This window comes from Bradyrhizobium sp. CIR18 (assembly GCF_014198295.1).
GTDB lineage: Bacteria > Pseudomonadota > Alphaproteobacteria > Rhizobiales > Xanthobacteraceae > Bradyrhizobium.
In genome coordinates this window covers 840,561-897,113 of the sequence record NZ_JACIHF010000001.1, presented here as the reverse complement: position 1 = coordinate 897,113, position 56,553 = coordinate 840,561, and the positions used below count along the sequence as shown (strand labels likewise).

Below are 56,553 nucleotides of genomic sequence, written 5' to 3'. Positions count from 1 at the left end.
GACGACCTCGAAGCTGCTGCTGTTCGCCACCAACGGCAAATTCTACTCGCTCGACGTCGCCAAGCTTCCGGGCGGCCGCGGCCACGGCGAGCCGATCCGCCTGTTCATCGACCTCGAGCAGGAGGCCGCGCCGGTCGCGCTGTTCGTCAACAAGGGTGGGCGCAAATTCCTGGTCGCGAGCCACGAGGGCCAGGGCTTTGTCGTCAACGAGGACGATTGCGTCGGCACCACCAAGAAGGGCAAGCAGGTCCTCAACGTCGACATGCCGAACGAGGCGCGCACGGTCACCGAGGTGATCGGCGACACCGTTGCGGTCATCGGCGAGAACCGCAAGATGCTGATCTTCCCGCTCGACCAGGTGCCGGAGATGGCCCGCGGCCGCGGCGTCCGCCTGCAGAAGTACAAGGACGGCGGTCTCTCCGACGTTGCCGTGTTCGAGGCCAAGGCGGGTCTGACCTGGAAGGACTCCGCGGGCCGCGAATTCTCGGCGACCATGAAGGAGCTCAGCGAGTGGCAAGGCACCCGCGCCGACGCCGGCCGCCTGCCGCCGAAGGGTTTCCCGAAGTCGAACAAGTTCGGCAAGGTGATCGGGTAGGGCTCGTGTCCCGGACGCGCTGCAGCGTGCAACGCTGCTGCGCAGAGCTGGGATCCACGCCACACGGATTGCTCGGAGACATGGGCCCCGGCTCTGCAGCGCACCGCTGAAGTAGCGTTGCGCTGCGTCCGGGGCACAGGCGTGTGTGTTGCGCACATCTCTTTTCACACCGTCATTGCGGAAAGATTCTGGATTGCTTCGCTGCGCTCGCAATGACGGGCTTGCGACGGCGCCGCTCTCCAATTCGCATTCCACCACTCCGCGCGGTCTGATACCGTTCGCCAGGCCGGTGTTCTGGAATGTCGAGAAATAGCGCGATGTACGATGTCATTGTTGTCGGCGGCGGCTCCGCTGGCGCGGCTGTTGCGGCGCGGCTGTCCGAGGATCCCGCCCGGCGCGTCCTGCTGCTGGAGGCGGGGCGCGACTGGCGCGCCGATGAGGCGCCCTGGGAGGTGCGGACGCCGAACCCGATCCCGATCATCCACAAGCGCGAGTACCAGGAGAAATGGCAGTGGCCAGATCTCTTGTCGCGTCGCGTCGCCGGGCAGGAGCCGCGCTTCTACTGGCGCGGCAAGGGGCTCGGCGGCTCCTCGATGATGAACGGCCAGATCGCGATCCGCGGCGTTGCCGATGCGTTCGACGAATGGGCCGCCCATGGCTGCACCGGCTGGTCGGCCAGCGAGGTGATGCCGCTCTTCTCGGTGATCGAGGACGATTTTGAATTCGGCGCCGCCGAAGGCCATGGCCGCGGCGGACCGCTGCCGGTCTATCGCGCGCCGCCCGAGACCTGGGGCGCGATCGATCGCGGCTTGCGCGATGCCGCGCTCGCCAGCGGCTATCCCTGGTGCGCCGACCTCAACGGCCCCGACGGCGAGGGCGTCGCCTGCTATCCCATCAACAGCCGCGATGGTCGCCGCATCAGCACCAATGAGGGTTATCTCGAGCCGGCGCGAGGCCGCGCCAATCTGGAAATCCGCGGTTATGCGCTGGTCGATCGCATCCTGATCAGCGATGGCCGCGCCACCGGCGTCCGTGTCCATATCGAAGGGCAGGGCACTCACGAGATCAGTGCGCGGCAGATCGTGCTGTGCGCCGGCGCGATCCACAGCCCGGCGATCCTGCTGCGCTCGGGCATTGGCCCTGCCGAGGAATTGAAGGCGATGGGAATTGGCGTCGCGCGCGACCTGCCGGTCGGCCGCCACTACTTCGATCACCCGCTGTTTCGCACCACGATTCAGCTTCGTGAGGAGCTGCGTCCCACCGACCCCGACACCCGTCACACCAATTGCTGCGTGACCTATTCCTCGGGCCTCGCCGAGGGCGGCAAGCGCGACATGATCCTGATCGCCTTCAATCATCGCGGCATCGGCAATCCCGGGGCGATCGGCGCGGGCCTGTTCAACGCCTATTCGCGCGGCACGCTGAAGCTGGCCTCGACCGATCCGGCGATCGATCCCGTCGTCGAGGAGAACATGCTTGCCGATCCCCGCGATATGTTGCGCATGATGGACGCGGTGAGGCGGCTCGCCGTGATCACGTCGCAGCCGGCGCTCTCAGGCATTGCCGACTGGATTCGGCTCGCCGACACCGATCTGACGCTGCCGCAGGCGGCAGCGCTGCCGGATCATGAGCTCGATGCGGTGCTGCGCCGTGAGACCGGCGACATCCAGCACGCCGCCGGCAGTTGTCGCATGACCGGCGCTGGCGACCCCGACGGCGTGGTCAATCCTGACGGCAGCGTGAAAGGAATTGCGGGCCTGCGCGTCGCCGACGCCTCGATCATGCCGTCCGACTGCCGCGCCAACACGCATTTCACCACGGTGGTGATCGGCGAAGCGATCGCGCGGATGATGATGCGGTAGTTTCTGCCGCGCCAGATTCCACTTATTCCGTCATCCTGAGGTGCGAGTGGCGCGATGCAAGAGCATCGCGCCGGGAGCCTCGAAGGATGAACGGCCGAGATGCTTCGATATCTTGGCAGCGCCAGCCGGGCCGTCGCCCTTCGAGGGCCGCTGAAGAAGCGGCCACCTCCGGGTGACGGTGATGGATGGGAACGCACCGCTTGTTTCGCTACGCTCGCAACGACCGAGCAAGTGGCGGGACCTTGCTCACCAGTTCACAGACCGACCGCACTTCCCTATCTCTCGAGGTCGCGAATGCACAATCCACGATCTTGAGATTGTCGACGACACGATCTCTGGTTACGAGAGTCGAGTTTCGCGAGCGCCAGGGAGCCGCAGAACCTGTTGCGCGTTTCGCACCAGACTAGGTCTGGATCGCTGCTACACCATTGTTCATCACCGGCGTATAACCGCCTCAAGCACTTCACGTGCGGTGAGCACGCTTCAATACCCATTTGCCTACGATGCAAGATTCCAGTTGCGCAGTGCTTTATTTTGGTTGTGAGGGTCCCACTCATGACAAGGCACCTTTCGAAGCGCATTGTGACCGATGTGCTTGTCGTCGCCCTATCTTTGGTGACCATCACGATTGCAGCGACATCGTTGGGCAAGTCCGTTGTTGCTGGGATTGCCGCTTCTATTCCGGGTCCATTTCATCTTGCGTCGGAAAGGATGCTTGCCGGTGCCGGGCCGAGCAAGCCGAAACTCGCTCGCGCGCAGACAGGTTGTCGGCTTCGATCTGCGCCTTTCCAATGGAACGCGGACGAGCTTTTCGCGCCGCCTGCCGCTCCCACACGATGAATTGCCATCCCGATTGAGCGGGTGGCAAGAAGGAAGCGGCCCGTGTCGAACCCTGGCAGCACGCAGGCATGCGGCGAGTGCCCTCGGCCATGTCGAAGATCTTGGCTGACTGTGAGGTAGCTTACAGCCTTCGCTCTTGGTGCGGGATAGGTTTGAGAGGCTCTAAAACTCTGACGGAGGCATCAAGCAGGCGCACCATCGCCTTCTCGCGGCGCGTCTCGCCCGAGTCTTGCTCCAGGTGCCGCCCTCGACAAAGACAAGGGCGCAGGGAAGGCCGGGCGCCGGCTGGCACCCGTAAGTCCGTGCGCCAGAAGAGATGCACACGGGGTGGACTACAGGTCTCGCCGGATCGCCCGGCCTTCCCTGCGCGAATGGTTTTAACGGTGTCCTTCGTGCTCTCCTCGGGGAGCGTTGCACTATTGCCCCCGTCGCCTTGCGGATAATCGATGCGCGTGCCGGTCGGCCACACATCACCGCCAAGGCTTGACGCCAGAACCCCGGGCGCCGGGACCACACGACTTCTCCGTCCGCGCACGTCCTCGCTGGGAATCCGAGGGGTGGCGTGTGCTCGCCCCCGAAGCCATACGAAGACGCTGTCGGCGCCGTGTCGTTTGCGCGAAGCCATTGCTCACGGTGTCCCGCCCTGCAATGCCCGCTCGCGCCCGACGCCGTCGCGTCCATCGCTACCCAGCCCGCGGTTCGTGACGATCGCGATCCGCCCCTTGTCTCGGGCCAGGGTGAGCAGTGTGTACGACAAATCCGAATTTCGGTAAAGTGGAATATTTTGCGAGGTAGGGCTTGACAGGCGGCTTGGTCAAACTGACCGGGCTGTTTTGCCCGACGGGCGCGCTGCGACGAGCTTTTCCTTGAGGACGGGTGCTCGTGAATGACAGCTTCCAAGAGCAAGACGGAAGTCGCCCAGCTTGGTCATCATCGACGGCTTATGACCCATTGCTGCCGTCAGCCATCTACTTGCGCGCAAGAAAAACGTTAGAGGGTTCGACCTCGATCAGGAAAGCGTCGTTGGCGAGGCTCGGCACCCCGATCCAGGTTGCGCAGGGCGGGTTCTCGCCGAACGCCGTCCTGAGAGCGGTGGTGATCGCTCCACTTTCATGCATGTGACTTAGCTTGATGTAGAGTCGGAGTGAGCCGACGTCATCGAGCGTCGCGCCAACCGATGCCAATGCGACAGCCAGGTTTTCTAGGCTCTTTTCAAGTTGACGCCCGATGTCACCGGCACCGACGATGTTTCGATCGGCATCCCAAGCGACCTGGCCGGACACATTTACCACGTCACCGAACGGCGTCCGAATGACTGTAACCTGAGCAAAACCATACGGCCGGCTATCAAAGAGTCCCGCAGCAACATGGACGGATCGGGTCATTGGGGCTCCTTGTTTTTTGCCGCGGTCAACGGCGCAACTACGACGAATAGAACATACGAAGGCGACAAGCGACACTTCGGCTCCTGGCTCGACTGAGAAATCCTCACGGCCGAATCGATGTCTGCCATCTGCGGTAGTGCAGACCAGATTTGCTTTCAGCGAGACTTTCGGCCTTTGACCTGTAGCCGTCTTGCACGATGCCCCGCAATTGCGACGCAGCAATTGCCGCCTCAGCAGGTGCGACGACCATCGATGCGTGATACGCTGCGTCACCTCGTCCTCAAGCTGCGATGAGGATCGAATGAAGCGGCGGGAGTTCATAGCGGGTACTGCGGCGCTGCTCGTTTCGCCGAGACGTTCGTGGGCGCAGGGTAGACACCATCGACTTGGCTTCCTTGCTATAGGTGATGGGAGCGGGCGGGCCCTCAATCAAGCCGAGCTTGCGTTATTTGATGGGCTGCAAAAGCACGGCTGGATCGATGGAAGAAACCTGATTGTCGAGTATCGTTTTTCCCAACCCCCAGACCGACTGCCAGCTTCAGTTGCCGACCTGATTGCTCTCAGTCCCGATGTGCTCGTCGCTGCGGCGCCGCGGGCAACCACAGCCCTGAAATCCGCAACTGCCACCATCCCAATCGTATTCGTGGCAGTGTTCGATCCCGTGGGGCTTGGCCTCGTGCAAAGCCTATCGCGTCCAGGCGGCAATATAACGGGTCTCGCGACCTCCGCAGGGGTAACAATCGGAAAGCAAATCGAAATCCTCCGCGAACTAGTGCCCGGCGCTTCGAAAATCGCGCTCTTAGTCAATCCGGGCAATCCGATGCACAGGCTGATATTAGTCGAGGAGGTTCCTCCCACAGCCCGGAACCTGGGCGTGGCTCTGCCGATAGTGGAGGCGACCTCGGCTGAGCAGCTCGATACCGCCTTTGCCTCGGCCGCCGCCCAGCGCCCCGATGCAATGATCGTTCTTGGCGACCCTCTGACTGTAGTCCAGGGCCCCCGAATTGTTGCGCTCGCGGCGAAACATCGTTTGCCCGCTATTCATCTCTCACGAGAATTCGCGAATGGCGGATTGGTCGTTTATGGCCCCGATATAGCCGATCTGTTCCGCCGTGCAGGCGGTTACGTCAATAAGATCCTCAAAGGCACGAAGCCTTCCGATCTGCCGGTCGAGCAGCCGACCAAATTCCAGCTAGTGATCAACATGAAGACTGCCAAAGCGCTCGGCGTCACCGTGCCGACCTCGTTGCTCCTTCGCGCGGATGAAGTGATTGAATAGAGTTTGCTGCGCTGCATGAGTCCGGATATGGCCCTTAGCAGCTGATGGCTCGAACCCGTGTCAGTTCGGCTTTCAGAGGCAATCCCGACAGCAATCCAGGATGGCGTTTATTGCTGCTTTTGGCCCGTTGCGTCCCACCAGCATCTAGCCTGCGGGCGGGTGCAGTTTATGCCATTTTTCACGCGCGGTTTCCGCTGATCCGCCGCGCCGTACTTCATCTTCTCTAAAATCTTTCCAATACCGATAGGTGCAAAACAGCCCGTACAGCCAAAGGAAAACGAGCACCAGAACAAGCGGACCAATCAAGCCTTTCGCGAACTCGGTTGGATCGAGAATCTTCAGCAAGAAAATCAAGGCGAGACATAGGGCTCCAGCAACCGCAAAGACTCGCGCTCGTAACCGCCAAACTCGGACTTCCTCTGAAACAGTCATCCCTCTTCCTTAGGCGTACGTACGCTCTCGCGCCGAGCCGGTAGGGCGAAAGCTAGGAGGCTCATTGGGGAGACCGAAAGCAACCAGCCGACCATTCCAAATGGCACTCGTGACCCGAACGGGACATCGGGGGGCCCACAGTGCGGCTGGCAAGGCAGCGCCAATGGATCAGGAACAGACCAGAGCTTCGCTCGACAATGCGGCAGCGAACGTCATCCAAGCTTGAGACCTCGCCGCCATTGGCGACCGGATTGGGGTTCCTAACCTTGGGACGAAATCAAAAGCTGCCAGATCTGATCCGACCGCGTGGGGGCCGGCCGATCAGTTCAGCTGGCACTCACGATCGGATTTCGCTGATCTAGTCGGCGTTATAGGCCACCTCGCCCTTCCCAGTAGGTGGGCGTCCCGTAATACCGGTGGGTTCGGGTTTCCCAATTTCGATCTTCCCAGGAGTCATCGCTAAACTCAGGCGCGTCCCTCAGCTGTTGCTCCGTGATATTGGTTCGGAAGCCTTCAAGTGACGTATCATACGTCAGAGCGCCCCAGGGAATGGGGTAATGGCTGTGACCCAAGCCGACAAATCCGCCGAAGCTCATAACGGCATAAGCCACGCGACCTGACACCTTGTCGATAATTAGGTGATCAATCTCACCGATATTCTTTCCATCTGCTCCATACACCTCGGTTCCTTGAATGTCTTCGCTTGAGATGCAGTGATGATCCGGATGGGCTGTTGCGCGGGCCATGACTTTTTCTCCTTCATGGGGTAGGTGGTTTGTCGGCTTAACTCTGCCGCTCCGAGGGTGTTCCTGCGTTAGGCGTAACGGTCGCAGCGCCGATCACCAGCCTAGCGACGCTGACATGGACTTTAAGAGCTCAAACAGAGAGACGACGATGAGGCGCAGATCTGGCGACGACCGGCCGGGTCGCTTCGCGCCGCTCTGCGACGCAATATTTCGTAGCAAAGCGAATAGAAATCCTCCGGGAATTGGTGCCCGGGGCCTCGCAAATCGCGATCCTGGTCAATCCCGACAACCCGATGCATAAGCTGTTGGTAGCCGATGAGGTGCCCAGTACGGCGCGCAACCTCGGCGTGGCTCTACCGATAGTTCAGGCGACCACGGCCGAGTGCGATGCGCGAGTCTCTTGCTGGCCCAAAGCCGCCATGCAGCCCCGTCGGCTTCGATGTTGCCTTCCAACAGCAAACCGGACCAACGAACCGACGAGTACGTGCCTCAAATCACCCCCGCCAGCCTTAGCGCCACGCCCGCCGCGCAGCTGCCCGCCAGCACCGTCAGCATGCCCAGCTTGAGCCGGAAGATCGCCGTTGCTGCTGCGATCGCCAGCAGCAGCGCCGGCACATCGACGCTTCTCAGCACCGGCATGTCGAAGTTCAGCGGAAACGCATGCACCGGCACGGTCTCGCGGAACAGCGTGTGGAGCGCGAACCAGATCGAGAGGTTGAGGATCACGCCGACGACGGCGGCGGTGATCGCACTGAGCGCGCCGGCGAGGCCGGTGTTGCCGCGCAGGCGCTCGATATAGGGCGCGCCGACGAAGATCCAGAGGAAGCAGGGCGTGAACGTGACCCAGGTGGCGAGCAATCCACCCAGGGTCGCCGCCAGCATCGGCGACAGGCCGCTCGGGTCCCGATAGGCCGCCATGAAACCGACGAACTGCAGCACCATGATCAGCGGGCCCGGCGTGGTCTCGGCCATGCCGAGACCGTCCAGCATCTCGTGCGGCTTCAGCCAGTGATAGTGCTCGACGGCCTGCTGGGCGACATAGGCCAGCACCGCATAGGCGCCGCCGAAGGTGACCAGCGACATCTTCGAGAAGAACAGCGCGATCTGGCTGAAGACGTTGCCTTGCCCGAGTACCAGGAGCAGTGCGATGACAGGCACCAGCCAGAGCGCCAGCCACAGTGCGCCGACGCGGATCGCGCGCGCGATGTTGGGTTTGACGTGGTCGGGCACGGCTTCGCCGAGCATGCTGTCGATCGCGGCGCCGCTAGCGCCATGGCCGTGACCGGCCGGCGCGAATTCGGCGCGGCCGCTTCGCGCGCCGGCATAACCGATAAGGCCTGCCGCGATGATGATGATCGGGAAGGGCACTGCGAAGAAGAAGATCGCGACGAAGGCGATTGCCGCGAGCGCGATCATGATGCGGTTCTTCAGCGCGCGCTTGCCGACGCGTACCACGGCCTCGATGACGATGGCGAGCACGGCGGCCTTGAGTCCGAAGAACAGCGCCTCGACGAAGCTGACGTTGCCGAAAGCCGCGTAGATGTAGCTGAGGCCCATGATGGCGATGATGCCGGGCAGGATGAACAGCCCCCCCGCCATCAGCCCGCCGGCGGTGCGATGCATCAGCCAGCCGACATAGGTGGCGAGCTGCTGGGCCTCCGGTCCCGGCAACAGCATGCAGTAATTCAGGGCATGCAGGAAACGGCCTTCGGAGATCCACTTCTTCTCCTCGACCAGGATGCGGTGCATCACCGCGATCTGGCCCGCGGGCCCGCCGAAACTCAGGCAGGCGACGCGAAGCCAGACGCGGAACGCTTCGTTGAAGCTGATGCCGTGACCGGCATCAGCTCCTGCTTGAACATTCCGCGTGTCCATTACGCCTTCACCCTGTTGGTCGGCCAGTTGTGGGTCTCGGTGGTGGCGTCGCGGCACCAGCGGTAGAAGGCATCGTAGAGCGTCATGCCGGCTTCGAGCTGCGCGAGGTCGTCGTCATACATCCGCGACAGCCCGAGCGAGGCCGCGAGCAGGCCGGGCGCCTCCGGGGCGAGGTCGGGCCGCGCGGTGTCGGCGCCGCGCACCAGCGTGGCCAGCCGCAGCAAAGGCGGCGTCGCAATGCCGAACTCCTCGATCATCACGTCGAAGGTACAGAGTTCGCCGCGGTGGCTCCAGAACACGTTCTCGATGTCGAACGGCGCGGCGTTGAACCGCTCGCCGACCGCGACCACCTCGGACGGGGCCACATACAGGAACACCGCATTGGGATCGACGAAGCGGCGGATCAGCCAGGGGCAGGCGATGCGGTCGACCTTCGGCCGCGCCCGCGTGACCCAGACCGTGCGCCCCTTGGCATCGCGCGGCGGCAGCTTGCGGGCGTCGACCAGCGGCAGCTTGGCCGCCTTCCAGCCCTCGAAGCCGCCCTCGAGAGTCTCGGCCTCCACGCCGAGCTGGCGGAGCCAGGCCGCCGTGCCCTGCGCGAGCTTCTCGCCGCGGAAGCACGAGACGACAGCCCGGCGGCCGGCGAAGTCGCCGCCCCAGTCAGTCACATTCTCGTGGCTGAGCTTGATAGAGCCGGGGATCAGCCGCCGGTCGGCGGCAAAATCCTCTTCAGTCCGCACGTCGATCAGGACAGGCGTGTTCGCCGTGCCGATCAACCGTGCCAATTTGTCAGACGATATGGTCGTGAATGTAGACATGATGCGTCCTCGCAAGAACCGAACGGGACGCGATGCTTGGGCGTGTCGCCTCGTGGGGAGATCGCTCAAATCCCCATGGCGCAGATTACATCGAAACTAAGAAGCACTGTCAATCCGCGGGACGATTGGACCTTCGAAAAGTGCTGCCCGCCGGTCTATACTGAACCCCAGCAGACCTGAATCCCCTGGAGAATTCGATGCATTCCCATTCCATCGAACAATGGACCCATGACCACGCCTTTCTCGGCCAGAAGCACGACGAGAACGAGCGGCGCACCTGGTTCGTGGTCGTCCTGACGCTGGTCATGATGGTCGGTGAGATTGTCGCCGGCTCGCTGTTCGGTTCGATGGCGCTGCTCGCCGACGGCTGGCACATGGGCACGCATGCGGCCGCGCTCGGCATCGCCGCCTTCGCCTATCGTTTCGCGCGGCGGCATCTGGGCAATGCGCATTTCACCTTCGGCACCGGCAAGTTCGGCGATCTCGCCGCCTTCGCCAGCGCGATCATTTTGGGATTGATCGCGGTCGAGATCGCCTATGAGAGCGTGCTGCGGCTGATCAATCCGGTGCCGATCGTGTATGGCGAGGCGATCGCGGTGGCCGTCCTCGGACTTTGCGTCAACCTCGCCAGCGCGTGGCTGCTGCAGGGCAGCCACGATCATCACCATCACGGCCATGATCACGGCCACAGCCATGCGCATGATGCCCACGGGGATCACGACCATGATCATCACGGCCATCACCATCATCACGACAACAACCTTCGAGCGGCCTACGTCCATGTCATGGCCGATGCCGCGACCTCGGTGCTGGCGATCGCAGCTCTTGCCGTCGCCATGTATTCGGGCTGGGTCTGGGCCGATCCGGCGGTCGGCCTGATCGGCAGCGTGGTGATCGCGGCCTGGGCGTTCGGCCTGATCAAGTCGTCAGGCGCGGTGCTGCTCGACGTACGCGCCGATGAGAAGCTGGAGCGGGTGATCCGGGCGCGCATGGAGGTCGGCGACGACCGCGTCACTGACCTGCATCTGTGGCAGGTCGGTCCCGGCCATTGCGCCGTGCTGCTCTCGGTGGTGTCCGACAAGCCGAAGCAGCCGGCCGTCTACAAGCGGCGGCTCGCCGGATTGAAGGGCCTCAGTCACGTCACGGTGGAGGTCGAGACCTGCCTGCATTGACGTGAACCACGCGAGCGGAATTCTGCGATGCGGCCGGGGTTGATCCTCGGTCGCAGCCCGCATGGCTGTATCGGAGGAACAATGATGCCCAGGATCACGTTCGCCGTCGCCCTCGCTGCGCTCGCTCTGTCCGGCCCCGCGGCGCTGGCGCAATCGGAAAAGGCCGGCGTCGAGAAGCTCTATGTGCTCAACTGCGGCGAGGGCACCGCAGGGGATATCTCGCGCTGGACGCCCGGCCTGAACGAAGGCAAGTCGATGGACTTCGTCGACACCTGCTACCTCGTCAAGCACAGCAAGGGCTGGTTCCTGTGGGACACCGGCATCGCCGATTCCGTCGCGAGCATGCCGAATGGTCTCGTGCCCGCCGATCCCAAGGCTACCACCTGGCGCCGGCCGAAGACGCTTGCCGCCCAGCTCGAACAGCTTGGGCTGAAGCCCGATGACGTCAAGGCGATGGCGGTCTCGCACACGCACCCCGACCACACCGGCAATGTCGAGCTGTTCCCGCAGGCCACGCTCTACGTGCAGAAGGCCGAATATGACTGGCCCGGCGCCAACAACCAGCCGCGCTTCAAGCCATCGCACCCGGTCGAGCTGCTCAACGGCGACAAGGACGTCTTCGGCGATGGCAGCGTGACCATCCTGTCGACGCCCGGCCACACGCCCGGGCATCAGTCGCTGCTGGTGAAACTGCCGAAGACCGGCGCGGTGGTGCTGTCGGGCGACGCCGTCCATTTTAGGGATAATTGGGAGAACCGCCGCGTGCCCAGCATGAACGTCGACAAGGACCAGACCGCGGCCTCGATGCAGAAGATCGCCGACACGCTGGCCAAGGAGAAGGCGCAGCTCTGGATCAACCACGACAAGGCCCAGCGCGACAGCCAGAAAATGGCGCCGGAGTTTTACGACTAAGGCGGATCAGCCCTTTGGTGCCGTCACTATGGGCGGGCTCGCGTCCGGCGTCTTCTTCGGCTTGAGGGTGCCGGCGTAGAACGAGACCAGCCAGATCAAGAGAATGGCGAGGAGGTAGACGCCCCAGGCCTGCGGCGGGGTGGTGGCCCAGCGCAGGAAGCTTTTGAATGTGCGGGGCGGGCCAGCGTCCTCGGTCATGGCCCGCTTGTGCGCGAAACCTCGGGCATGGTCAATCCGGTCGCGGCTTGGTGCGGATCAGGAACAACGCCGCCAGCGCCGAGAGGCTGAGCGCGGACGAGACGATCAGCACCTTGGCGCCCATGAGGTCGATCAGCAGGCCGAAGGTCAGCGGCGCCACCGCCTGCGCCATGCGTGCCGGGGCGCCGATGATGCCGAGGCGATAGCCGAAATCCTTCGGGCCGAAGATCGACAGCGGCAGCGTGCCGCGCGCGATCGTCAGAATGCCGTTGCCCGAGCCGTGGAACAGCGCGAACGCGCTCGCCGCCGCGCCGCCGAAGATCGCCACGATCACCGCGCCGATCGGATGGGTCAGGCAGGCGAGCCGGGTCGACCACAGCGGATGGAAGCGGCTGAGGAAGCCGGCTTCCAGGATGCGCGCGCCGACCTGCGCCGGGCCGATCAGCGCGCCGGCCGCGATCGCCTCGACCGGCGTTGCGCCTGTCGTCTCGAGGATGCGCGGGAAATGCGCGGCCATGGCGCCGGTGACGGTCCAGACCGCCGCGAAGATGAAGGCGAGCAGGACCATGGTGCGGTCGAGCGGCAGATGCGGCTTCTCGGCCGCCGCCGCCTGCCTGGCGCCCTTGATCGTCGGCAGCATGAAGAAGTTGAGCGGCAGGCCGATCAGGATGTTGGCAGCGGCCCAGGCAAAGCAGGTCTCGCGCCAGCCGATATGGGACAGGCCCCAGGCTGTGAGCGGCCAGCCGACGGTGGAGGCGAAGCCCGCCATCAGCGTGATGCCGGTGATGGGCCTGCGCGCCTCGGTGCCGTAGATGCGCCCCAGCGCGGCGAAGGCGGCGTCGTAGAGCCCCATCGCCATGCCGATGCCGAGCACGAGCCAGGCGAATACCATCACCGGGACGGAATGTGCGAAGCCAAGCAGCGCGAGGCCGGTGGCAATGGTCAGGTTCGAAGCCGACAGCACCTGCCGGCCGCCGACGAGATCGATCTGACGGCCGATGCGCGGGCCGAGCATCGCCGAGATCACCAGCGAGGCCGAGAACGCGCCAAAGATCCAGTTGGAGGAGACGCCGAGGTCACGCGCCATGGGATCGGCGATCAGCGCCGGCAGATAATAGCTGGACGCCCAGGCCAGGGTCTGCGTGGTGCCGAGCGCCAGGATGATCGGAAGCTGGCGCTGGCTCATATTCCTGTATTTCTGGTCGGCAGTGACATCGGTTCCATTTGCAGCCGGCACGACAGCGCGTCAACCGCGCCTATGGCATATTCGACCTGCTGCGGGCGGGAGCCTCGTTGCGCACGTTCGCGCGCGGCCTTTCGCCCGTCACGAATGCACGCCATAATGGCGCATGCAATTGACCTCGCGCCTTGCGCTGATGAACTGGCTGACCGGCCAGGGGCTCACGGGCCTTCCCGAAAACGAACTGCTCCGCGGCTTCTGCGAGCGCTGCCGCGCCGAGGGGCTGGAGCTGTCGCGTGCGCTGGTCGTGATCGACACGCTGCATCCGATCTATGAGGGCCGCGGCTTCCGCTGGAGCGACCGTCCCAGCAACGAGAGCGACGCGTTCGAATACCGCTCGACCGCCGAGGGCGATGCCGCCGCAAGCTGGCGCCGCTCGGTGTTCTTCCACATGCTGGAGCATGGCCACGACGAGATGGTGATCGATCTGGCCGACGCGCCGTCGATGGATTTCTCCCAGATCGGCGAACTCGCAGAAAAAGGCCACAAGCACTATCTCGCCTTCGTGCATCGCTTCGGCGAGAACGGCGCGCTCGGCCTGATGGACTGCCTCTATTCCTGCTGGACCACGCGCCGCGACAGCGGCTTCTCCGGCGGCGAGCTCGAGGCGCTGCGCGATCTCGTGCCGGTGCTGGGGCTCGCGATCAAATCGGCCCAGCAGGTCGACATCGCGCGCACGCTCGGGCGCGTCTATCTCGGCCGCGACGCCTCCGAGCAGGTGCTGCGCGGCCGCATCTCGCGCGGCGTCACCGAGCGCATCAACGCCGTGCTCTGGTACTCGGATCTGCGCGGCTCGACCGGAATCAGCGAGAGCATCGGCCCCGACGAGATCATCCCGTTCCTCAACGACTACGCGCAGGCCGTGATCGACGCGATCCACGAGGCCGGCGGCGACGTGCTCAAGCTGATCGGGGACGGCGTGCTCGCGATGTTCTGGGGTGAGGACATGGCGGATGCGCGGCGCGCTGCGCTCCGCGCCGAGCATCTGTTCCGCAAGAACGTCGCGGCGTTGAACAAGCGGCGCGAGGCCGACGGCCGTCCCACCACCTCGGCCTATATCGGCCTGCATGTCGGCGAGGTCTTCTATGGCAATATCGGCAGCGAGGACCGGCTCGACTTCACGGTGGTCGGGCCGACCGTCAACGAGGTCAGCCGCATCGCCTCGATGAGCCGCTCGGTCGACCGCGAGCTGTTGGCATCGGCGGAATTCTACAAGGGCCTGGATGCCGCCGGCCGGCGCTATCTGGTCTCCACCGGCCGCTACGCGCTGCGTGGCATCGGCCGTGCGCAGGATCTCTACACGCTCGATCCCGAGGTCGACGCCAGCGAGCCGGTGACGGGGAGCTACGAGCGGTATCTGGCGAATTAGCACCGCGCCGCGACTTCATCCCCCACCATGTCCGGCTGCCGATCCAGTGCCACGGCCGGCGACAGCCAGATCACCAGCGCCTGCGCGCCGAACACGGCGGCCGCGAGATAAAGGCAGGCTTCGGCGCTCCAGAGGCCGCCGACGACCGCGCCCAGCGCCGAGCCGAGCGGGCGCGCGCCGTAGCTCATGATGTTGATGGCGGAGACGCGGCCCAAGAGGCGCGGCGGCGTCACGGACTGGCGAAGCGTCGTGGTCGAGATCACCCAGAGGATCGGCCCGACGCCGAGCAGGAAGAAGCTCAACGCCGCGAGCCAGGGCGAGGGGACCAGCACCGTCAGCGCCATCACCACAGCTGCAACGAAGCCCGTCACCGGGCCGAGACCGACGACGGTGCCGAAAGCCACGCGCTGCATCACGCGCGTCGCGAACAGCGCGCCGATCACCATGCCGACGCCGTACATGGTCAACACCGTGCCGACGCCGGCGGCGGTGAGGCCGAGATGGCGCACGGCATAGGGCACGAACACCGCGATCTGCAGGAACCAGCCGGTGTTGAAGATGAACTGGGTGATGAACACCGGCCGCAGCAGCGGATGATAGAATACGAAGGCCGCGCCTTCGCGGATCTCCTGGAACGGATGGCGCCGCGGGGCGGGTGCGCGCGCCGGTTCGAAGATGCCCGAGAGCAGCACCACCGCAATCGCCGAGAGCGCCGCGGCGAAGCCGAACGCCGGGCTCGCGCCCCACCATCCTACCAGCGCGCCGCCGAGGGCGGGTCCGCTGGCGAAGGCGACGGTGCGCGCCAGCTCGATCCGGGCATTCGCCGCCGGCAGGAGGTCGGAGCTCACCAACGACGGCACCAGCGCCGGCGCGGCCACGCTGTAGACGACGGTGCCGCACACGGCTGCGAAGCCGAGCAGCGCCAGCAGCGGAAGATTGAGGGCGCCGAGCGCGAGCAGCAGCACGATTGTCCCGAGGGCCACCGCCCGCAGCGCCTCGGCCCCGGCCATCAGCGAGCGGCGCGAGATGCGGTCGGCGAGCAGGCCGGCCGGAATCGCGAACAGCACGAAGGGCAGGGTCAGTGCGGTCTGCAGCAGGCCGGTCTGGCCTTCCGCGACCCCGAGCGTGAGCACGGCGACGATGGGAGCTGCGGCCAGCGCGATCTGCTCGGCCGACTGCGCCGCGAGGTTAGACCAGGCGAGGCGGCCAAAGGTGTCGGGGAGGCGAGGCGGGTTTGACATGGCTCATTTCCTGCAAAGTCGGGTTGGCGCCAGTATCCGGCGCCAACGGCCGCCAAACCCACCCGCTTCCCGACACGGCGGCGAATAACGGCCGGAGCGGGAACCCATGCCGCTAGATGCAGTTGCAAATGAGTTGCAATAAGACTCGATTTCGGTATTCTCGCCGCATGGATGCCCGATCGCCTGATTTGAGTCCCGACGCCGCCGGCTGGCGCGCTGATGCGCCCGTCACCAAAAGTCTCGCCGAGGTCAACGCCACGGTCGCCATTCCGGCCGCGGGCCGCTGGTGGCGCCGGCTGCTCGCCTTTGTCGGCCCGGGCTATCTGGTCTCAGTCGGCTACATGGACCCCGGCAATTGGGCGACCGACCTCGCCGGTGGCTCCAAGTTCGGCTACACGCTGCTGTCGGTCATCCTGCTTTCGAATTTGATGGCGATCCTGCTGCAGTCGCTGGCGGCACGGCTCGGCATCGTCACCGACCGCGACCTCGCGCAGGCCTGCCGCGCCACCTATTCGCCGGGGGTGAATTTCCTGCTCTGGCTCGCCTGCGAGGCGGCGATCATCGCCTGCGATCTCGCCGAGGTCATCGGCACCGCGATCGCGCTGAAGCTGCTGTTCGGCATTCCCCTGATCGGCGGGGCGCTGCTCACGGCCCTCGATGCCTTCCTGCTGCTGCTGCTGATGAACCGCGGCTTCCGTTTCCTCGAAGCCTTCGTCATCGCGCTGCTGGCGGTGATCGCGGTTTGTTTCGCGGTCCAGATCGTGGCTGCGGCGCCGCCGGTGGCGGAGGTCCTGCACGGCTTCATGCCGAAGAGCGAGATCTTCACCAACCCCGAGATGCTCTACATCGCGATCGGGATCATCGGCGCGACGGTGATGCCGCATAATCTCTATTTGCATTCCTCGATCGTGCAGACGCGCGCCTATGAGCGCAACGACGCCGGCCGGCGCGAGGCCATCAAATGGGCGACGACGGACTCGACCATCGCCCTGATGCTGGCGCTGTTCATCAACGCCGCGATCCTGGTGGTCGCAGCCGCAACCTTCCACAAGAGCGGCCATTCCGACGTTGCCGAGATCGGCCAGGCCTTCGAGCTGCTCTCGCCGCTGCTCGGCCTCGGCATCGCTTCGACGCTGTTCGCCGTGGCGCTGCTCGCCTCCGGCCTGAACTCGACGGTGACGGCGACGCTCGCCGGCCAGATCGTGATGGAAGGCTTTCTCGACCTGCGCCTGCCGAGCTGGGCGCGCCGCCTGCTCACCCGCGGCATCGCCATCGTTCCGGTGATCGTGGTGACGGCGATCTATGGCGAGCGCGGCACCGCTGATCTGCTGGTGTTCAGCCAGGTCGTGCTGTCGATGCAGCTGCCCTTTGCGGTGATCCCGCTGGTCCGCTTCGTCTCCGACCGTCGCAAGATGGGGCAGTTCGCGATTCCAGGCTATGTCGCGACGATCGCGTGGATCGTCGCGGGCGTCATCGTGATTTTGAACGTGAAGCTGCTGGTGGATACGCTGTTCGGGTGAGGGCGGCGGCTATCTATCCGGCCGGTTGAAGTGGGCCTTGCTCGGACGGCCCCCGATCAGGCAGCGAGCGTGACCTTCCCGAAAGCGAGCGTCTGCCCGGATAGATGTCTTGGCTGGCGACTTTGCTTTCGATTTCGCGCGCAGGGGTTGCAAAACCTGGCGTCGGAACTCGATTTGGCAAACTGTCACTTTTCAATTTGTGCGGCGCGCGTATACTAGTTGCAATTGCTGACCGGGCGTACAATAATAACCCCTGTTTCAGCATTGATTTTGCTTCCGGCGGGATGATCGGCGGATCCTGCGCCGGACCAAGAGCGGCCACTGCAATTCTCCGGACTCATCTATCGGTTGTGCGCGAATAGAGTTGGCGCACGAAATTTTTGATTTGATCGTTTGGATTGATCGACAGCTTGTTTTTCTGCTGAGCGGGTTCACGCCCCGAAGGGGCGATGTTCAAGCCAGAACGCGTTGGTAATTTCGTTCAAGTCATTGATGAGTGTGTGCTGCCGTGACCAGGTGTCCCGCTTGTTCAGCCCGTATTTCCCGCGAGCATCGCTTCTGCTCTCAATGTGGTGCGAGTCTCAATCGTAACGCGGAGGAGCCGGGCGCCCCGGACCGCGATGCGCACGTCGTCCAGCTGCACCATCATCTTCCCGTTCGCTCGCAGATGCTGACTGAAAACAAGCAGGTCAGCGTGCTGTTCGTCGACGTCTGCAATTCGACCTCCCTGTTGCAGCATGTCGACCCCGAGGAAGCCCGCGCCTATCTCGGTAGGGCATTGGACCGGTTGGCTGACGCGGTCGAGACCTATGGAGGCACGGTCAGCCAGTTGCTCGGCGATGGCCTCGTCGCCTTGTTCGGCGCGCCCGTGGCGCAGGAAGACCACGCCCTGCGGGCGTGCCTTGCCGCTCTCAAGATGCAGAGAGCATCCATTCCAGCCCAAGATATCGGAGGCGTTGTCAGCCCGACGCTACGCATCGGTATCAATTCGGGCGAGGTGCTGGTCGGTATCGTCGGACAGTACCGGTGGTCGCACTACGGCGCGGACGGAAAGACAATCCATCTCGCTTCGCGACTTGAAAAGATGGCGCCGCCCGGCGGCATCCTGATCAGCGCCGCGACGCAGCGGCTGGTCGCGCAGCAGATCGACACGCGTACGGCGGGCGTGCGGATCGTGCGCGGACTGGATGTTCCGATCGAAGTGCATGAAGTCGTGGTGGAGACCGAAAGTTCGGCGGCCGCGCCATTGACGCGGAAGCCGCGCTGGGCGCCTCTGATCGGACGCGAAGACACCTTGAGGATCCTGGAAGGGACCCTGGAGACCGTTCAAAAGTCCGGAATGCGAACCATCGGGTTGTGTGGCGATGCCGGGATCGGCAAGTCGCGCCTGATCGTCGACTGGATGGACAGCCTCGCGCAAGAGGGCGTGGACGTCTGCTTTTCGCAGGCGAGAGGGTATGCGAGCACGCGGGCCTATAGCACCGCCACCGATCTGACTGCAAGTTTGGTCGGGCTTGCGCAAACCAGCGCGGCAGACATTCGGCATTCCGCCAAGCAGGCGTTGATTGCGAAATGGCCCGATGACGGCGCCGAGCATCTGGCGGCGGTCAATGATCTCTTGGGACTTGCGGCACCGGATGAGGCCTGGCTGGCGCTGAACCCGGCGCAACGACGGCGCCGGATCGGCGAGGCGTTGCTCTGGCTCGTGCGCAGACGCGTGCGGTCCGGCGCTTTCCTGCTCGTGCTCGAGGACGTCTTCCTGGCCGACCGCGAGAGCCGGCGGCTGTTCGAGGGCCTGCTTCCAAAACTTCAGGCGCTGCCGGTCCTGATTTGCGTCACCTATCGACCGGATTTCGACCATCAGTGGCGTCGGGCGTCCTGGTTTTCCGAGCGCGTGATCGAGCCGCTGGGCGACGGAGAAATGCTCCAGCTCGCGCGCGCCTGTCTCGGCGATGATCCGTCCGTGCTTGGCGTCATGACCGAACTGGTCGCGCGTGCCGACGGCAATCCCTTCTTCCTGGAGCAACTGGTTTTCACGCTGATCGATGACGGGTCGCTGGAAGGGACCCCTGGCGCCTACCGTTTGCAGAGGCCCCTCGGAGAGCTGCGGGTGCCGGGCTCCATCGCGGCGGTGATCGGGGCGCGGGTCGACAGGCTGCCCGAAGCCGCAAAGTCGGCGCTCGAGGCTGCGGCCATCCTTGGTGATCCCATCACGCGCGATCTGGTTGCCGCGATGCAGGCCGTGGACCTCGATCGCGCCGAAGAATTGCTAGGCCTTTGTGTCGCATCCGGATTGCTGACGAGTCCGGACCAGGCGAGGGGATCGCACGCCTTCGCGTTCCGCCATGCCTTGGTCCGTGACGTCGTGCTCGGGGTGCTCACGCGCGCCAGGCTCAAGGCGCTGCATCGCCAAGCCTTCCTGGCGCTGCACGCCCAGCCCGGGGCCGCCGATGTCGATGCCGCGCCGGCACTGGCGCATCATGCCTTCGGGGGCGAGGAATGGGAGCAGGCGGCAAGATTCGCCGTCAAGTCGATGGCGCGTGCCATCTCGCGCTCGGCCAATCGGGAGGCCGTCCAATTGCTGGAGAAGGGCATCCAGGCGGCACGGCGCGTCGAGGGCGCGACGACCGCCCAGACCCTGGAGCTCGCGCTCCGACTGGAGGCCATTGGCGCAATGCTGGCTCTCGGGCAGATCGACGAGATCTTCGACAACATGGAGCGGGCTGAAGCCATCGCCGTGCAGCTGAACGATCAGCGTGCACGAGCGGCGGTTTCGACCGAGACAGCAGTGTTTCTGTGGATGCGCGGACGTTTCGAGCAAGGTCTGGGCTACGCTTCGCAGGGACTGGAAGCGGCTCGCCTCGCACAGCGTCGTCACATGATGATGGCGGCGCATCAGACCCGCCTCATGCATCTGCATGCGCTCGGGCGGTACGCGGACGCGGCGGCCGAGGGCCGGATCCTGCTGTCGGACTACGAACCGGAATTGTCGGCGCATTATGTCCAACCGGGCTGGGCGGCGATTCCGATCATCAACCTGTACGCATTTCATGCCAGCACGCTGTGGCGCCTCGGGGATGGCGGCGCGGCGGACGATTTCTTCGCCAAGAGCTATGAGATTCTGTCGAACATCGATCACCCATATTCCCGTCTGTTGATCGACACGGTCCAATCGCAGATCTGGGTCGAACGCGAGGAGCTCGACCGCGCCGAGTCCCTGATGCGCACGGGTGTGCAGCAATGCATGACGCACAACGTGCCGACCATGCTGTCCGTCTGCACCGGCGTTCTCGGCAGCGCGCTGGCGCGCAATGGCAAGGCCGCCGAAGCGGTGCCCATGCTGGAGAAGGGGTTCGCCGATCGCATCTACGAGGCGGCCGGCCCCTATGGCAGGACGTTCATGCGCGTGAGCCTGGGTGTCGCCTATCGCAAGCTCGGCCGACTGGACGATGCGATCGCCGTCGGACGCAAAGCGGTCGAGCAAGCCGCCGAGGAATACGGACACCAGACCGAAGCCCTGTATGAGCTCGCCGAAACGCTGCGGCAGGCCGGCGATCAGGCCGGGGCCGAAGCGCATTTCAAGCGAACCGCCGAGGCGGCGGAGCGTCTGGGCATGCCTCACTACCGGATGCGGGCCGCCGCGGCGCTCACAGATTGGCGGAAGGACGGGTACGCAGCATGAAAATCTCAGCTGGCACTCCTGATGCAATGCCGCCGGGGCTCCGCAGCCTCTCCTATGGGATCTTCTGTTGGGCCAATCGCCGTCCGAGGGCGTTGCGAGCCGTCGGTGCGGTGCTTCGGCTTTGGCCGTTCGCGGGTGGCTGGTTCGGCATGGCGGCGCGCGCCAGTGCGGTCAAGGGTGTCCTGACCAGGCCGCAGAGTTTCTCGAACTCTGCCCATGCGGCCAATCTGGCCGCCGGCGATTACCTGATTGGCATGGATCCGGGCCCTACCTACCACGACGACCGGCGTCTGCTCGATGCCCGGTTGGCTTTGCTGGCTGCGAGCTTGCCGGCTGCGGCCGATCAGGAGGTTCAGCGACTCGTCGAGCAGCTTGGGCAACTCGGCACGAACAAGTCGTTCGACCTCATTGACGACTACCTGATGTGGATCGTGTTTCGAGCGATGGATCCGCTGTTCGGAGCGGCAACGGGCAAGGTGGTGGCGGGCGCGCATGGCAATTTCAACGACCCGGGGCTACAACGGCAATATCTCCTGGAAATCAGATATGTCGCAGGCCAGCTCCTTGCCGGAAGCACTGCGACGCTGAGGGTTCAGCGACGGGCAGAACTCTGCTCGGATGCGTTGCGGGCACGTATCGCCGCCGTGAGCCGCGACATCGAACAGGCTTGGGGTGTCCACAGCACCGCCAGCGAGATCACGCGGAATGCCGCCGGTCTTGCCTGGATTTCGCATCCGGTCACGGTGCAATCGGGGGCACTGGCCGTGCAGGAGTTGCTCGGGCGCTCCGGGGTTCACCGGGCCTTGCGGGCGGAAGCCGAGCGGCTCGGGCCGGCCCGCGTTTGGCAAGACGCCAAGTTCCGCGATCTGGTGCGCGAGCACGTGCTCGAGCTGATGCGCTTTCGGCCCATCTTTCCGCTGCTCGCGCGCGACGTGCCGCGCGATACGGAATTCGAGACCGGGGCGCGGCACAACGCGCCGTGCTCCGCTGGCGGCAAGATGGCGATCTGGTCGATTGCCGCCCTGTTCGATTCCAGGGTGGTCAAGAAGAGCCGTCAGTTCTGTCCCGCCCGCAATTGGGGGCCGCATCAGGATTTGCGCTGGCTGATGTTCGGATACGGCACCCGCCAATGTCCTGCCAAGGATTACGCGGTCGAAATCCTGACCAGCGCGCTGATCGGTCTGCTGATCCTGCCCGAGCTGCGACTGACGCGGGGCGAGGGCAAGGCCATCGCCTATGACGGCCCATTGATGTCTCGCATGCGCGTGAACTTCGTCTGACGGATCGTGGAAGGACAGTCCATGCTCAAAATGGTCCGGCAGCAGATGATCTGCATCATTGCGCCAGGCTGGCGCGGCGCGGTGGATTTTTCCGACTCGGGAGACATGCAGTCCGCGCTGAATGCACTGTTTGACGATGTTGCTGTCATTCAGTTCGCGTCCATCGCACTGTTGCCGGCGCGCACGGACGCAGAGGACCAGGCGCCGCTGCTGATGCTCGAGCTTGCCGTCGAGGAAGGCATCGGTCCCAAGGACATGCTGTACCGGCTGGTCCATCATCCCAGCGGCGCGATGTGGTCGCTCTTCAGCTCTTACTGGCCCGGCGGCGGGCCTGCGCTGGTGAGCGCGCGCAACGGACAATTGTTCGACAAGCTGATCGGGTGGCTCAGTCTCGCCGATGGCGGTTTCGTCGGTCCTCGCGACCGAACGGCCCGCCAGATCAGGAAGGAGCACGACCTCCTGATATGGACCCGGGACGAGGGACGCAAGTTGAGAGCCATGTACGGCGATGACCGTGCATCGTTCGCGCTTGCGCTGGCGCAGCGGGCATTCCAGGACCCGCGCTTCGACTGGGCGATGCAGCCTGCACCGCGGTCCTATTGGCGCGGGAAGGGTGCGAGCATCTCGGCAAAGGTAGGCTATGGGCTCGTTGTTTTCGGCTTGTGGCTGGCCTTGGTCTGGCTCGTGGGTGCGCTGCCGAAAGGATTGTTCGGCGCGATCACCTGGTTCGTCGGCGCATCCTATCCCCCGATGCAGTCCGTGGTGGACGTCATAAGCACTGTGAGCATGGAGATCGTGTGGGCGAGCGTCAGGGCGCTTCTCGCCTTTGTCGCGCTGCTGTTCCTGGGGTGGCTGCTCCTGGTCGCGCTGCCGGCCCTGTTCGCGCCCTGGCGGCGATGGGTGGACAGCGTCCGCCGCGAACTCGAACGGCCGACCGAGACGTGGTCGTCATTCTCCACCCGTGTGGTCGGCTGGATCGTGGTCGTGCCGTTGCTCGTTGCCATTTTGGTGTGCGCGGTGGTCTTCGTCTTCTATCCCAAGCCGATCATGGAAGGGATCACGGCTTTGACTGCGCGGGTTCCGGGATGGAAGCTCGCCCTCTTCGGCGTGCTTGCGATCGTCGCGCTGCTCTGCATCGGGACCTTCTTCTCCTGGATCAATCGCCGGTTTGAGGCCTTGAGCAAGTGGTTCTTTCATCCCTACGAAGACGATGTTGCCCGGGCCCAGCAGGTTCATCCGTCAATCGACCAGTGCGAAGCGCTGTTGGCCAGTGGGACCGCGCACATGGTCAGCCTGACTGATATCCGCAGCCCGAACGGATGGAGTGCCTGGTGGATCCGTGTGTCCCTGCGTGTCGTGACCTTCTTTGGGCGGGTGTTCTTCACCGAGGGGCGGCTCGGTGATGCACCGGGTATCCATTTCGGCCATTGGCACATTATCGAGGACGGCCGGCGCTTTCTATTCTGCTCGAACTATGACGGCAATTTCGGCGGTTACCTCGACGATTTCATCAACGGCGCGACGATCGGGACCACGTTGGCCTGGCGATGGACGACGCTGAGGCCGCGGGGATCGGCGGCGGTCGGGCAGCCGGACATCAAGGTGCCGCGCGATTTTCCGCCGACGCGTTTCGTGCTTTTTCGCGGTGTGAAGTGCGAGTTGAAATTCAAGTCCTACGCCCGCGACAGCATGCTTCCGCACATGTATCGCTTCGACGCGTGCAAAGCGACGATCGAGGAGATCGACCTCGCGACCGGGCTGCGCGATGCCCTGTTCGGCGAGCGCAACGACAGGAACGACGACTTCATCATGAGGGCGATCGAAACATGAAGGCTTCGCATCTCTCCGAACAGCTCGAGGACATTCAGGGAATGCTCGGAAGCGGCTTTGGCTGGTTGAAGACCAGCCGCTTCTGGCTGCTGACGATCAAGGCGGGCCGCGAGGACGATGCCCGGGCGTGGCTCGCAGGGCTCGTCGACAAGAAGCTGGTCGTCAGTGCCGCCGATGTCAGGAAATCGAGGACCCACCCCGTCGACGATGCCGTCGCGATCGCTTTCAGCTATTTGGGGCTGGCAAAGCTCGGATGCGACGAGACTGCTGCGCATCCGTTCCCGTCCCCGTTCAGCAGCGGCATGGGCTGCGACCTGCGCGCGTTGCTGTTGAGGGACGGCCCGCGAGAATGGCGCTGGTCCGATGTTGAAGGCGGTGCCGGCGACCCCGTGCATGTCCTGGTTGGCGAATGGAGAATGCGACGGAGCGCTGCCGAGATGGCGAGCGCGCCGGAGAAGTCAGCAGAACTGGATCCTGATCCCAGCGTGTTCGATGTCATCAAGATCGACAACGATCCCTGCGCCTTCCAGCAGAAGGCGGGCGACGAAGAAGAGAGATTGTACGAGTCCTTCGGGTTTCGCGATGGCCTCGCGCAGCCTGTAATCAGCGAGCTCAGGGAAGAGCGCGGCGCCGAGCGCAGGAAGATCAGGCGGGATGCCGGCATCCTGTACGAGGATCGCGTCGTCGCCCCGGGGGAATTCATTCTGGGCTATCGCAACGAATATGACGAGCTGACCTATTGCCCCAACGTCAAGCGATGGCCGGGCGATGCCACGTATACGAGCGGCCGCTTCGCGCTGAACGGAACCTATCTCGCGGTTCGCCAGATCGAGCAGGATGTCGACGCGTTCGCGAGATTTGAAGCGGTCTACGGCCAGGCCGTCTGCGAGAAGGTGATGGGCCGTCGAAAGAATGGAAAGCCATTGTCGTGGCAGGGCGATCCCGACGTTTCGATTTCGGATTCGAAAGCCGATGCATTTCGCTTTCGTGTCGACGACGCGAACGGCTTTGGCTGTCCGAAGGGAGCCCATATCCGCCGGGTCAATCCGAGGGATACGCTCGGTATCGATGTGCAATCGAGCATCAAGTCGGTCAAGCTGCACCGGCTGCTGCGCCGAGGTCGGCCCTATCGCGAGGAGGTTGCGAACGATAAGCCGCGCAAGGGCATCTTCTTCATCGCGTGCAACGCCGATCTCGAGCGGCAGTTCGAGTTCATCTACCAGCGCTGGTTGCGAAATCCCCGGTTCGTCTGCCTCAACGACCAGGACGACCCTCTCGTCGGCAAGCCGGCTGCCACCAGGAGCTTCTCCATGCCGGGATTGGCAAGCGGCGAGGAAGTGTCGCTGGCTGCTTTTACGCGGACGCTGGGGGGAGGCTATTTCTTCCTTCCCGGAATCTCTGCGCTCAAATTCATCCTCGGCCGCGAGGGCATCTCCAAAGCGGTCGGCTCAGAGGCCGTCGCAGCCTTGGCGCCCTGAAAGCCGGCGCGAGGTCGGAAGGGGCAACCGTGAGGGTCAATCCTGCGGCTCGGATGCCGCATCGCCCTGTGCATCGATGCGCAGCCAGCCCGAGGGCGCGAGGCGCTGCTGCGGCAGGAAGCGGGCCTTGTAGTCCATCTTCTTCGAGCCCTCGATCCAGTAGCCGAGATAGACGTAGGGCAACCCTTGCCGGCGGGCGCGGGCGATGTGGTCGAGGATCATGAAGGTGCCCATCGAGCGGCTGACCTGGCCCGGCTCGAAGAATGAATAGACCATCGACAGGCCGTCGCTGAGCACATCGGTGAGTGCGACCGCGATCAGCTCCTCGCCACGGCCGGTGATGCCGCTGTCGGGGCCGCGCTTGCGGTATTCGATGATGCGGGTCTCGACATGGCTATCCTCGACCATCATGGCGTAGTCGAGCACGGTCATGTCGGCCATGCCGCCATGGCGGTGGCGGGCGTCGAGATAGGCACGGAACACCGAATATTGCTCGGAGGTCGGCACCGCGTTGCGCTGCTCGCCGATGATGTCCGCGTTGCGCGCCATCACCTTGCGGAAGTTGCGGGAGGGGCGGAACTCGTTGGCGATGACCCGGACCGAGACGCAGGCGCGGCACTGGTCGCAGGCCGGGCGGTAGGCGATCGACTGGCTGCGGCGGAAGCCGCCATGGGTCAGGAGGTCGTTGAGGTCACCGGCGCGCTCCCCAACGAGGTGCGTGAACACCTTGCGCTCATGCCGACCCGGCAGATACGGGCAGGGGGACGGCGCCGTAAGGTAAAATTGGGGGGTATCGCGCGAGTGCTGGGTCAAGGGACGTCGTGGGCCTCCGAAGTGAGTATCAGCATCGCGCTACGGAAGCCCCCGGTCAATTGGTCAGCTCGGCAGGTCAGGTCAGCAGTCACCTTAGTGGATCCCGGTTAGTAAGCGGTTGATCACCAGGTCCTTGCCGCCTGCGGCACCGGCGCGCGGACGGAATTGTTGATCACGACCGTTCCCAGCACGAAATCGTGCAGTAAGCGCCGGCGGCCGTTGAACAGGCCGAGCAGCACGACGAAAGGCGTCAGGAAGCAGACCGTCACATAGAACAGCACGGCATGGGTGGCGCCGAGCACGAAGTAACCGGGTGCGCCGTACCAGGTGCGTAGCTCCAGATCCATCACCCGCATGCCGATCGTCGCGGAGGAGGGGCCGCCAATGCAGGCGCCGTAATAGACGATGGCCCAGATCACGGAGGCCGGCCAGGCCAGCCAGAACAGCGCCCAGCCGATGCCGAGCGTGACCACGCCAAACAATGCGATGAAGATGTAGCCGAGGATCACCGGCACCGAGATAACTACCATGTCGATCAGGAAGGCGAACACGCGCCGCGTCGCAACGCCGCGGAACAGCTCCGGGTGCAGATAGGGGTCGTAGGCGTGCGGCTGCGCCCCGCCGTCATTGCGCCAGGCGCCCGAATTGCCCGAGTCGTACGACATGATCCGTCCTCCCAGAGGGAAACAGAAGGAAAACCCTCAAGGCAGGACATGGGAACAGGCTCTTCCCCTGCCAAGGGCGCAGGGACGTTAACAAGCCGACATATTCCGGCGATTCGGGGGCGGATGGGGCGCGGCGCTGACGCGCAGGAAACCGGTGACGTAGGGTGGGCAAAGGCGCGTAGCGCCGTGCCCACCATTGCCCGCTCTGAAGGAGTGCCCTTAGAGCCGTGAGACCCCGTAGCGTCCTAGAAGCGTGCCGTATCTTGCGCGATGGATGGATTGGTGGGCACGCTTCGCTTTGCCCACCCTACCGCACCTTACCCCTGCGCGCGCAGCTTCTCCGCTGCCTTCGGCGCAAAATAGCTCAGCACGCCATCGGCGCCGGCGCGCTTGAAGGCGAGCAGGCTTTCCATCATGGCGCGCTCGCCGTCGAGCCAGCCGTTGTTCGCGGCGGCTGCGATCATCGCGTATTCGCCCGAGACCTGGTAGGCGAAGGTCGGCATCGCAAACGTGTCCTTCACGCGGCGGACGACATCGAGATAGGGCATTCCGGGCTTCACCATCACCATGTCGGCGCCTTCGGCGATGTCGAGCTCGACCTCGCGCAGCGCTTCGTCGGTGTTGGCGCTGTCCATCTGATAGGTGCGCTTGTCGCCGGTCAGCGTCTTGGCCGAACCGATGGCGTCGCGGAACGGGCCGTAGAAGGCTGAGGCGTATTTCGCGGCGTAAGCCATGATCTGCACGTCGAGCAGGCCGGTGCGGTCCAGGCCTTCGCGGATCGCGGCGACGCGGCCGTCCATCATGTCGGAGGGCGCGATGATGTCGCAGCCGGCTTCGGCCTGCACCAGCGCCTGGCGCACCAGCACGGCGACCGTCTCGTCGTTCAAGATCCTGCCGTCCGAGGTCAGGCCGTCATGGCCGTGGCTGGTGAAGGGGTCGAGCGCGACGTCGCAGAGGACGCCGATCTCCGGAAACTCCTTCTTGATCGCGCGCACTGCCTGGCAGACCAGATTGTTCGGATTGGTGGCTTCAGAGCCTTCCTCGTCGCGCAAGGAGGGCTCGGTGTAGGGAAACAGCGCAAGGCAGGGGATGGTGAGCTTCATGGCGCGCTCGGCCTCGCGCACGGCCTGGTCGACGCTGAGGCGCTCGACGCCGGGCATCGAGGCGACCTGCTCGCGCTTGTTGGTGCCGTCGATCAGGAACAGGGGCCAGATCAGATCGTCGGTGGTGAGGACGTTCTCGCGCACCATCCGCCGGGCCCATTCGGCCTTGCGGTTGCGGCGCGGGCGGACGGTCAGATCGAGGGCATGGGGCACCGCCGCTCCCTCGCGGCGCGAAACCTCGCGCAATTCGATCGGACGTCCGTATTTGATCGCCATCACTCTTCCTCCGGCTGGAATTATTCTTATACCAGCTCGCATGGTTCCCGCCACCGCAGCTTGACCTGCCGCAAGGCAGAATTGAGCTGACCTTGGCAGTCGAGCTTGGGCGCCGATTGATTTTGCGGGCCGAAGCAGCCAGAAGGGGGCCATGTCCGAGATTTCCACCCGCGATGCGGCCCGTGACGGCAGCCCCAGGGACGCCGTCAGAGACAGCGCCAGAGACAGCGCGATGTCGGTGGCTGCGATCTCGTCGGAGCGCTCGGAGTCCGACGACAATGTCTGGACGCGCCGCCTCGTGCTGTTCCTGCGGGTGATGGCGCTGCTCTCGATCCTGAAGGGCCTCTATCACTGGGCGCAGGTGACGGGCTTCGTCGGCGGCGAGGACGAGGCGTTCGAGAACCAGTCGATGGCCTGGCAGGCCGCGACCGTCTATTTCGCGGTGATCGAACTCGTCGCCGCTGTCGGCCTGTGGCTGGCAACGCCGTGGGGCGCCGTGGTGTGGCTCACCACCGTGGTGTCGATGGCGGTGATCGAGCTGATGTTCCCGGGCATCTACGGCGGCAGCCTGATCGTCGTCGGCGTCGAAGTTTTCATGCTCGCCGCCTATCTCGCGCTCGCCTGGATGGCCGCGCGCGAACGGCCGCCGTAGCGCGCGGACAACGCGCACTCTCGTGCCCCGGACGCAACGCAGCGCGCCGCGCTTGTGGCGTGATGCGTTGCAGAGCCGGGGCCCATCTCTCCGCGATCTCGTTTGTGGCTTTCTGGGTCCCGGCTCTGCGCTCCGCTTCGCTGCGCTTGTCCGGGACACGAGAGCGGAGGCGCGGAGTTGTGCCGGATTGGTTGACCGTTGGTTGCCTAAAATTTGCGGTAAGTTTTCGTTGACCAGCCGGTTCCGCCACAGCCGTTACGCGCCCGTTTCGAAACGGAGCGGGGCTGTTCTGGAATGCGACAGTTGCAGCGGACGGAGGGTGAACAGGACCTTGCGAAGGTCAACAGAGGCTTTCGAAAAGTGCTTGTGGCACAGGCTTAATCCGCAATTCACTGTCTTAAATTCATGATCTCTTTATTCTCTTATTTAAGCCGATCTTCAAACGAGCCCCTTAAGTTGCACCTATCAGACGGGACACAAGTTTCGTCGAATAAGTGTCGATAAAAACGACAACAGGGGAAGTGTCATGATGAAAGCCGTCGCAACTGCGGCAGATACCGCAGAGCGCGTCTCCGGCCAGCAGGGTTCGGTGCAGTCGCTCTATCTGGAAGCTTTGACGCTGGTGGAGCGGCTGCATCGCCGGCTCCTCGACGTGATCAAGGACGAATTCGATCGCCGCGGCCGCGCGGACATCAACTCGGTGCAGGCTCTCCTGCTCTACAACATCGGCGACAAGGAGCTGACCGCGGGCGAGCTGCGCACGCGCGGTTACTATCTCGGCTCCAACGTCTCCTACAATCTGAAGAAGCTCGTCGAGCTCGGCTTCCTCGACCATCAGCGCTCGCGCGTTGATCGCCGCTCGGTGCGCATTCGCCTGACCCCGCAGGGCCAGGAAGTCCGCCGCATCGTCGATGCGCTCTACCAGAAGCACGTCAAGACGGTGGAGCAGGTCGGCGGCATCTCGGGCGAGGAATTCTCGACCCTCAACAAGTCACTGCACCGCCTCGAGCGGTTCTGGACCGACCAGATCCTGTATCGGCTCTGAGTTTCCAAGGGATAAGGCCAAGCCGGCCCGCAACAAGACCGGCAAGCCGCCCGAACGTGCCTAACTTCCCCAGCGCGCCGGCCCGGAGTTGCCCCGGACCGGTGCGTTTTGCATTTTGCACCTGCGAAGAAAATTTTGCGACCCGAGGAACCAGTTCCGGGCCTGGCGCTTATCTCCTTCGGATCGGAGAAAGGTCGATGCTGGTCGAGCGCGGGCTGCAGGCGATGAACGTGGAACTCGTGAGCGAGGCCTACGCCATCGCCGCGAACTACCTTCGCCGTTCCGGCGCGATCCCCGATACGCTCGTCACCGACGAACGTCTGCTCGGGATCATCGTCAAGCTGCTCCAGAACGGGGAGTTCAACAAAATCCGGCTCGCCAACACGGCGATCGCCCGGTTCCAGGCGCAGGCCGAGGCCCGCGCGGTTGCCTGATCAACAGTCCCAAAATACCGACGAACCCAGAACTATCGCACGAACCAGAGGGTGCCATGGAAGCCGCCATCGACCGCATCATGCAGACCTATGACCTGCTCGCCAACCGCACCGCCGCGGCCAGCGAGGAGGCGAGGGAGAAGGTCACGAACTATCTCAACATCCTGATGGAGGCCGGCGAGAAGGACACCCACCGATTGACGGTCTGCGGCCTGACCTATCTGCGCCAGCTCGACGGCAGCGTGGACCCGGTGAAGGCGGGGTATACCGGGCTGTGACAGGCAGCCGGCGGCTCCACGGATGAGGAGTTAGGACCCAAAGCGGCCCCATTCGGGAGGGGGTGGACGGGCGGCTCCCCAGAGCCGGCCCAAGTGCCGAAAACCGCCACCCTCCACCATATCTTGCATAAATATCAGGCCCGACCCGCAAATGCTTGGCCTGTTGCGGGCGATGTGGTAGATCGCGCTCGCCGCTTCCGATCGCCACACCAGACCGCCCGTAGCCCGCCAAAAGGCTGCGGCGGTGGAGATATTCGCAAGATGACCGCACCCAAAACCGCCTCCGCGCCCGATTCGTTTTTCACCGCTCCGCTCGAGCAGGCCGACCCGGAAATCGCCGCCGCCATCAAGGGCGAGCTCGGCCGGCAGCGCCACGAGGTCGAGCTGATCGCCTCCGAGAACATCGTCAGCCGGGCCGTGCTGGAAGCGCAGGGTTCGGTGATGACCAACAAATACGCGGAAGGCTATCCGGGCGCGCGCTACTATGGCGGTTGTGAGTGGGTCGATGTCGCCGAGAACCTCGCGATCGACCGCGCCAAGAAGCTGTTCGGCGCCAAATTCGCCAACGTGCAGCCGAACTCCGGCAGCCAGATGAACCAGGCGGTGTTCCTGGCGCTGCTGCAGCCCGGCGACACCTTTATGGGTCTTGACCTCGCGGCGGGCGGCCATCTCACCCACGGCTCGCCCGTCAACATGAGCGGCAAGTGGTTCAAGGCCGCGCACTACACCGTGCGCCGCGAGGACCAGATCATCGACATGGATGCGGTTGCCAAGCAGGCCGAACAGGTCAAGCCGAAGCTGATCGTCGCCGGCGGCTCGGCCTATTCGCGCGCCTGGGACTTCAAGCGCTTCCGCGAGATCGCGGACAGCGTCGGCGCGTACCTCCTGGTCGACATGGCGCACTTCGCGGGCCTCGTCGCCGGCGGCGTGCATGCCTCGCCGGTGCCGCACGCCCACATCACCACGACGACGACGCACAAATCGCTGCGCGGTCCGCGCGGCGGCCTGATGTTGTGGAATGACGAGACGCTGACCAAGAAGTTCAACTCGGCGATCTTCCCGGGGCTGCAGGGCGGCCCCCTGATGCACGTGATCGCGGCCAAGGCGGTCGCCTTCGGCGAGGCGCTGCGTCCGGACTTCAAGGTCTACGCCAAGAACGTCGTCGAGAACGCCAAGGCGCTGGCCGAGGCGATGAAGAGCCATGGCTTCGACATCGTCTCCGGCGGCACCGACAACCATCTGATGCTGGTCGATCTCAGGCCGAAGGGCCTGAAGGGCAACGCCTCGGAGAAGGCGCTGGTCCGCGCCGCCATCACCTGCAACAAGAACGGCATTCCATTCGACCCCGAGTCGCCGTTTGTGACCTCCGGTATTCGTCTGGGCACGCCGGCGGCGACCACCCGTGGCTTCGGCGTCGCGGAATTCCAGCAGGTCGGCGGCATGATCGCCGAGGTCCTCAACGCGATCGCGCAGTCGGACGACGGCAAGGCGCCGCTGGTGGAAGCCGCGATCAAGGAACGCGTCAAGGCGCTCACCGATCGGTTCCCGATCTATCAGTAAGGCTGGGTCACGCGGATGCGCTGTCCGAACTGCAACAGTCTCGATACGCAGGTAAAGGACTCGCGTCCGACCGAGGACTCTTCCGTGATCCGCAGGCGGCGCGTGTGCGTCGCCTGCAATTTCCGCTTCACCACCTTCGAGCGCGTGCAATTGCGCGAGCTCACGGTGATCAAGCGCAACGGCCGCCGCGTGCCGTTCGACCGTGACAAGCTGATGCGCTCGGTGCAGATCTCTTTGCGCAAGCGGCAGGTCGAGCCGGAGCGGGTGGAGAAGATGGTCTCCACCATCGTGCGCGAGCTCGAGACCGGAGGCGAGGCCGAGATCTCCTCCGAGGTGATCGGCGAGACCGTGATGGAGCATCTGCGCACGCTCGACGACGTCGCCTATGTGCGCTTCGCGTCGGTCTACCGCAATTTCCGCGAGGCCAAGGATTTCGCCGACGTGCTCGGCGAGCTCTCCGGTGAGGAGGAAGCGCGGCTCGCCGCGATCCGCAAATGATCTTCCGCATCCTGGAAGATCAGTTCGCGCAGAAAGCCCGCGAGGCCAAGGACGCCGACCTTCGTTTCATGCAGCTGGCGCTGGCGCTGGGCCGGCGCGGGCAGGGACGCACTTGGCCCAACCCGGCCGTCGGCGCCGTCATCGTCAAGGACGGTGTCATCGTCGGCCGCGGCTGGACCCAGCCGGGCGGACGGCCGCATGGCGAGCCCGAAGCCCTGCGGCGCGCCGGTGAAGCCGCACGCGGCGCCACGCTCTACGTCACGCTCGAGCCTTGCTCGCATTTCGGCAAGTCGCCGCCTTGCGCCGACGCGGTGATCGCTGCCGGCATCAAGCGGGTGGTGGCGGCGATCGAGGATCCCAATCCTGAGGTCGCGGGGCAGGGGCACGCGCGGCTGCGCGCGGCCGGGATCAATGTGGACGTGGGCCTGTGCGCGGCGGAAGCCGCCTTCGACCATGCCGGGCATTTCCGCCGCATCCGGGACAAGCGCCCGCATGTGATCCTGAAGCTCGCGGTCTCGCCCGACGGCAAGATCGGCGCCGCCGGCGGCAAGCCGGTCGCGATCACGGGGGAGGGGGCGCGCAATCGCGTGCATCTCCTGCGCGCGCAGAGTGATGCCATCCTGGTCGGCATCGGCACGGTGCTGGCGGACGATCCGCTTCTCACCTGCCGGCTGCCGGGCATGGCGGCGCGCTCGCCGGTGCGCGTGGTGCTCGACCAGAGCCTGCGTATTCCCGGGGCGAGCAAGCTTGTGGCCTCCGCGCGCGAGACGCCGCTCTGGGTGATGGGCTGCGACCTTGCGGAAGCCGCAGCAGCAACACGTCTCGGCGCGACCGGCGCGCAAGTGATCCGCGTCCCGCCGGCAAGCGCCTCCGGGCTCGATTTGCCGGCCGTGCTGCAGGCGCTGGCCGGGAAGGGCATCACCCGCCTGATGGTCGAGGGCGGCAGCCGGGTGGCGTCCTCGTTCGTCGCCGCCGACCTCGTCGACGAGATCTGGCTGTTCCGCGGCGCGGAAGCGGTGGGCAGTGGCGGCGTCGATGCGCTCGATGCATTGCCCCTGTCGAAAATCACGCAGTCGCAGGCCTACAAGGTTCATGCTAGCGAAACATTCGACAAGGATACTCTCACCATCTACGAGCGCGCGTAATGTTCACCGGCATTGTCACCGATATCGGCGAGATCGTCAGCTTCACGCCCGTGGCACAGGGCCAGCTGCACCGGCTGCGCATCGCCTGCCGCTACGATCAGACCACCATCGCCGACGGTGCCTCGATCGCCAGCAACGGCGTGTGCCTGACTGTGGTTGCGTCCGGCGTCGCAGGCGGCAAGGACTCCCAGCAAAGGACCTGGTATGACGTCGATGCTGCGGCGGAGACGCTGGCACTCACGACGGCCAAGCACTGGAAGGTCGGCACCAGGCTCAACCTCGAGCGCGCGCTCAAGATCGGTGACGAGCTCGGCGGGCATATCGTCGCCGGCCACGCCGACGGTATCGCGACCCTCGTCAGCCGCGAGGATCTGCCCGACATGGCGCGGTTCGAGCTCTCGACCACGCGGGAGCTGGCGCGGTTCATCGCGACCAAGGGCTCGATCACGCTCGACGGCGTCTCGCTCACGGTCAATACGGTCAAGGACGTGACTTTTTCGGTGCTGATCATCCCGCACACGCTCTCGGTCACGACGATCGGTGGCTGGAAGGCGGGGGACGAGGTCAATATCGAGGTCGACTTGATGGCCCGCTATGCGGCGCGGTTGACGGAAATGAAGTGACGGCAGAGCCGTCATTCCGGGATGGTCCGCAGGACCAGGCCCGGAATCTCGAGATTCCGGGTTTGATGCTTCGCATCGCCCCGGAATGACAGTGTCTTTAAAACTTGGCTTACGTGCCTGCGGCGACTACATAACGCGCCGACCCCAGTAAACGGATTGAGACGATGGCAGACGCGCGGCGCGCACCCCTGAAGGACCAGACTGACATTTCCGGCGCGCGCGCGCTGATTGTCGAGGCGCGGTTCTATGACGATCTCCAGGACGCGCTTCTGGACGGCGCGATCGCCGAGCTGAAGGCGGCGGGCCTGACCCACGACGTCATCACGGTTCCCGGCGCGCTGGAGATTCCGGCCGCGGTGGCGATCGCCATCGACGCGGCGGCGGCGAACGGCAAGCCCTATGACGCTGTGATCGCGCTTGGCTGCGTGATCCGCGGCGACACCATTCACTTCGAGATCGTGTCGCAGGAATCCTCGCGCGCGCTGATGGATCTTGCCGTGGCGCGAAAGCTGCCGCTCGGCAACGGCATCCTCACCGTCAATAATGAGGCGCAGGCCTGGGCGCGGGCGCGCGCCAGCGAGCTCAACAAGGGCGGCGATGCCGCGCGTGCGGCGCTTGCGATGCTGCGCATCAAACGCCGCATGGCGCGGGCCTGAGCCATGGCTGATCCCACCAAGAAGCCGGCAGGGCTTAACGAGAAGAAGGCAAACCGGCGCGGCGCGGCGCGGCTCGCGGCCGTGCAGGCGCTGTACCAGATGGATATCGCCGGCGCCGGCATCAACGACATCTTTGCCGAGTTCGAGAGCCATTGGCTCGGCAACGAGGTCGAGGGCGACACCTACCTGCCGGCCGAAGCGGCGTTCTTCCGCGACGTCGTCTCGGGCGTCGTGCGCGACCAGAAGAAGCTCGATCCCCTGATCGACGAGGCGCTGTCGAAGGGCTGGCCCTTGAAGCGGATCGAGGCGATCCTGCGCGCGGTGCTGCGGGCAGGGGCCTATGAGCTGGAGCACCGCAAGGACGTGCCGGGCCGCGTCGTCGTCTCCGAATATGTCGACGTCGCCAACGCCTTCGTCGACCGCGAGGAGACCGGCATGGTCAACGCCGTGCTCGACCAGATCGGCCGCCAGTTTCGCGGCGACGAGTTCGGGCGGGGGTAATTTACGGCGAGGGCGGTTAATTCATGCGAGACGGCTGCCCCATACTCCGCTGTCATCACCCGCGAAGGCGGGTGATCCAGTGCGCCGCGGCCTGTCGATGTCACACGATCGTCTCTGGAATACTGGATCGCCCGGTCGAGCCGGGCGATGACAGCGGTGGGTGTGGCTGACGCTGATGGCAAACAATCCCTCCCCCGAAGACTCCCTCATCGCGCGCTATTTCAAGCCGCTGGCGACCGATCCCGGTGCGTTCGGTCTGGTAGATGACGCGGCGGTGCTGTCGTCGTCCGGCGACGACATCGTCGTCACCACTGACGCCGTCGTCGAAGGCGTGCACTATCTTGCCACCGATCCCCCTGACACCATCGCGCGCAAGGCGCTGCGGGTGAACCTGTCCGATCTCGCCGCCAAGGGCGCGACGCCGGCGGGATTCGTGCTGACACTGGCGCTGCGGAGCCAGGAGGATGCCTGGCTCCGGCCCTTTGCGGACGCGCTGGGCGAGGATGCAAAGGAATTCGCTTGTCCGCTGCTCGGCGGCGACACGGTCTCGACGCCGGGCCCGCAGATGATCTCGATCACGGCCTTTGGCCGCGTGCCGCAGGGGCGGATGGTCGGCCGGACCGGCGCGAGGCCAGGCGATCGCATCCTGGTGAGCGGCACGATCGGCGACGCTGCGCTCGGCCTCGACGTGCTCACGGGCGGTGCTGCCGCGGCTGCGCTCACGACCGATCCCGCTGCAAGGGAAGCCCTGATCTCACGCTATCGCGTGCCGCAGCCGCGCAACCCGTTGGCACGGGCCGTGCGCGATCATGCGACCGCAGCGATGGACGTCTCCGACGGGCTCGCCGGCGATCTGACCAAACTCTGTGCGGCGTCCGGGGTCTCGGCCACGGTCGACGTGACGAGCGTGCCGCTTTCGGCCGCGGCAGCAAGCCTGGTTGCCCGCAACGTGGTTTGCGTCGAGACGCTGCTTGCGGGGGGCGACGACTACGAGGTGCTGTGCACCGTCCCGCCGGCGCAGGGCGATGCGCTGATGGCCGCGGGGCGGGCGGCCGGCCTTGCCGTCACCGCGATCGGCACGATCGTCGCGGGCAAGCAGGGGCCGCGTTTCCTGGACGGGCAGGGCCAGGAATTGGTTTTGAAGCGGCTGTCCTACAGCCACTTCTAGGAATTGCTCCAAACCGGCATCTTAGTTCGCTGCACTTGGCCTAAATACCTGCCGAGATCGGCGTTTTCGGCCTTATCCGGCGTTGCACCCTCAATTTGATTTTGGCAAGCTTGCTACCGACTAAGGCCGCCCCTTTTGGGCAAGGGGCGGCTTTGTTCGAAATCAAGGCGCCGCACCGCTCGACGGACAACAAAAGGCGCCGGGGGTACATCAAGGATCTGAGGCAAAAATCACATGACAGCATTATGGTTGATAGTGCTCTGCGGAGTGCTTTCCGTCGTCTACGCGATTTGGGCGACGTCTTCGGTGTTAAGCGCGGATGCGGGGTCGCCGCGCATGCAGGAGATCGCGGGAGCGGTCGCTGAGGGTGCACAGGCGTATCTGCGGCGCCAGTACACGACGATCGGCATCGTCGGCGTGGTCATCTTCCTCTTGCTTGTCTATTTCCTCGGAATCTACGTCGCCATCGGCTTTCTGATCGGCGCCGTCCTGTCGGGGGCGGCCGGCTTCATCGGCATGAATGTCTCGGTCCGCGCCAACGTGCGCACCGCGCAAGCCGCGACCACCTCGCTCGCCGGCGGCCTCGAACTGGCCTTCAAGGCCGGCGCGATCACCGGCTTGCTGGTCGCGGGTCTGGCATTGCTCGGCGTGACGCTCTATTTCGGCTTCCTGGTGCATTCGCTGAAGCTTGCGCCTGACAGCCGTACCGTCATCGACGCCATGGTGGCGCTCGGCTTCGGCGCCTCGCTGATCTCGATCTTCGCCCGTCTCGGCGGCGGCATCTTCACCAAGGGTGCGGACGTCGGCGGCGACCTCGTCGGCAAGGTCGAGGCCGGCATTCCCGAGGACGATCCGCGCAACCCGGCCACCATCGCCGACAACGTCGGCGACAATGTCGGCGATTGCGCCGGCATGGCTGCCGATTTGTTCGAGACCTATGCGGTGACCGCGGTCGCCACCATGGTGCTCGCCGCGATCTTCTTCGCCAAGACGCCGATCCTCGCCAACATGATGACGCTGCCGCTCGCGATCGGCGGCATCTGCATCATCACCTCGATCATCGGCACCTTCTTCGTCAAGCTCGGGCCGAGCCAGTCGATCATGGGTGCGCTCTACAAGGGCCTGATCGCAACCGGCGTCCTGTCGCTGATCGGCATCGCGCTGGTGATCTACTACCTGATCGGCTTCGGCAAGCTCGATGGCGTCGACTATACCGGCATGGCGCTGTTCCAATGCGGCGTGGTCGGCCTCGTCGTCACCGCGCTGATCATCTGGATCACCGAATACTACACCGGCACCGACTATCGGCCGGTGAAGTCGATCGCCCAGGCCTCGGTGACCGGCCACGGCACCAACGTGATCCAGGGCCTTGCCGTCTCGATGGAAGCGACCGCGCTCCCCGCGATCGTGATCATCGCCGGCATCCTGGTCACCTATAGCCTCGCCGGCCTGTTCGGCATCGCGATCGCGACTGCCACCATGCTGGCGCTGGCCGGCATGGTCGTCGCGCTCGACGCGTTCGGCCCCGTCACCGACAACGCGGGCGGCATCGCCGAGATGGCGGGCTTGCCGAAGGAGGTGCGCAAGTCGACCGACGCGCTCGACGCGGTCGGCAACACCACCAAGGCGGTCACCAAGGGCTACGCGATCGGCTCGGCCGGTCTCGGTGCGCTCGTGCTGTTTGCGGCCTACAACCAGGACCTCAAGTTCTTCGTTGCAGACTCCGCGCGCCATCCCTACTTCGCCGGCGTCAATCCGGACTTCTCGCTCAACAACCCGTATGTGGTGGTGGGCCTGCTGTTCGGCGGCCTGCTGCCGTATCTGTTCGGCGCGATGGGCATGACCGCGGTGGGCCGTGCCGCCGGCGCGATCGTCGAGGAGGTCCGGCGTCAGTTCCGCGAGAAGCCGGGCATCATGCAGGGCACCGACAAGCCGGATTACGGCAAGGCGGTCGACCTGCTGACCCGGGCGGCGATCAAGGAGATGATCATCCCCTCGCTGCTTCCGGTGCTGTCACCGATCGTCGTCTACTTCCTGATCTACGCGATCGCGGGCGGCGGCGTGGCCGGCAAGTCGGCCGCGTTCTCCGCCGTCGGTGCCATGCTGCTCGGCGTCATCGTGACGGGCTTGTTCGTCGCGATCTCCATGACCTCGGGCGGCGGCGCCTGGGACAACGCCAAGAAGTACATCGAGGACGGTCATTTCGGCGGCAAGGGCTCTGACGCCCACAAGTCGGCGGTGACCGGCGATACCGTCGGCGATCCCTACAAGGACACGGCGGGTCCCGCGGTGAACCCGATGATCAAGATCACCAACATCGTGGCCCTGCTGCTGCTGGCGATCCTGGCGCACTGAGCGGCGGGAGACGAGACAAGACAAAACCCCGCGGCGCGAGCCGCGGGGTTTTTGTTTGTAGTGACGGTGCGTAGGGCGGATTAGATTAGCGAAGCGTAATCCGCCATCGCCCGAACCGCATCGAAGGCGGATTACGCTTTCGCTAATCCGCCCTACAGATCGCGGCCGTGCGTCACTGCACGTCCATCTGCAGCCCTTCCTTCTGGATGATGCCGGCGAACTTCTTCGTCTCGGCATCCACGAACGCGGCGAACTGCTCGGGCGTGCCGTAGTCGGCGCGGGCGCCCATGGCCGCGATCTGCTTCTTGATGTCGTCGCGCTCCAGCATCGCCTTGACCTGGAGATTGAGCGCGCTCAGCACCTCGGGCGAGACGCCCTTCGGCAGGAAGACCGAGAACCACGACGAGACGTCGAAATTCGCCAGCTCCGGCGCGCTCTCGCGCATGGTCGGCAGGTCTTTCGCAAGGTCGCTGCGCTCGGTGGTGGTGACGCAGAGGCCGTTGAGCGTGCCGTTCTGCACCTGCGGCAGGCTCGGATAGAGGTTGTCGAACAGGATCTGGATGTCGCCCGCCAGCGCCGCCTGGAGCGCGGGTCCGGCGCCACGGAACGGGATGTGCGTCATCTTGAGGCCGGTGAGCTGGAGGAACCAGGCGCCGGTGAGGTGAGGGCTCTGGCCGACACCGGAGGAGGCGTAGCTGAGCTTGTCCGGATTGGCCTTGAGAAAGGCGATCAGCTCGGCGACCGACTTGATGCCGGTCTTCGGATGCGCCGACACGATGTTCGGGATCCGGATCATGTTGGAGACCGGCTGGAGCTGGTCCGGCTTGTAGGTCAGATTCTTGAAGATGCTATAGGCGATCGCGTTCGGACCGGGATTGCCGACCAGGATGGTGTGGCCATCGGGCTTGGCACGAACCACCTCGGCGGTGCCGATGGTGCCGCCGCCGCCCGAGCGGTTTTCCACGACGGCCGACTGACCCCAGGCGGTTTGCAGATGCGCGGCCAGGAGCCGGCCCAACACGTCGGTCGAACCGCCGGCCGCAGCCGGCACCACGAGGCGGACGTTTTCGGTCGGCTTCCAGTCGGCAAGGCTCGATCGCGGCAGGATCGCTGCGGCCGAAAGGCCGGCCACACCGGTGAGCACGCGACGTCGGGACAAAGTCTTAGGCACGAATCCACTCCCTGCTTCTTTCTTTGCAGGAAGCGTAGGAAACCGCAGATGCGACGGCAAGTCGCGCGCGGCGGTCAGTGCCGCGCGGAGGGCGGCACGACGCCGCAGGCGAGGGGCATATACCTTCCGGCGGAATTGGAAGGCGTTCTGGATGCTTGTCTTGAAGGTTTTCCTGAAGCGAGCCGGTCGCCGGCTTCGCCCGAAAACGCTCCGGGACTCAGTTAAAGCTGAGCAGCTTGAACAGCGGCGTGAGGTAGCTCATCTCCTGGCCCGACGTCGGCGTGGTGCGGCTGATGAAGTCGAAAATCTTGCCGTCCTGCAGGCCGTAATTCGCGAGGCGCCGCACGCGCCGGTTCTTGTCGAAATAGATCGCGATGACGCGCTGGTCGACCACCTTCTGGTTCATGAAGGCGACCATGCGCTCCGAGCGCTGGGAGATGTAGTAGAACACTTCGCCGTCGAGGGTCGCCACCGTGGAGGGCGTGCCCATCACGATCAGCACCTGGTCCTGGCTCGCGCCGATCGGAATCTGCTCCAGCGCACCGGGCGGCAGGATATAACCCTTCTGGAATTGCTCGCCGGTGCAGCCCGTGAGCGCGGCGCCGACCAGGGCGACGGCGGCGAGCATGCGCAAGCCGCGCCAGCGTGCGTGAAGGCCGCGCCGCGTACCCGCGCGCAGGCTGATCTGGTTCGTTGTCGTCATAGCGGAACTGATTCCGTCCCCTTGCGTCGCGCGAGGCGCTGAAGTACCGGGCTGGGCGTCTGAATGCAACTCGCGCGCGCCCGCTTGCGGAAACCACAATGCTTTGGCCGTTCAATCACTTCAGGAAACCCCGGCTAACCCCGTCGGGCACCATTGAAGCCATCTATGGCATGATCGTGACGCAGGCGCGAGAACCCATATTTTACCGCGACTTGGGCGTGCCCGATACGGTTAACGGGCGTTTCGACCTGTTGCTGCTGCATCTGTGGCTGCTGCTGCGGCGCCTGCGTACGGTCCAGGGCGCCACCGCAGGAGCCTCGGAGCTGTCGCAGGCGCTGTTCGACCGCTTCTGCGAGGACATGGACGACAATCTGCGCGAGATGGGGGTCGGCGACCAGACCGTGCCGAAGCGGATGCGGGCGTTCGGCGAGGCGTTTTACGGCCGCGTGCAGGCCTATGACCAGGCCATCGAGGCCGGCGGCGAGGCCCTGGCAGAGGCGATCTGCAAGAATATCTTGAATGGGACCGGCCCGGACCAGGCGAGGCGGCTCGCGGCCTATGCCCGGGCCACCGAGGCCGATCTCGGCCGGGCAGACGAGGCTGCGCTGCTGCGCGCCTCCTTCAGGTTTCCTCCAGCGCTTCTCGAGGGCGACACGCCATGAGCCGACCCAATACCGGATCCGAGCCCGATCCCTGGCGGGCCCCCGTCATCGTCGCGCAAATCCCCGACACCGGCCTGCACCGCAAACTCGAGGCCTCGGCCGTCGAGCGGCAGGCGATGGCGGAGGTCGCTGGCCTCCGTGAGGTCCTGTCCGCCCAGGCCGACTTCGACGTGGTGCCCAGGAGTGGCGGCCGGGTCCAGGTGACCGGCACCGTCCGGGCCCGAATCGGCCAGACCTGCGTGGTCACGCTCGATCCGATCGAAAGCGAGATCGAGGAGGAGGTGGACCTGGTGTTCGCCCCCGAGGCCGAGGCGCGCCGTCTGGCCGACCTGATCGCGGAGGGGCAGGACGAGGAGGCGGCGCCTGAGGTCGCCGACCCGCCCGAGGCGATCGTGGGTGGCATCATCGACCTTGGCCGGCTCGCCACCGACGCCCTGTTCCTGGCAATCGATCCCTATCCGCGCAAGGAGGGGGTCGTGTTCGAGCCGGAGGTCACCGCCCCCGATCCCGAGGACCATCCATTCGCGGCCCTGAAGGCGCTGCAGGACAACAAGAAGGGCCAATAGCCGGGCATTTCCCCCAGGGATCGTCTTGCGGCGGTGCGCGAGGCATTTGCCGGGATGGTTTCAAAGCCTTCTTTATCTGGCTGATTTCAGTGCATTTCTTGCAGATTCAGGAGTTCGCGGCCGGATCGCCCCGGATGCAAAAGGCTGGGGGCAAGAGGTTGTTTCGGGGGTACAAAACGCTATTGTCGCGCCCCGGCCCGGGTGCGGCGTGGCGCTTGGCCGGCCGCCATGTCCGTGGCGAACTCATTTTGCGGTCCCGCTGATCCAAGACCGCACCAGACCAGGTTTCCAGGACTTTTATGCCAAGCAAGGTTCGCATCGCGCTGGACGCCATGGGGGGCGACGCCGGCGCCGCCGTGGTCATTCCCGGCGCCGCCATCTCGCTTCAGAGGCATCGCGAGACCGAGTTCCTGCTGGTCGGGGACCGCGCCAGGATTGAGCCCGAGCTCGAGAAGCATCCCGCCCTCAAAGCGGCTTCGAAGATCATCCACACCGACGTGGCCGTCAGCGGCTCGGACAAGCCGAGCCAGGCGCTGCGGCGCGGCCGCAAGACCTCCTCGATGTGGCTTGCCATCGACGCCGTGAAGAAGGGTGAGGCGGATGTCGCGGTCTCCGCCGGCAATACCGGCGCGCTGATGGCGATGTCGCGCTTCCACCTGCGCACGCTGCCCGGGATCGACCGTCCCGCGATCACGGGGATATGGCCGACCAGGCGCGGCGAGTCCGTCGTGCTCGACCTCGGCGCCACCATCGGCGGTGACGCGCACCATCTGGTGTCGCTCGCGGTGATGGGCGCGGCGATGGCGAGCGTGCTGTTCGACAAGAAGCGCCCCACGGTCGGGCTGCTCAATATCGGGGCCGAAGAGATCAAGGGGCACGAGGAGATCCGCGAGGCCAGCGAGATCCTGCGTGCGAGGAACCTGCCGGAGCTCGACTATATCGGCTTCGTCGAGGGCGACGGCATCGGCAAGGGGCTGGCCGACGTCATTGTGACCGAAGGTTTCAGCGGCAACATCGCGCTCAAGGCCGCCGAGGGAACCGCGCGGCAGATGGCGGACTTACTCCGCAACGAGATGCGGCGGAGCTGGCTGTCGAAGCTCGGATATCTCTTTGCGCGCAGCGCCTTCCAGGCCCTGCGCGACAAGATGGACCCGAACAAGTCCAATGGCGGCGTGTTCCTGGGTTTGAACGGATTAGTGGTCAAGAGCCACGGCGGAACCAGCGCCGAAGGCTTTGCCTATGCGATCGATGTTGGCTATGAGATGGCTCACTACGATCTCCTGAACAAGATCAATCAGATGCTCAACCGCGAGGGCGGTGCACTCAATTCCGTGCAGGCCGCGCAGGAGGCTGTTTCGTGACTCAAATTCGTTCGGTCGTGCTGGGCTGCGGCTCCTATCTGCCGGAGCAGGTGGTGACCAACGCCCAATTGGCGGCGCGTATCGACACCTCCGACGAGTGGATCGTGCAGCGCACCGGCATTCGCGAGCGCCACATCGCGGCCGAGGGCGAGTTCACCTCGCATTTGGCGATCAAGGCGGCGCAGGCCGCGCTCACCGATGCCGGCATGGACGCGCAGTCGATCGACCTGATCGTGCTCGCGACCTCGACGCCGGACAACACCTTCCCGGCGACGGCCGTTGCCGTGCAGCACGGGCTCGGCATCACCCACGGCGCGGCCTTCGACCTCCAGGCGGTATGCTCCGGCTTCGTGTTCGCGCTCGCCACCGCCGACAATTTCCTGCGCACCGGCGCGTTCAAGCGCGCGCTGGTGATCGGCGCCGAGACCTTCTCGCGCATCCTCGACTGGAACGACCGCGGCACCTGCGTGCTGTTCGGCGACGGCGCCGGCGCGGTGGTGCTGGAGGCGCAGGAGCAGCCGGGCAAGGCCGCGACCGACCGCGGCATCGTCACCACGCATCTGCGTTCCGACGGCCGCCACAAGGCAAAGCTGTTCGTCGACGGCGGGCCGTCCTCGACCCAGACCGTCGGCCATCTGCGCATGGAGGGCCGCGAGGTCTTCAAGCACGCGGTCGGCATGATCACCGACGTCATCGTCGATGCCTTCCAGGCGACCGGGCTCAATGCCGAGACCATCGACTGGTTCGTGCCGCACCAGGCCAACAAGCGAATCATCGACGCTTCCGCCCACAAGCTCCACATCGCGCCGGAGAAGGTGGTGCTGACGGTGGACCGTCACGGCAACACCTCGGCCGCCTCGATTCCGCTGGCGCTGTCGGTGGCCCGCAAGGACGGCCGCATCAAGAAGGGCGACATGGTCCTGCTGGAGGCCATGGGAGGCGGCTTCACCTGGGGCTCCGCGCTCGTGCGCTGGTAGGGCCACAGTCGATAAAATTTTGCCGGAATCAGCGCCGATTATCGATGCGTGTGCATTGATGAGCGCTGTTGACCGCCGTATCGTAACCTCATAATTTCAGACAACAATTGTTCGCCGTGATGTGGGGCAGGGCGATGACCGATCAAAGTAAAACCGTAACGCGTGTCGATCTGTGCGAAGCCGTCTACCAGAAGGTGGGCCTGTCGCGCACGGAATCGTCCGCCTTCGTGGAACTCGTGCTGAAGGAGATCACCGACTGCCTGGAAAAGGGCGAGACGGTGAAACTGTCCTCGTTCGGGTCCTTCATGGTCCGCAAGAAGGGTCAGCGCATCGGCCGCAACCCGAAGACCGGCACCGAGGTGCCGATCTCGCCGCGCCGCGTCATGGTGTTCAAGCCGTCGGCGATCCTGAAGCAGCGGATCAACGGCCAGCACCGCGCCAACGGTGACGCCAGCAAGGCTCCACAAGAGGCGTAACGCCTCTCGCAAAGGATTTGGCATTTGGACAAGGCGCCGGATGCGTTCCGAACCATCAGCGAAGTAGCGCAGGAGCTCGACATTCCGCAGCACGTGCTGCGGTTCTGGGAAACCCGATTCTCCCAGATCAAGCCGATGAAGCGCAGCGGCGGCCGCCGCTATTACCGCCCCGACGACGTCGACCTGCTCAAGGGCATCCGCCGTCTCCTCTACGGGGAGGGCTACACCATCCGCGGGGTGCAGCGGATCCTGAAGGAGCACGGCGTCAAATCGGTGCAGGGCCTTGCCGACAGCGCCGCCGCGGTCTCGTTCGGCGCCATCGAGGACGCCATCGGCGCCAGCTTGATGGAGCCCGACGACGAGGAGGCGCCCATCAAGGGCGTCACCGACACCGACGATGACGACTACCAGGGCGATGAGGAGGAAGGCATCGACTTCCGCTTCACCGAGGTCGACGACGAGGAAATCCTCACCACCTTCCGCAAGGGCGGCACCGCCGCTGCGGCCCCGGCCGGCCCCAGCGCGCTGGACCGGGAACGGCTCGGGCGCGTCCTTGCCGACCTCGTCGCCTGCCGCGAGATGCTGGATCAGGCGCTGAAGGACGGGTAGGGGCGGGCTTCGCCGGCTTGCGGGCAGTTCCGGGGACTTTGGCCCGGACGGCAAAATGCTGCGTCCTCGCCTTGCGCATCGCGCCGATCCTAGCTAATGGAACGACGTTCGGAGCGTGGCGCAGCCCGGTTAGCGCACTAGTCTGGGAGACTAGGGGTCGGAGGTTCAAATCCTCTCGCTCCGACCAAATTCTTCAAATATTTCAATGGTCCCGTGGGCCGGCCGATTATTAAAGAGCCGCCGCTTTACAGGCAGTTTACAATAATCGTTCTGGCGCTGTTCTTCAGTCGTGCATAGGGGAGCAGCATTTAGGACGCGTCCTAAAGAAACATGAGAACGAGTTAGCCACTAAGAACTCAGAGGCGCGCCTTCTGGTGTCGGTTGTCAAACCCGGCAGTATCGACATCAACTTAGTACCCGACCTCGTCTCAACCGTGGCAATGGCCGGCCCCTTGCTGGCACCACTAATCGACAAGGTCGAGCTGATCGAAAAGTTCGGCAAGCATCTTAAGTCTCTGATCGACCTTTTTGCTAAGAAGCGAGAGGCGACAGCAGCCGACAATATCTCCATTAAAGACTGCGACGATGCAACGAACATAGTGAAACCGATCGCAAGTCACGGCGGATCGCAGACATTCAATGTGATCAACGGTCCGGTTACCGTTCAATTGTTGACTGTCACAGCTCAGGAAGCGTCATCGATTATTGAAACCGCTGCGCTCGAAAAGACGCTACTTCAGAATCCGAAGGCGGAGGTTTTGCAGCGCGTACCTATGGTTTGGAAAAGGTTGGACAGAGACTCCGTGAAGTCGGAAGCCAAAACAACTCCAGACCGTGCTTTGATAGAGGAAATAGATGAAAAGCCGCATGCAGTGTTTTTCACTGACGAGATGAGCCATAAAAGCAAATGATCGGGGACGAAGAAAATCCTTATCAAGCAATCTATTTTGTGGATGTTGTTGTATCGCGGTCATCGGGCAAAGTCGCTCCTACCGCGTGATTGGCTATTACGGCAAGGAAGAGCTCGAGCCGCTACCTCCGGCATAATTCGCGGGCGAAGAATCGGAAGAGAATATCAGGGACTTCTTCCAGCGTGTATTGCGACACTAAAACTCGAAGCGATAGCATGGGATGGAATCGCAACTGGGGGGACTATGCCACGTTCTTGGCGTTCATGGATGCTTGCTGCTGCCAGAGAATGGAATTTCACGCCGACGCCAAGACCGGCGCGATCACGTCCGAAAAGCTCGATGACTAGTCCGTGTACTCATTAAGCGGCTGGCCGCCGCTAATGTCCGCTTAAGCCCGAACAGCGGCGGAGAAGCAGCAATCTTCCAATGTCGCTGAAGGGCCAAAAGCGGTCCTTCGGTGCTCTGACCACATGGCGGGGTGAAAGCGGGCTAGGTAATCACCGCACGGAACAGACGCCATTCGTCAGGCACGCCTTTGAGAGTGTGACGGCCGCGCTCTTCAAACGTCAATCCGGAGCCTGCTACGAGGTCGCGAACCGTCTGTGAGACCAGAACTTCACCCGGCGCAGCTAGCGCCGCCACGCGCGCGCCAATATGCACGGCAATGCCAACGATATCGTGCGCGACGAATTCGCACTCACCGGTATGCAAACCGCAACGGACCTTCAGATCGAGCGAGCGCACCGCATCGCGGATTGCGCTGGCGCAGCGTACGGCGCGCGCAGGTCCGTCGAACGTGGCAAGGAAACCGTCGCCGGCGGTGTTGATTTCGCGCCCGCGATACTGGCCGAGCACGCCCCGCGCTTTGGCATAGAACGCGTCGAGCAGTACGTGCCAGGCGCCGTCGCCGAGCATGGCGGCGCGTTCCGTCGATCCCGCAATGTCGACAAACAGCACAGTCGCAAGCACTCTATCTGGCTGGGCTGCCTGCCGATGCCCAGTGACGAATTCTTCGACCTCATCAAGGATTGCGTCCTGACTGCCTACCCAGACCACATGGTCCTGACCACCGAGCTCAATCAGTTTGGCGGAAGGAATCATCTGCGCCATGTAGCGCGCATGCTTCACGTCGATGACGCGCTCATCGGTGCGATGCAAAATTAAGGTCGGTACACGCGTGACGGGGAGGATATTTCTGACATCAATTTCCCGGTTCATGCGCATGATCGCGGATGCCGCCCCTGGGCTTGCTGAGGCCCTGAAGTAGGCAGCAACTTGCTCAAGTGCCTGCGTATTGCCGGCAAGGCTGGGCGCCCACATCAGCAAACTCATTGCATCTGTCGTGCCCCAGTGGTGCTCAATGTCATCGAGGAAAGTGCTCCACTGCGCATCAGTCCATCCGAATGTGTAGTCAGGAGCCCACGCGCGTCGCGCATAAGTGCCACAAAGAACCAGAGCGGACGTGCGTTCGGGATACGTCGCGGCATAGAGCAGCGACATCGGACCGCCCTCGGATACGCCAAACAAGGTGGCCCGCTGGGAACCGACTTGGTCCAGCACCGCCTGCACATCGTGCATCCGCTGTTCAAGTGTGAAGATCTGGGAACCGCGATCAGACATTCCGGTGCCGCGCTTGTCGAAAATGATGACTCGCGCAAACGTTGCAAGCCTGCGGAAAAAATAGGCGCGACCCGGCGATTGCCAAAGCGCTTCAACATTGGAGACAAAACCGGGGACGAACAGCAGGTCGCGTGGACCGTCGCCAATCACCTGATAGGCAATATGGACGTCATCACTTTTGACGTAGTGAGTGGTCGGGATGTCAGCCATGTTGGCCTACTGCGCGACAAACCACGCTGCGCGAGTGTCGTATCACATTCCGCGTCAGGCTAGTGGGACTTTTGACGGGCTTGACTGCCGCCTACCCGTAGGTACCGGCAAAAACTGGGGAAACCAGAGTGATGCCACGGCAAGCGCGCCAGGTTGCTCTTGCGCAGCGAGAGGGGCAGGGGCCGCAGATCTTCGCCGCCGCGCACAAGGATATCGAAGGCGTAAAGCTGCACCTCGTCATCATGCCGACGCGAATGCAGGGCGTTGAAGTCGGAGACGCCGTCGACGCCGAGCACCACGGCCTCTCCGTCGACGACGAAGTGCCGCTCGCGGTTCTTCAGCGCGGCCTGGACGATCCAAGGGTAGCGCTTGGTCCAATCCGTACCGTTGCGAGAGAGGAGGCGCACCCGCTCGTTCTGCCGAATGACCAGCATTCGGTAGCCGTCGTACTTTACCTCGTGGATCCAGTCAGTCCCTGAAGGGACGTGCTTGGCGGCGGTAGCCAAGCAGAGCTCGTACGTCATACGCATGGACCGAAAATAAGACTTCCCGCTCAATTTGCGAGATCGGGAACAAGTGGCAATCGGGCGAATTGTCTCTCTGCTCCGGCCATCCTAAGCCCCCTGAAGCCGGAGCAGACCCCAATGGCCTCAGCTGCCGCCCCAGCTGAGGCCGCCCTTTTGAGGCCGCTCCGGTATCGCGCTAGCGTGGGCCTCGGTCGGTTGCAGAAAGTGGCTTCTCCGCGGCCGAAGAAGTAAGCGAGCGTAGGATTTGTTCGGCTTGCTCCTTTGTCAAATTGGCTGCCCAGGCGGTCCCTATCAGTGTCGGGCCCTTGCGTACTCGATCGTAAACCATCCAACCCTTGCCGCCCATTCGAACGAAATATCGGCTCTGCGCCGGAATGTTATCAGTCAATGCAGCATGCTCCCAACCAATATGCCCAGCAAGCTAAGGGAGGGCATTCACCTTTGTACCTTCATTCGCAAATGTGAATCTCGTCGGGAGAAAGTGGCAGTGTCTCGTTTTTGTCGCTAACCTTGTACGATACGTGAGTCGGGGGGATTCATGGATCGGAAGCCTCTTGAGAGCATGTCTCTCGAAGAGCTGTGGCGACTCCACACCGTCGTCAATGATGTTTTGGCGGAGAAGCTTGCGGCGAAGAAGCAAGAGCTAGAACGACGACTGGAGCTGCTCAACCGAGAAGGCAAAGCTCCCCATTAAGGCGGTCGCAATCGGCTCGCCGTTTCACGCTGGCGGACCTAGCCGGCTGGGAGAGTCATTGCCGGCGCGAACCGTTCTGAGAATGTTGCGGCCTTTGCATCCCTCGCGGCAGAAAGGGCAGCGGAAATAAACGTGGAACATCCGATGGTCGCCAGCGCTAGGAGAGCCGTACCGAAAATCAGGCTACGCATTTGAGCCTCCCGCAACGGTCGTTACCGTCGCAGTATCGGATTGCATTGTTTCAGCTTCGCTTCGTTGGAGGCCTCAATTGGCTTCGTACACGCGGCCGTGAATGGCATGTTCGCCCCGCGCGCCGGCCGGCCGCGGCGCATTTCGCCGAGCCCACAGGCCTGCCTTCAGATGTCATCGGGCAGCGCCGCGCAGGGGCAGGGCGAGCTGCAGGTCAAATCGTCGCGTCGCGTTGGCGTTGATGAAATCCTGCAGAGCCGGCGAGATCTGGGCGTCGGAGTTGGCGGCGCGCTCGGCCAGCGCGTCGGCAAGGTCGGACGTCGCGTCGCGGGACCAGCCCTCGATCGAATTGAAGCGCACGATCCGAAGCGGATAGGCATATTGGCCGGAGAGGATGTCCTGTAGGACGGTCTCGAGATCGGTGTCGGCCTCGTCGGTCTCACGCCATGCGCACCCGGCACCCGCGCCGAAATCCTCAAGCACCAGGTAGATGTCGCGGTCGAGGCGATCGGCCGGCACGATCGAGGGCGAGGAACGCATACGCATACTCCGATACAAAAGCAGCGGAGAGACGGCCCCGGCTCGCAGGGGCGCTAGGGGGGTATGGGCCGGGGTCCGCTCCGCCAGCTCGGCGGCAAGCCAGCGAGACTCATAATCTCATCCCCGGGCCTTCGTTCCTGGAAAGCTAGCGCGATCGGCTCGTCGAACTCGCCGGCGCTCCCGTCATGCGCCCTTATGCCAGGGACGGCTGCGGTCGGCGTCGGTCACGCGCGCCTGCTTGATCTCGTCGTAACTGAGGGTCCGATTGCAAAGCCGCCCAAGCGGATCGGAACGCCATCTTGGCCGCGTCCAGGCTGGCGGCGTGGCCGCGATGGGCACTCCGCTGCGGCACGTTGGGCAGAAAGCATGACCAGGACCAATCGGCGCCGCCGCCGACGGCAGTGGTTCTGAAAATGCGGCCGATGTGAAGATCGTCCCAGATCACGACATAGTCGTCAGGCGCGGTTTTACCGCCTATCACGGCGCGGCGCAGGGAGAGTTCGTCGGTCATGGGCGGCGTTATGGCATGAGAACACAGAGAGGACAAATTCCCGGCGATGTGTAGCAAAGTGTGTATCAAGCACAGCCACGCTCGGCCGTTCGCTGGCGCCGTGTGCAGCCTCCCGATCGGTTTACAATTTCGGTAAAAGACCCTGTCTTTGCAAACCGAAGCCGCTCAGTCGTTTCCAAAAATTCTCCCGTAGAAGCAACGATCTGCCGTCGCCTGGGAGACTAGGGGTCGGAGGTTCAAATCCTCTCGCTCCGACCATTTTTCAAAGAATCAAATTCCTTTTCGGCCGGGTTTACCGCGGGCCGCACGTTTCCGCTTGGGTTGCAACGTTCCGCGAGTGTTGCCCTGGCGTCACAGCGTGCAGCGTCAACATGATTTAAGAATTTCGGGCGCGTTGGAATCGCGGAGGGGGCGTCCCGTGAGAAGAGCACTGGCTGCTGTAGCAGTCTTGGCGAGTGTCGCGTCGGGGGCGGAAGCTGCTGACCAAAGCCCCGCACTTTTCACGAAAGCGCGCACGGCTGACTCCAGCCCAAGCTGGACGGGATTTTATGCTGGCGGCAACGTTGGCGGCGCATGGGCAGACCGGACCGTGAATTTCACCGGTGACGCGGCCTCCGCTTTCATCTTCAATCCTGGAGTTCCGATTGCGCCTCCGTTTGCGGGGCAGGTTGCTCCCAGCCCTCACGATTTTTCGATGAGTGGTGTCACGGGGGGCCTGCAAGCGGGGTACAATTGGCAGCTGGGTGGCAAATGGCTCGTCGGCGTTGAAGGTGACTTAAGCGCATCCAGCTTGCGCGGAAGCGGTCGCGAAACAACGCCGATTCTGCCCCCAGCTTTCGCGCAGACCATCTCGGCCGAGCAAAAGATTGACTGGTGGGGGAGCATTCGTGGGCGTCTGGGGGCGCTGGTCACGCCTAACGTTCTTCTGTATGGGACCGGCGGCTTTGCTTTTGGTCGAGTGGCGACATTCGACGACTACATCGCGAACGGACCGGGTGGCGCTTTCAGTGTCTCCGTCGGCGGCACTTCATTCAGTTGTACGATCGGATCGACTTGCTTCACGGGCACCGATTCCCGCATTCAGGCTGGCTGGACGGTGGGTGGAGGGGGCGAATGGCGCTTTGCGCCTCGTTGGAGCTTCAAGGCCGAATATCTCTACGTCGACCTCGGCAAATCGTCAGTGACGGCCACCGCACTCGCAACGGGCATTGGCCCGACTCTGTCCAGATACACGGCGAATTTCGGCCGGGCGGATTTCCACGTGGCGCGAGTGGGCGTGAACTATCACTTTTGAGCCTGGATCAGATCTCTCTAAGGGCCGCCTACCTCAAATACCCCACCACCATCCGCGTCGTCTCGTCCACCAGCGTCCGCACCATCTTCTCCGACAGCATTTCGGGTCCGTTCAGCACCGTGTTGTGCGCGACCGCCTCGATCGAACTGACGCAGACGAAGGTTGCGACGTCGAGATCGATCTTGCGCATCTCCTTGCGGCGGCTTTCGAGATAGGTACGCACGAGGTCATGGACCTCGCGGTTGAAGGCTTCGACGTCTTTGAGCTGGCCGGTGCGGGGGATCTGCTCGGCGAGCACGCGGTGCAGTTTCGGGTCGATGCGGTGGGCTTCGATTGCGACGGTGACGAGCTTTCGCACCGCCTTGTCGATCGGCAGGTCGGCGACTTCCGCGAGCGCGGTGCGGACAATGCCCATGATCTCCTCGTTGTGACGGTCGATCACGGCGGCGACGAGCGCTTCCTTGCTCGGAAAATACTGGTAGAGCGAGCCGACGCTGACGCCGGCGATCTCGGCGATGCGGTTGGTGCTGGCCTTCTCGAAACCGTCGCGGACCAGAATGCGAGCAGTCGCCTCGACCAGCGCGTCGACGGTGGCGCGTGATCGCGCCTGCAAGGCGTTTTTCCGGGGTTTTGTCGGCGGCGTGCGCGCCATGGGCTTTGCGCGCCGAATGCGAGTAGGAAAAGCGAGCGAATGCTCGCATTATACGCGCATATGGCGACCTGTCGGCAAGCCTCTTCGTCGCCATATGGATGCCCAGCCAGGCGGAGAACTGACCATGAGCGTCGCAAGGATCGTGTCGGCCCTGCAGTTTTGTCCAGATCTTTGCGCGCCTCGGAGCCGTGAGCCCGGGCCGAGCCTGCAGAGCCGCGGCTTCAACGCGCTGCTCGCCCTGCTGCCCTACAAGCAGCAGCTGGCATCAGCCGAAGCGGTGCAGGCGCATGTGCAGAAGCTCGCATTGCAACCGGCTTCGTTCGAGCCGCCGAACCTGGGGCGTGACGTCGAGGTGACACTGACGAAGATGGGCGGCTGGCCGGTCTATTACACCGCGCCGGCGTCGGGACATGAGGGCTGCAACTTCGTGATGTTCCTGCACGGCGGCGGCTACATCAACGAGATCGTGCCGGCGCATTGGCGCCTCATAGGCCAGATGACGCGCAAGGCGAACGTCGTGTGCGTCGTGCCGATCTATCCGCTGGCGCCGCGCGCCACCGCGAAGGATGTCGTGCCGGCGACGGCCGAGCTGTTGCGCATGCTGCTGGAAGACGCCGGGTCTGCGAAGGTCACGGTAGCAGGCAACTCGGCCGGCGCAGGGCTCGCACTCGCGGCGTGCCAATGGCTGCGCGATCGCGGGCATCGGCAGCCGGACCAGATGGTGCTGATCTCGCCCGCGGCCGATGCCTCGGTCAGCCGTCCGGAGCAGATCGAGATCGCAAAGCGCGATCCGATCCAGGACATTCCGGGGATCGTCGAGGCCGGGCGGCTCTACGCCGGCGGGCTCGATATCGGCCATCCCTTCGTCAGCCCGCTCAACGGTGCCTTCCGTGCACTGGCGCCGATGACGATCTTCGCAGGGACGCGCGATCTGCTTTACCCCGACAGCGTCGATCTCGCCGAGCGGGCGAGGGCGGTGGGCGTGCCGGTCGAGCTGCATCTGCTGCGTGACCAGCCGCACAATTACGCGCTGATGCCGACCCCGGAGGGGCGCAAGGCGCGGGCGCTCATCATGCGCGCGGTGGCGTGATGGGAGAAGCGTGTGACCGTGGTCACAGGGCGCGCCGCCTCGCTGGGGCTTGGCGCTGGCAGTGCCCGCGAAGGGACAAGCGGCCCCCGGGCGTTTCCTCGTATCCGTCGTCTTCGGATCAGTAGTTTTGCGGGGCCTTAGGCGTGGCCCTTGATCTCGTAATGGCCGGGCACGCATTTGTACCGATCCAGGCGCCAATTGGCGTGATAGATCGGATGCTCACCCATCCATTTCGCCAACGGCGCCTGTGCGCCGATCGCACATTGCATCAACGACATCTCGGGCGTCATGTTGCTGTCGGTCACGATTTCCTCGATGCAACTGCCTGAGCTGGCTGCACTCAGCCGGCAGAGCACGGCAACGACGGTCACGAACATTCCTGTCACCTCATCGGTAGTTTCAGACCACGAAGAGGATGCAAGCGGAGTGCCAGAGCCTGTGACACGCAAACAACACGCTGGCCTGGCCGACTCGACCCAGCGTCCGGAGTCCATTTGACGATTCGGATTGTAAAAAAATTACCCATAAACCGAAGCCGGACAAATACGGGAACCGGGCACTTTTGCCCCAACTGTGGCAGCAGCTCCGCGGACGCTCCCGCGCAACGGCCGGGCTATCGCCTGTGCTTCCGGCGACGATTGAGCAAGCGCCTCGTCCTTCGAGACGACCGCTTCGCGGTCTCCTCTCATCTGCAACGACCGCGTGGCGACTGCAGGCCAATAGTCCGCACGCCGAAATAATTGATGCCGAAGATTGCTTCGCCGATCCGCTTTCATTTGCGGATGCGGCGCTGCTACATTTCGTGCGCGCGTCCGGCAAGCGGCGCTGTGAAGAAACATACCGACAAGGGAGGGGCCGAAAGTCCCATGAAGGATTTCGCAGGAAAGATCGCGGTCATCACCGGCGGCGGCACGGGAATGGGGCGCGAGCTCGCGCGGCAACTCGTTGCCGAGGGCTGCAATGTCGCGATGTGCGACGTCTCGCAAGCCGCGATGGCAGAGACCAAGCGGCTCTGCGAGATCGAGAAGCTGCCGCAAGGCCTGCGCGTCACGACGCATGTCGCCGACGTGTCGATCGAGGATCATCTGAAGCGTTTTCGCGACGAGCTCGCCGAGCAGCAGAAGACCGACAGGATCCATCTCCTGTTCAACAACGCCGGCATCGGTGGCGGCGGCAGCCTGTTCACCAACACGCGCGAGCAGTGGGAGCGCACCTTCAACATCTGCTGGGGCGGCGTCTATCTCGGCGTGCGCACCTTCCTGCCGATGCTGGTCGCGGCGGACGAGGCCCACATCGTCAACACCGCGAGCGTCAACGGCTTCTGGGCCTCGATCGGCATGGGCCAGGCGCACACCGCCTACAGTTCGGCCAAATTCGCGGTGAAGGGATTTACCGAAGCGTTGATCAACGACCTTCGCCTGCACGCCCCGCACGTCAAATGCTCGGTGGTGATGCCCGGTCACATCGGCACCTCGATCGTCTCCAACTCGCGCAAGGTGCAGAGCGCCGACGGGTCGGAGCGGCTCAACGCGGACGAGGTCGCGCTGACCCGCAAGCGCATGGTCGCGGCCGGCGTGCCGGATGCCGACAAGATGTCGGACGAGGACATCCAGGCGGCGTTCGCCGAGCGCGCCCGCAGCTTCCTGGAGGATGCGCCGACGACGGCGGCACAGGCCGCGAAGATCATTCTCGACGGGGTCAAGGCGGAGCGATGGCGCATCCTCGTCGGCGAGGACGCCAAGCGTCTCGACGAACGCGTGCGCGCTACGCCGGAGCAGGCCTACGACCGCGCCTTCTACGATAGCTTTACGCAGGAGGTCGGCTGGCGGCTCGGTTGAGATCGCCTCGAAAGGCGCGGATATAGGTATGATAATCATCATGGCAAGAGGCGCGCAGGTAATTGTACGTGCCACCTCCTGCCAATGTTCATCGCCTCATGACGAATTGGAATGTCACGCATGCGAGGGGGCCGTTTCGTTCAAGCGATGGTGATCTCGAACGGCTCTCATTCGGTGCACGGCTGCTTGGTCGGTAAACTGAAATAGTTTAGTCAATCAGGGATAACGCGATGATAGAGCGTAGCTCCGATGATTCCCGCATGCCTCTCCGACGACTGGATCCTTTGCCCGGAGCGGGAGGACATCTCCGCTGAATTTACGCGGCTCTTGACCGCGGCCCAGGAGGGCGGCGCCACGATCGCCGAATGCCTGATGATCGCGCGGCAGCTGAAGCGCGGCGACGACCGGTCATGGCATCGCGAATGG

The 56,553-nt window shown here is 64.1% G+C and carries 53 protein-coding genes, 1 tRNA gene and 1 pseudogene (2 of these 55 running past the window's edge); 35 read left to right on the top strand and 20 right to left on the bottom strand.

What is annotated here, in order from left to right:
- Positions 1–595, top strand: the end of a protein-coding gene (parC, locus tag GGD65_RS04340; protein ID WP_018320017.1) for a DNA topoisomerase IV subunit A. Its footprint begins 1,664 nt before the window's first position; only the last 595 of its 2,259 coding nucleotides appear in the window; the start codon falls outside the window, past its left edge; it ends in the stop codon at positions 593–595.
- A gap of 317 nt (positions 596–912) precedes the next feature.
- Entirely contained in the window at positions 913–2,457 is a 1,545-nt protein-coding gene (locus tag GGD65_RS04335) for a GMC family oxidoreductase (RefSeq protein ID WP_183234950.1), read from the top strand.
- 1,808 nt (positions 2,458–4,265) lie between these two features.
- On the opposite strand, the gene GGD65_RS04330 is transcribed toward GGD65_RS04335, so the two are convergent.
- Positions 4,266–4,682: a RidA family protein gene (locus GGD65_RS04330; protein ID WP_183234482.1), complete on the bottom strand. Its 417-nt coding sequence runs from the start codon at positions 4,680–4,682 to the stop codon at positions 4,266–4,268.
- A 301-nt stretch (positions 4,683–4,983) separates the two neighbouring features.
- Here GGD65_RS04330 and GGD65_RS04325 point away from each other — a divergent pair, with 301 nt between their 5' ends.
- Positions 4,984–5,961 (top strand): ABC transporter substrate-binding protein, encoded by a 978-nt coding sequence (locus tag GGD65_RS04325; RefSeq protein WP_092257537.1) that lies wholly within the window; start codon positions 4,984–4,986, stop codon positions 5,959–5,961.
- Positions 5,962–6,105: 144 nt separating this feature from the next.
- Here GGD65_RS04325 and GGD65_RS04320 read toward each other — a convergent pair whose 3' ends face one another.
- The 4 genes from GGD65_RS04320 to GGD65_RS04305 all read right to left on the bottom strand — a co-directional run bounded on the left by GGD65_RS04320 (position 6,106) and on the right by GGD65_RS04305 (position 9,832).
- Entirely contained in the window at positions 6,106–6,393 is a 288-nt protein-coding gene (locus GGD65_RS04320) for a hypothetical protein (RefSeq protein ID WP_157644363.1), read from the bottom strand.
- Between the two features lie 368 nt (positions 6,394–6,761).
- Positions 6,762–7,139 (bottom strand): PRC-barrel domain-containing protein, encoded by a 378-nt coding sequence (locus GGD65_RS04315; RefSeq protein ID WP_018320022.1) that lies wholly within the window; start codon positions 7,137–7,139, stop codon positions 6,762–6,764.
- A 489-nt stretch (positions 7,140–7,628) separates the two neighbouring features.
- A complete protein-coding gene (gene chrA, locus GGD65_RS04310) occupies positions 7,629–9,014 on the bottom strand; it encodes a chromate efflux transporter (RefSeq protein ID WP_183234481.1) in 1,386 nt (461 codons plus the stop codon).
- Positions 9,014–9,832 (bottom strand): chromate resistance protein ChrB domain-containing protein, encoded by an 819-nt coding sequence (locus tag GGD65_RS04305; protein WP_183234480.1) that lies wholly within the window; start codon positions 9,830–9,832, stop codon positions 9,014–9,016. The genes chrA and GGD65_RS04305 overlap by 1 nt, the downstream gene beginning before the upstream one ends.
- Positions 9,833–10,029: 197 nt before the next feature.
- Between GGD65_RS04305 and dmeF the strand changes: the two genes are divergently transcribed.
- Together dmeF and GGD65_RS04295 are read left to right on the top strand one after the other, a co-directional pair.
- Positions 10,030–11,004 carry a CDF family Co(II)/Ni(II) efflux transporter DmeF gene (dmeF, locus tag GGD65_RS04300; RefSeq protein WP_018320025.1) on the top strand — a complete coding sequence of 325 codons (975 nt, stop codon included), beginning with the start codon at positions 10,030–10,032 and terminating at the stop codon, positions 11,002–11,004.
- An 81-nt stretch (positions 11,005–11,085) separates the two neighbouring features.
- Positions 11,086–11,916, top strand: coding sequence for an N-acyl homoserine lactonase family protein (locus GGD65_RS04295; protein ID WP_183234479.1), 831 nt, complete (start codon positions 11,086–11,088; stop codon positions 11,914–11,916).
- 6 nt (positions 11,917–11,922) lie between these two features.
- Here GGD65_RS04295 and GGD65_RS04290 read toward each other — a convergent pair whose 3' ends face one another.
- Together GGD65_RS04290 and GGD65_RS04285 are read right to left on the bottom strand one after the other, a co-directional pair.
- Entirely contained in the window at positions 11,923–12,114 is a 192-nt protein-coding gene (locus GGD65_RS04290; RefSeq protein WP_183234478.1) for a hypothetical protein, read from the bottom strand.
- A gap of 31 nt (positions 12,115–12,145) precedes the next feature.
- Entirely contained in the window at positions 12,146–13,300 is a 1,155-nt protein-coding gene (locus GGD65_RS04285; protein ID WP_183234477.1) for an MFS transporter, read from the bottom strand.
- A gap of 163 nt (positions 13,301–13,463) precedes the next feature.
- Between GGD65_RS04285 and GGD65_RS04280 the strand changes: the two genes are divergently transcribed.
- Positions 13,464–14,723: an adenylate/guanylate cyclase domain-containing protein gene (locus GGD65_RS04280; RefSeq protein ID WP_179740201.1), complete on the top strand. Its 1,260-nt coding sequence runs from the start codon at positions 13,464–13,466 to the stop codon at positions 14,721–14,723.
- On the opposite strand, the gene GGD65_RS04275 is transcribed toward GGD65_RS04280, so the two are convergent.
- Positions 14,720–15,964: an MFS transporter gene (locus tag GGD65_RS04275; protein ID WP_183234476.1), complete on the bottom strand. Its 1,245-nt coding sequence runs from the start codon at positions 15,962–15,964 to the stop codon at positions 14,720–14,722. The two genes, GGD65_RS04280 and GGD65_RS04275, sit on opposite strands and share 4 nt — an antisense overlap.
- A 167-nt stretch (positions 15,965–16,131) precedes the next feature.
- Between GGD65_RS04275 and GGD65_RS04270 the strand changes: the two genes are divergently transcribed.
- The 5 genes from GGD65_RS04270 to GGD65_RS04250 all read left to right on the top strand — a co-directional run bounded on the left by GGD65_RS04270 (position 16,132) and on the right by GGD65_RS04250 (position 25,754).
- Positions 16,132–17,484, top strand: a complete 1,353-nt coding sequence (locus GGD65_RS04270; protein WP_179740197.1) for an Nramp family divalent metal transporter — start codon at positions 16,132–16,134, stop codon at positions 17,482–17,484.
- A 667-nt stretch (positions 17,485–18,151) separates the two neighbouring features.
- The gene (locus GGD65_RS04265; protein ID WP_210316846.1) at positions 18,152–21,166 is read left to right on the top strand and encodes an adenylate/guanylate cyclase domain-containing protein; all 3,015 of its coding nucleotides are present in this window, start codon (positions 18,152–18,154) and stop codon (positions 21,164–21,166) included.
- A gap of 149 nt (positions 21,167–21,315) precedes the next feature.
- Entirely contained in the window at positions 21,316–22,446 is a 1,131-nt protein-coding gene (locus GGD65_RS04260; protein WP_246783189.1) for a cytochrome P450, read from the top strand.
- Positions 22,447–22,467: 21 nt separating this feature from the next.
- The gene (locus tag GGD65_RS04255) at positions 22,468–24,276 is read left to right on the top strand and encodes a hypothetical protein (RefSeq protein WP_183234474.1); all 1,809 of its coding nucleotides are present in this window, start codon (positions 22,468–22,470) and stop codon (positions 24,274–24,276) included.
- Positions 24,273–25,754: a Dyp-type peroxidase domain-containing protein gene (locus GGD65_RS04250; RefSeq protein WP_183234473.1), complete on the top strand. Its 1,482-nt coding sequence runs from the start codon at positions 24,273–24,275 to the stop codon at positions 25,752–25,754. The genes GGD65_RS04255 and GGD65_RS04250 overlap by 4 nt, the downstream gene beginning before the upstream one ends.
- Before the next feature lie 36 nt (positions 25,755–25,790).
- Here GGD65_RS04250 and GGD65_RS04245 read toward each other — a convergent pair whose 3' ends face one another.
- From GGD65_RS04245 to hemB, 3 genes are all read right to left on the bottom strand, one after another.
- Positions 25,791–26,567 carry an arginyltransferase gene (locus GGD65_RS04245; protein ID WP_183234472.1) on the bottom strand — a complete coding sequence of 259 codons (777 nt, stop codon included), beginning with the start codon at positions 26,565–26,567 and terminating at the stop codon, positions 25,791–25,793.
- A 122-nt stretch (positions 26,568–26,689) separates the two neighbouring features.
- Complete coding sequence (locus tag GGD65_RS04240; RefSeq protein ID WP_018320037.1) at positions 26,690–27,232, bottom strand: RDD family protein; 543 nt, start codon at positions 27,230–27,232, stop codon at positions 26,690–26,692.
- A 317-nt stretch (positions 27,233–27,549) separates the two neighbouring features.
- Positions 27,550–28,611, bottom strand: coding sequence for a porphobilinogen synthase (gene hemB, locus GGD65_RS04235; protein WP_183234471.1), 1,062 nt, complete (start codon positions 28,609–28,611; stop codon positions 27,550–27,552).
- Between the two features lie 151 nt (positions 28,612–28,762).
- Between hemB and GGD65_RS04230 the strand changes: the two genes are divergently transcribed.
- The 12 genes from GGD65_RS04230 (at position 28,763) to GGD65_RS04175 (ending at position 39,526) form a co-directional block, all read left to right on the top strand.
- Positions 28,763–29,263: a DUF6163 family protein gene (locus tag GGD65_RS04230; RefSeq protein ID WP_183234470.1), complete on the top strand. Its 501-nt coding sequence runs from the start codon at positions 28,763–28,765 to the stop codon at positions 29,261–29,263.
- Positions 29,264–29,789: 526 nt separating this feature from the next.
- Positions 29,790–30,308: a transcriptional regulator LdtR gene (gene ldtR, locus GGD65_RS04225; protein ID WP_018320040.1), complete on the top strand. Its 519-nt coding sequence runs from the start codon at positions 29,790–29,792 to the stop codon at positions 30,306–30,308.
- A gap of 197 nt (positions 30,309–30,505) precedes the next feature.
- Positions 30,506–30,742 carry a hypothetical protein gene (locus tag GGD65_RS04220; RefSeq protein WP_183234469.1) on the top strand — a complete coding sequence of 79 codons (237 nt, stop codon included), beginning with the start codon at positions 30,506–30,508 and terminating at the stop codon, positions 30,740–30,742.
- 56 nt (positions 30,743–30,798) lie between these two features.
- Positions 30,799–31,020, top strand: a complete 222-nt coding sequence (locus GGD65_RS04215; protein WP_018320042.1) for a hypothetical protein — start codon at positions 30,799–30,801, stop codon at positions 31,018–31,020.
- A 261-nt stretch (positions 31,021–31,281) separates the two neighbouring features.
- On the top strand, positions 31,282–32,580 hold the full coding sequence (gene glyA, locus GGD65_RS04210; protein WP_018320044.1) for a serine hydroxymethyltransferase: 1,299 nt from the start codon (positions 31,282–31,284) through the stop codon (positions 32,578–32,580).
- 15 nt (positions 32,581–32,595) lie between these two features.
- Positions 32,596–33,078 carry a transcriptional regulator NrdR gene (gene nrdR, locus GGD65_RS04205; RefSeq protein ID WP_011087793.1) on the top strand — a complete coding sequence of 161 codons (483 nt, stop codon included), beginning with the start codon at positions 32,596–32,598 and terminating at the stop codon, positions 33,076–33,078.
- On the top strand, positions 33,075–34,223 hold the full coding sequence (gene ribD, locus GGD65_RS04200; RefSeq protein ID WP_183234468.1) for a bifunctional diaminohydroxyphosphoribosylaminopyrimidine deaminase/5-amino-6-(5-phosphoribosylamino)uracil reductase RibD: 1,149 nt from the start codon (positions 33,075–33,077) through the stop codon (positions 34,221–34,223). Before nrdR ends, ribD begins: the two co-directional genes overlap by 4 nt.
- A complete protein-coding gene (locus GGD65_RS04195; RefSeq protein ID WP_183234467.1) occupies positions 34,223–34,846 on the top strand; it encodes a riboflavin synthase in 624 nt (207 codons plus the stop codon). The genes ribD and GGD65_RS04195 overlap by 1 nt, the downstream gene beginning before the upstream one ends.
- 164 nt (positions 34,847–35,010) lie before the next feature.
- Positions 35,011–35,502: a 6,7-dimethyl-8-ribityllumazine synthase gene (gene ribH / locus GGD65_RS04190; RefSeq protein ID WP_092257480.1), complete on the top strand. Its 492-nt coding sequence runs from the start codon at positions 35,011–35,013 to the stop codon at positions 35,500–35,502.
- A 3-nt stretch (positions 35,503–35,505) separates the two neighbouring features.
- Entirely contained in the window at positions 35,506–36,003 is a 498-nt protein-coding gene (gene nusB, locus GGD65_RS04185) for a transcription antitermination factor NusB (protein ID WP_018320048.1), read from the top strand.
- A 175-nt stretch (positions 36,004–36,178) separates the two neighbouring features.
- The gene (gene thiL / locus GGD65_RS04180; RefSeq protein ID WP_183234466.1) at positions 36,179–37,171 is read left to right on the top strand and encodes a thiamine-phosphate kinase; all 993 of its coding nucleotides are present in this window, start codon (positions 36,179–36,181) and stop codon (positions 37,169–37,171) included.
- A 234-nt stretch (positions 37,172–37,405) separates the two neighbouring features.
- Positions 37,406–39,526, top strand: coding sequence for a sodium-translocating pyrophosphatase (locus tag GGD65_RS04175; protein ID WP_018320050.1), 2,121 nt, complete (start codon positions 37,406–37,408; stop codon positions 39,524–39,526).
- A 172-nt stretch (positions 39,527–39,698) separates the two neighbouring features.
- Here GGD65_RS04175 and GGD65_RS04170 read toward each other — a convergent pair whose 3' ends face one another.
- Together GGD65_RS04170 and GGD65_RS04165 are read right to left on the bottom strand one after the other, a co-directional pair.
- Positions 39,699–40,697: a tripartite tricarboxylate transporter substrate binding protein gene (locus GGD65_RS04170; RefSeq protein ID WP_183234465.1), complete on the bottom strand. Its 999-nt coding sequence runs from the start codon at positions 40,695–40,697 to the stop codon at positions 39,699–39,701.
- Between the two features lie 217 nt (positions 40,698–40,914).
- On the bottom strand, positions 40,915–41,400 hold the full coding sequence (locus GGD65_RS04165) for an outer membrane protein assembly factor BamE (RefSeq protein WP_177237153.1): 486 nt from the start codon (positions 41,398–41,400) through the stop codon (positions 40,915–40,917).
- A 98-nt stretch (positions 41,401–41,498) separates the two neighbouring features.
- Here GGD65_RS04165 and GGD65_RS04160 point away from each other — a divergent pair, with 98 nt between their 5' ends.
- The 8 genes from GGD65_RS04160 (at position 41,499) to GGD65_RS04125 (ending at position 46,962) form a co-directional block, all read left to right on the top strand.
- A complete protein-coding gene (locus GGD65_RS04160) occupies positions 41,499–42,062 on the top strand; it encodes a ubiquinol-cytochrome C chaperone family protein (protein ID WP_092257474.1) in 564 nt (187 codons plus the stop codon).
- A complete protein-coding gene (locus tag GGD65_RS04155; RefSeq protein ID WP_018320054.1) occupies positions 42,059–42,628 on the top strand; it encodes a DUF177 domain-containing protein in 570 nt (189 codons plus the stop codon). The genes GGD65_RS04160 and GGD65_RS04155 overlap by 4 nt, the downstream gene beginning before the upstream one ends.
- Before the next feature lie 299 nt (positions 42,629–42,927).
- A complete protein-coding gene (plsX, locus tag GGD65_RS04150; protein ID WP_018320055.1) occupies positions 42,928–43,989 on the top strand; it encodes a phosphate acyltransferase PlsX in 1,062 nt (353 codons plus the stop codon).
- Positions 43,986–44,966, top strand: coding sequence for a beta-ketoacyl-ACP synthase III (locus GGD65_RS04145; protein ID WP_018320056.1), 981 nt, complete (start codon positions 43,986–43,988; stop codon positions 44,964–44,966). The genes plsX and GGD65_RS04145 overlap by 4 nt, the downstream gene beginning before the upstream one ends.
- 134 nt (positions 44,967–45,100) lie before the next feature.
- On the top strand, positions 45,101–45,442 hold the full coding sequence (locus GGD65_RS04140) for an integration host factor subunit alpha (RefSeq protein WP_026202294.1): 342 nt from the start codon (positions 45,101–45,103) through the stop codon (positions 45,440–45,442).
- Positions 45,443–45,466: 24 nt separating this feature from the next.
- Positions 45,467–46,051 (top strand): MerR family transcriptional regulator, encoded by a 585-nt coding sequence (locus tag GGD65_RS04135; RefSeq protein ID WP_183234464.1) that lies wholly within the window; start codon positions 45,467–45,469, stop codon positions 46,049–46,051.
- A 109-nt stretch (positions 46,052–46,160) separates the two neighbouring features.
- Positions 46,161–46,238: transfer RNA gene (locus GGD65_RS04130), tRNA-Pro, on the top strand.
- 187 nt (positions 46,239–46,425) lie between these two features.
- Positions 46,426–46,962 (top strand): hypothetical protein, encoded by a 537-nt coding sequence (locus GGD65_RS04125; protein WP_183234463.1) that lies wholly within the window; start codon positions 46,426–46,428, stop codon positions 46,960–46,962.
- 489 nt (positions 46,963–47,451) lie between these two features.
- On the opposite strand, the gene GGD65_RS04120 is transcribed toward GGD65_RS04125, so the two are convergent.
- The 5 genes and pseudogenes from GGD65_RS04120 to GGD65_RS04105 all read right to left on the bottom strand — a co-directional run bounded on the left by GGD65_RS04120 (position 47,452) and on the right by GGD65_RS04105 (position 51,253).
- Entirely contained in the window at positions 47,452–48,792 is a 1,341-nt protein-coding gene (locus tag GGD65_RS04120; protein WP_183234462.1) for an adenylate/guanylate cyclase domain-containing protein, read from the bottom strand.
- Positions 48,793–48,883: 91 nt separating this feature from the next.
- Positions 48,884–49,000, bottom strand: a complete 117-nt coding sequence (locus GGD65_RS41075; RefSeq protein ID WP_409362734.1) for a DUF3649 domain-containing protein — start codon at positions 48,998–49,000, stop codon at positions 48,884–48,886.
- A pseudogene (locus tag GGD65_RS04115) lies at positions 48,945–49,316 on the bottom strand (RNA ligase family protein); the annotation flags it as partial. The gene GGD65_RS41075 and the pseudogene GGD65_RS04115, both read right to left, overlap by 56 nt.
- Before the next feature lie 1,060 nt (positions 49,317–50,376).
- A complete protein-coding gene (locus GGD65_RS04110) occupies positions 50,377–50,742 on the bottom strand; it encodes a hypothetical protein (RefSeq protein ID WP_183234460.1) in 366 nt (121 codons plus the stop codon).
- Positions 50,743–50,935: 193 nt separating this feature from the next.
- Positions 50,936–51,253, bottom strand: a complete 318-nt coding sequence (locus GGD65_RS04105; protein WP_246783187.1) for a hypothetical protein — start codon at positions 51,251–51,253, stop codon at positions 50,936–50,938.
- Positions 51,254–51,590: 337 nt separating this feature from the next.
- On the opposite strand from GGD65_RS04105, the gene GGD65_RS04100 reads away from it, so the two are divergent.
- Positions 51,591–52,547: an outer membrane beta-barrel protein gene (locus tag GGD65_RS04100; protein ID WP_312017683.1), complete on the top strand. Its 957-nt coding sequence runs from the start codon at positions 51,591–51,593 to the stop codon at positions 52,545–52,547.
- A gap of 28 nt (positions 52,548–52,575) precedes the next feature.
- Here the strand turns inward: GGD65_RS04100 and GGD65_RS04095 are convergent, their stop codons facing one another.
- On the bottom strand, positions 52,576–53,160 hold the full coding sequence (locus tag GGD65_RS04095; protein WP_246783186.1) for a TetR/AcrR family transcriptional regulator: 585 nt from the start codon (positions 53,158–53,160) through the stop codon (positions 52,576–52,578).
- Positions 53,161–53,323: 163 nt separating this feature from the next.
- Here GGD65_RS04095 and GGD65_RS04090 point away from each other — a divergent pair, with 163 nt between their 5' ends.
- Positions 53,324–54,289, top strand: coding sequence for an alpha/beta hydrolase fold domain-containing protein (locus GGD65_RS04090; RefSeq protein ID WP_183234457.1), 966 nt, complete (start codon positions 53,324–53,326; stop codon positions 54,287–54,289).
- Between the two features lie 137 nt (positions 54,290–54,426).
- Here GGD65_RS04090 and GGD65_RS04085 read toward each other — a convergent pair whose 3' ends face one another.
- Positions 54,427–54,666, bottom strand: a complete 240-nt coding sequence (locus GGD65_RS04085) for a hypothetical protein (RefSeq protein ID WP_092257446.1) — start codon at positions 54,664–54,666, stop codon at positions 54,427–54,429.
- Between the two features lie 489 nt (positions 54,667–55,155).
- Between GGD65_RS04085 and GGD65_RS04080 the strand changes: the two genes are divergently transcribed.
- Both GGD65_RS04080 and GGD65_RS04075 read left to right on the top strand, forming a co-directional pair.
- Positions 55,156–56,127 (top strand): SDR family oxidoreductase, encoded by a 972-nt coding sequence (locus tag GGD65_RS04080; protein WP_092257788.1) that lies wholly within the window; start codon positions 55,156–55,158, stop codon positions 56,125–56,127.
- 249 nt (positions 56,128–56,376) lie between these two features.
- Positions 56,377–56,553, top strand: the start of a protein-coding gene (locus GGD65_RS04075; protein WP_018320072.1) for a S9 family peptidase. It continues 939 nt past the right edge of the window; 177 of the gene's 1,116 nt are visible here — the first part of the coding sequence; the start codon lies at positions 56,377–56,379; the stop codon falls past the right edge of the window.

Bases quoted from the DNA above. Each gene is read 5' to 3' on its own strand.
- GGD65_RS04335 (WP_183234950.1), top strand. From the start codon at position 913: ATGTACGATGTCATTGTTGTCGGCGGCGGCTCCGCTGGCGCGGCTGTT.
- GGD65_RS04080 (WP_092257788.1), top strand. From the start codon at position 55,156: ATGAAGGATTTCGCAGGAAAGATCGCGGTCATCACCGGCGGCGGCACG.
- GGD65_RS04250 (WP_183234473.1), top strand. From the start codon at position 24,273: ATGAAGGCTTCGCATCTCTCCGAACAGCTCGAGGACATTCAGGGAATG.
- GGD65_RS04290 (WP_183234478.1), bottom strand. From the start codon at position 12,114: ATGACCGAGGACGCTGGCCCGCCCCGCACATTCAAAAGCTTCCTGCGC.
- GGD65_RS04220 (WP_183234469.1), top strand. From the start codon at position 30,506: ATGCTGGTCGAGCGCGGGCTGCAGGCGATGAACGTGGAACTCGTGAGC.
- ldtR (WP_018320040.1), top strand. From the start codon at position 29,790: ATGATGAAAGCCGTCGCAACTGCGGCAGATACCGCAGAGCGCGTCTCC.
- glyA (WP_018320044.1), top strand. From the start codon at position 31,282: ATGACCGCACCCAAAACCGCCTCCGCGCCCGATTCGTTTTTCACCGCT.
- GGD65_RS04120 (WP_183234462.1), bottom strand. From the start codon at position 48,792: ATGGCTGACATCCCGACCACTCACTACGTCAAAAGTGATGACGTCCAT.
- nusB (WP_018320048.1), top strand. From the start codon at position 35,506: ATGGCTGATCCCACCAAGAAGCCGGCAGGGCTTAACGAGAAGAAGGCA.
- GGD65_RS04285 (WP_183234477.1), bottom strand. From the start codon at position 13,300: ATGAGCCAGCGCCAGCTTCCGATCATCCTGGCGCTCGGCACCACGCAG.
- GGD65_RS04165 (WP_177237153.1), bottom strand. From the start codon at position 41,400: ATGACGACAACGAACCAGATCAGCCTGCGCGCGGGTACGCGGCGCGGC.
- GGD65_RS04085 (WP_092257446.1), bottom strand. From the start codon at position 54,666: ATGTTCGTGACCGTCGTTGCCGTGCTCTGCCGGCTGAGTGCAGCCAGC.
- GGD65_RS04155 (WP_018320054.1), top strand. From the start codon at position 42,059: ATGAGCCGACCCAATACCGGATCCGAGCCCGATCCCTGGCGGGCCCCC.
- nrdR (WP_011087793.1), top strand. From the start codon at position 32,596: ATGCGCTGTCCGAACTGCAACAGTCTCGATACGCAGGTAAAGGACTCG.
- chrA (WP_183234481.1), bottom strand. From the start codon at position 9,014: ATGGACACGCGGAATGTTCAAGCAGGAGCTGATGCCGGTCACGGCATC.
- GGD65_RS04110 (WP_183234460.1), bottom strand. From the start codon at position 50,742: ATGCGTTCCTCGCCCTCGATCGTGCCGGCCGATCGCCTCGACCGCGAC.
- GGD65_RS04090 (WP_183234457.1), top strand. From the start codon at position 53,324: ATGAGCGTCGCAAGGATCGTGTCGGCCCTGCAGTTTTGTCCAGATCTT.
- GGD65_RS04240 (WP_018320037.1), bottom strand. From the start codon at position 27,232: ATGTCGTACGACTCGGGCAATTCGGGCGCCTGGCGCAATGACGGCGGG.
- GGD65_RS04325 (WP_092257537.1), top strand. From the start codon at position 4,984: ATGAAGCGGCGGGAGTTCATAGCGGGTACTGCGGCGCTGCTCGTTTCG.
- GGD65_RS04230 (WP_183234470.1), top strand. From the start codon at position 28,763: ATGTCCGAGATTTCCACCCGCGATGCGGCCCGTGACGGCAGCCCCAGG.
- plsX (WP_018320055.1), top strand. From the start codon at position 42,928: ATGCCAAGCAAGGTTCGCATCGCGCTGGACGCCATGGGGGGCGACGCC.
- GGD65_RS04275 (WP_183234476.1), bottom strand. From the start codon at position 15,964: ATGTCAAACCCGCCTCGCCTCCCCGACACCTTTGGCCGCCTCGCCTGG.
- GGD65_RS04140 (WP_026202294.1), top strand. From the start codon at position 45,101: ATGACCGATCAAAGTAAAACCGTAACGCGTGTCGATCTGTGCGAAGCC.
- GGD65_RS04270 (WP_179740197.1), top strand. From the start codon at position 16,132: ATGGATGCCCGATCGCCTGATTTGAGTCCCGACGCCGCCGGCTGGCGC.
- ribH (WP_092257480.1), top strand. From the start codon at position 35,011: ATGGCAGACGCGCGGCGCGCACCCCTGAAGGACCAGACTGACATTTCC.
- GGD65_RS04280 (WP_179740201.1), top strand. From the start codon at position 13,464: ATGCAATTGACCTCGCGCCTTGCGCTGATGAACTGGCTGACCGGCCAG.
- GGD65_RS04315 (WP_018320022.1), bottom strand. From the start codon at position 7,139: ATGGCCCGCGCAACAGCCCATCCGGATCATCACTGCATCTCAAGCGAA.
- ribD (WP_183234468.1), top strand. From the start codon at position 33,075: ATGATCTTCCGCATCCTGGAAGATCAGTTCGCGCAGAAAGCCCGCGAG.
- GGD65_RS04305 (WP_183234480.1), bottom strand. From the start codon at position 9,832: ATGTCTACATTCACGACCATATCGTCTGACAAATTGGCACGGTTGATC.
- GGD65_RS04105 (WP_246783187.1), bottom strand. From the start codon at position 51,253: ATGACCGACGAACTCTCCCTGCGCCGCGCCGTGATAGGCGGTAAAACC.
- thiL (WP_183234466.1), top strand. From the start codon at position 36,179: ATGGCAAACAATCCCTCCCCCGAAGACTCCCTCATCGCGCGCTATTTC.
- GGD65_RS04320 (WP_157644363.1), bottom strand. From the start codon at position 6,393: ATGACTGTTTCAGAGGAAGTCCGAGTTTGGCGGTTACGAGCGCGAGTC.
- GGD65_RS04215 (WP_018320042.1), top strand. From the start codon at position 30,799: ATGGAAGCCGCCATCGACCGCATCATGCAGACCTATGACCTGCTCGCC.
- GGD65_RS04295 (WP_183234479.1), top strand. From the start codon at position 11,086: ATGATGCCCAGGATCACGTTCGCCGTCGCCCTCGCTGCGCTCGCTCTG.
- GGD65_RS04260 (WP_246783189.1), top strand. From the start codon at position 21,316: ATGGCGGCGCGCGCCAGTGCGGTCAAGGGTGTCCTGACCAGGCCGCAG.
- GGD65_RS04265 (WP_210316846.1), top strand. From the start codon at position 18,152: ATGCTGACTGAAAACAAGCAGGTCAGCGTGCTGTTCGTCGACGTCTGC.
- hemB (WP_183234471.1), bottom strand. From the start codon at position 28,611: ATGGCGATCAAATACGGACGTCCGATCGAATTGCGCGAGGTTTCGCGC.
- GGD65_RS04160 (WP_092257474.1), top strand. From the start codon at position 41,499: ATGCTTTGGCCGTTCAATCACTTCAGGAAACCCCGGCTAACCCCGTCG.
- GGD65_RS04175 (WP_018320050.1), top strand. From the start codon at position 37,406: ATGACAGCATTATGGTTGATAGTGCTCTGCGGAGTGCTTTCCGTCGTC.
- GGD65_RS04330 (WP_183234482.1), bottom strand. From the start codon at position 4,682: ATGACCCGATCCGTCCATGTTGCTGCGGGACTCTTTGATAGCCGGCCG.
- dmeF (WP_018320025.1), top strand. From the start codon at position 10,030: ATGCATTCCCATTCCATCGAACAATGGACCCATGACCACGCCTTTCTC.
- GGD65_RS04255 (WP_183234474.1), top strand. From the start codon at position 22,468: ATGCTCAAAATGGTCCGGCAGCAGATGATCTGCATCATTGCGCCAGGC.
- GGD65_RS04195 (WP_183234467.1), top strand. From the start codon at position 34,223: ATGTTCACCGGCATTGTCACCGATATCGGCGAGATCGTCAGCTTCACG.